This is a genomic window from Pseudomonas sp. ASL4, from assembly GCF_056680395.1.
In genome coordinates this window covers 5,810,549-5,868,219 of sequence record NZ_CM155280.1, presented here as the reverse complement: position 1 = coordinate 5,868,219, position 57,671 = coordinate 5,810,549, and the positions used below count along the sequence as shown (strand labels likewise).

51 protein-coding genes, 4 tRNA genes and 1 pseudogene (2 of these 56 running past the window's edge) are annotated in these 57,671 nt (G+C 59.3%); 48 read left to right on the top strand and 8 right to left on the bottom strand.

Annotated features, from left to right (window positions below):
* The 4 genes from leuB to AC1MEW_RS26815 all read left to right on the top strand — a co-directional run.
* Nucleotides 1–469, top strand: the end of a protein-coding gene (gene leuB, locus AC1MEW_RS26830) for a 3-isopropylmalate dehydrogenase (protein ID WP_322267900.1). Its footprint begins 614 nt before the window's first position; only the last 469 of its 1,083 coding nucleotides appear in the window; its start codon lies off the left edge, out of view; the stop codon is at nt 467–469.
* A 69-nt stretch (nt 470–538) separates the two neighbouring features.
* Entirely contained in the window at nt 539–1,651 is a 1,113-nt protein-coding gene (asd, locus tag AC1MEW_RS26825; protein WP_149658895.1) for an aspartate-semialdehyde dehydrogenase, read from the top strand.
* A gap of 243 nt (nt 1,652–1,894) precedes the next feature.
* Nucleotides 1,895–2,905, top strand: a complete 1,011-nt coding sequence (locus AC1MEW_RS26820) for an aspartate-semialdehyde dehydrogenase (RefSeq protein WP_480424255.1) — start codon at nt 1,895–1,897, stop codon at nt 2,903–2,905.
* Between the two features lie 208 nt (nt 2,906–3,113).
* A complete protein-coding gene (locus tag AC1MEW_RS26815) occupies nt 3,114–5,771 on the top strand; it encodes a FimV/HubP family polar landmark protein (RefSeq protein ID WP_480424253.1) in 2,658 nt (885 codons plus the stop codon).
* Between the two features lie 187 nt (nt 5,772–5,958).
* On the opposite strand, the gene AC1MEW_RS26810 is transcribed toward AC1MEW_RS26815, so the two are convergent.
* On the bottom strand, nt 5,959–6,621 hold the full coding sequence (locus AC1MEW_RS26810) for a M24 family metallopeptidase (protein WP_323570578.1): 663 nt from the start codon (nt 6,619–6,621) through the stop codon (nt 5,959–5,961).
* A 184-nt stretch (nt 6,622–6,805) separates the two neighbouring features.
* Here AC1MEW_RS26810 and truA point away from each other — a divergent pair, with 184 nt between their 5' ends.
* The 33 genes from truA to AC1MEW_RS26645 all read left to right on the top strand — a co-directional run bounded on the left by truA (nt 6,806) and on the right by AC1MEW_RS26645 (nt 43,529).
* A complete protein-coding gene (gene truA, locus AC1MEW_RS26805) occupies nt 6,806–7,630 on the top strand; it encodes a tRNA pseudouridine(38-40) synthase TruA (protein WP_201205198.1) in 825 nt (274 codons plus the stop codon).
* 63 nt (nt 7,631–7,693) lie between these two features.
* Nucleotides 7,694–8,314, top strand: a complete 621-nt coding sequence (locus AC1MEW_RS26800; protein WP_480424251.1) for a phosphoribosylanthranilate isomerase — start codon at nt 7,694–7,696, stop codon at nt 8,312–8,314.
* 196 nt (nt 8,315–8,510) lie between these two features.
* The gene (accD, locus tag AC1MEW_RS26795) at nt 8,511–9,431 is read left to right on the top strand and encodes an acetyl-CoA carboxylase, carboxyltransferase subunit beta (protein ID WP_201202289.1); all 921 of its coding nucleotides are present in this window, start codon (nt 8,511–8,513) and stop codon (nt 9,429–9,431) included.
* Nucleotides 9,428–10,735, top strand: a complete 1,308-nt coding sequence (folC, locus tag AC1MEW_RS26790; protein WP_201202290.1) for a bifunctional tetrahydrofolate synthase/dihydrofolate synthase — start codon at nt 9,428–9,430, stop codon at nt 10,733–10,735. Before accD ends, folC begins: the two co-directional genes overlap by 4 nt.
* A complete protein-coding gene (locus AC1MEW_RS26785) occupies nt 10,719–11,366 on the top strand; it encodes an SPOR domain-containing protein (protein ID WP_201202291.1) in 648 nt (215 codons plus the stop codon). Before folC ends, AC1MEW_RS26785 begins: the two co-directional genes overlap by 17 nt.
* 98 nt (nt 11,367–11,464) lie before the next feature.
* Entirely contained in the window at nt 11,465–12,025 is a 561-nt protein-coding gene (locus AC1MEW_RS26780) for a CvpA family protein (protein ID WP_201202292.1), read from the top strand.
* Nucleotides 12,026–12,066: 41 nt separating this feature from the next.
* Nucleotides 12,067–13,572: an amidophosphoribosyltransferase gene (purF, locus tag AC1MEW_RS26775; RefSeq protein WP_123425738.1), complete on the top strand. Its 1,506-nt coding sequence runs from the start codon at nt 12,067–12,069 to the stop codon at nt 13,570–13,572.
* Nucleotides 13,573–13,636: 64 nt separating this feature from the next.
* Nucleotides 13,637–14,848, top strand: coding sequence for an O-succinylhomoserine sulfhydrylase (locus AC1MEW_RS26770; RefSeq protein ID WP_201202293.1), 1,212 nt, complete (start codon nt 13,637–13,639; stop codon nt 14,846–14,848).
* On the top strand, nt 14,845–15,621 hold the full coding sequence (locus AC1MEW_RS26765; protein ID WP_322267901.1) for an SDR family oxidoreductase: 777 nt from the start codon (nt 14,845–14,847) through the stop codon (nt 15,619–15,621). Before AC1MEW_RS26770 ends, AC1MEW_RS26765 begins: the two co-directional genes overlap by 4 nt.
* A 259-nt stretch (nt 15,622–15,880) precedes the next feature.
* Nucleotides 15,881–15,956, top strand: a tRNA-Val gene (locus tag AC1MEW_RS26760).
* 55 nt (nt 15,957–16,011) lie between these two features.
* Nucleotides 16,012–16,088: transfer RNA gene (locus AC1MEW_RS26755), tRNA-Asp, on the top strand.
* Nucleotides 16,089–16,181: 93 nt separating this feature from the next.
* Nucleotides 16,182–16,258, top strand: a tRNA-Asp gene (locus AC1MEW_RS26750).
* A gap of 394 nt (nt 16,259–16,652) precedes the next feature.
* Nucleotides 16,653–17,162: a sigma-70 family RNA polymerase sigma factor gene (locus AC1MEW_RS26745; RefSeq protein ID WP_322267902.1), complete on the top strand. Its 510-nt coding sequence runs from the start codon at nt 16,653–16,655 to the stop codon at nt 17,160–17,162.
* Nucleotides 17,159–18,109: a FecR domain-containing protein gene (locus AC1MEW_RS26740; protein WP_480424247.1), complete on the top strand. Its 951-nt coding sequence runs from the start codon at nt 17,159–17,161 to the stop codon at nt 18,107–18,109. The genes AC1MEW_RS26745 and AC1MEW_RS26740 overlap by 4 nt, the downstream gene beginning before the upstream one ends.
* A 67-nt stretch (nt 18,110–18,176) precedes the next feature.
* The gene (locus tag AC1MEW_RS26735; RefSeq protein ID WP_480424245.1) at nt 18,177–20,600 is read left to right on the top strand and encodes a TonB-dependent siderophore receptor; all 2,424 of its coding nucleotides are present in this window, start codon (nt 18,177–18,179) and stop codon (nt 20,598–20,600) included.
* Between the two features lie 347 nt (nt 20,601–20,947).
* Entirely contained in the window at nt 20,948–22,324 is a 1,377-nt protein-coding gene (locus AC1MEW_RS26730; protein ID WP_201257025.1) for a diaminobutyrate--2-oxoglutarate transaminase, read from the top strand.
* A gap of 201 nt (nt 22,325–22,525) precedes the next feature.
* Entirely contained in the window at nt 22,526–24,307 is a 1,782-nt protein-coding gene (locus tag AC1MEW_RS26725) for an IucA/IucC family protein (protein ID WP_201257026.1), read from the top strand.
* Nucleotides 24,300–25,511, top strand: a complete 1,212-nt coding sequence (locus tag AC1MEW_RS26720) for a type III PLP-dependent enzyme (protein ID WP_480424242.1) — start codon at nt 24,300–24,302, stop codon at nt 25,509–25,511. The genes AC1MEW_RS26725 and AC1MEW_RS26720 overlap by 8 nt, the downstream gene beginning before the upstream one ends.
* Nucleotides 25,508–26,923 (top strand): DHA2 family efflux MFS transporter permease subunit, encoded by a 1,416-nt coding sequence (locus AC1MEW_RS26715; protein ID WP_480427357.1) that lies wholly within the window; start codon nt 25,508–25,510, stop codon nt 26,921–26,923. The genes AC1MEW_RS26720 and AC1MEW_RS26715 overlap by 4 nt, the downstream gene beginning before the upstream one ends.
* 18 nt (nt 26,924–26,941) lie before the next feature.
* On the top strand, nt 26,942–28,801 hold the full coding sequence (locus AC1MEW_RS26710; protein ID WP_480424240.1) for an IucA/IucC family protein: 1,860 nt from the start codon (nt 26,942–26,944) through the stop codon (nt 28,799–28,801).
* A complete protein-coding gene (locus AC1MEW_RS26705) occupies nt 28,795–29,568 on the top strand; it encodes an HpcH/HpaI aldolase family protein (RefSeq protein ID WP_322267907.1) in 774 nt (257 codons plus the stop codon). Before AC1MEW_RS26710 ends, AC1MEW_RS26705 begins: the two co-directional genes overlap by 7 nt.
* Nucleotides 29,569–29,572: 4 nt before the next feature.
* A complete protein-coding gene (locus AC1MEW_RS26700; protein WP_480424237.1) occupies nt 29,573–31,408 on the top strand; it encodes an IucA/IucC family protein in 1,836 nt (611 codons plus the stop codon).
* Entirely contained in the window at nt 31,398–32,321 is a 924-nt protein-coding gene (locus tag AC1MEW_RS26695; protein WP_480424235.1) for an ABC transporter substrate-binding protein, read from the top strand. Before AC1MEW_RS26700 ends, AC1MEW_RS26695 begins: the two co-directional genes overlap by 11 nt.
* Nucleotides 32,318–33,307 (top strand): FecCD family ABC transporter permease, encoded by a 990-nt coding sequence (locus AC1MEW_RS26690; protein WP_480424233.1) that lies wholly within the window; start codon nt 32,318–32,320, stop codon nt 33,305–33,307. The genes AC1MEW_RS26695 and AC1MEW_RS26690 overlap by 4 nt, the downstream gene beginning before the upstream one ends.
* Nucleotides 33,300–34,331, top strand: coding sequence for a FecCD family ABC transporter permease (locus AC1MEW_RS26685; protein WP_480424231.1), 1,032 nt, complete (start codon nt 33,300–33,302; stop codon nt 34,329–34,331). Before AC1MEW_RS26690 ends, AC1MEW_RS26685 begins: the two co-directional genes overlap by 8 nt.
* Before the next feature lie 12 nt (nt 34,332–34,343).
* Nucleotides 34,344–35,135 (top strand): ABC transporter ATP-binding protein, encoded by a 792-nt coding sequence (locus tag AC1MEW_RS26680; protein WP_201257034.1) that lies wholly within the window; start codon nt 34,344–34,346, stop codon nt 35,133–35,135.
* Nucleotides 35,132–35,914 (top strand): IucA/IucC family C-terminal-domain containing protein, encoded by a 783-nt coding sequence (locus AC1MEW_RS26675; protein WP_480424229.1) that lies wholly within the window; start codon nt 35,132–35,134, stop codon nt 35,912–35,914. Before AC1MEW_RS26680 ends, AC1MEW_RS26675 begins: the two co-directional genes overlap by 4 nt.
* A complete protein-coding gene (locus AC1MEW_RS26670) occupies nt 35,911–36,537 on the top strand; it encodes an RraA family protein (RefSeq protein WP_322267913.1) in 627 nt (208 codons plus the stop codon). The genes AC1MEW_RS26675 and AC1MEW_RS26670 overlap by 4 nt, the downstream gene beginning before the upstream one ends.
* A gap of 326 nt (nt 36,538–36,863) precedes the next feature.
* Entirely contained in the window at nt 36,864–39,695 is a 2,832-nt protein-coding gene (locus tag AC1MEW_RS26665; protein ID WP_480424227.1) for a xanthine dehydrogenase family protein molybdopterin-binding subunit, read from the top strand.
* Nucleotides 39,688–40,227, top strand: a complete 540-nt coding sequence (locus AC1MEW_RS26660) for a (2Fe-2S)-binding protein (RefSeq protein WP_123403637.1) — start codon at nt 39,688–39,690, stop codon at nt 40,225–40,227. The genes AC1MEW_RS26665 and AC1MEW_RS26660 overlap by 8 nt, the downstream gene beginning before the upstream one ends.
* Before the next feature lie 2 nt (nt 40,228–40,229).
* Nucleotides 40,230–41,465, top strand: a complete 1,236-nt coding sequence (locus AC1MEW_RS26655) for a c-type cytochrome (protein ID WP_480424225.1) — start codon at nt 40,230–40,232, stop codon at nt 41,463–41,465.
* Between the two features lies 1 nt (nt 41,466).
* On the top strand, nt 41,467–42,438 hold the full coding sequence (locus tag AC1MEW_RS26650; RefSeq protein ID WP_480424223.1) for an XdhC family protein: 972 nt from the start codon (nt 41,467–41,469) through the stop codon (nt 42,436–42,438).
* 242 nt (nt 42,439–42,680) lie between these two features.
* Entirely contained in the window at nt 42,681–43,529 is an 849-nt protein-coding gene (locus AC1MEW_RS26645) for an oxidoreductase (RefSeq protein ID WP_480424221.1), read from the top strand.
* A gap of 128 nt (nt 43,530–43,657) precedes the next feature.
* Here the strand turns inward: AC1MEW_RS26645 and AC1MEW_RS26640 are convergent, their stop codons facing one another.
* The gene (locus tag AC1MEW_RS26640; protein WP_322267915.1) at nt 43,658–44,941 is read right to left on the bottom strand and encodes an NAD(P)/FAD-dependent oxidoreductase; all 1,284 of its coding nucleotides are present in this window, start codon (nt 44,939–44,941) and stop codon (nt 43,658–43,660) included.
* A 183-nt stretch (nt 44,942–45,124) separates the two neighbouring features.
* Between AC1MEW_RS26640 and AC1MEW_RS26635 the strand changes: the two genes are divergently transcribed.
* Nucleotides 45,125–45,201 (top strand) — tRNA-Val (locus AC1MEW_RS26635).
* 97 nt (nt 45,202–45,298) lie between these two features.
* Here the strand turns inward: AC1MEW_RS26635 and AC1MEW_RS26630 are convergent.
* Nucleotides 45,299–45,496 (bottom strand): tyrosine-type recombinase/integrase, encoded by a 198-nt coding sequence (locus AC1MEW_RS26630; RefSeq protein WP_480424218.1) that lies wholly within the window; start codon nt 45,494–45,496, stop codon nt 45,299–45,301.
* 33 nt (nt 45,497–45,529) lie between these two features.
* Between AC1MEW_RS26630 and AC1MEW_RS26625 the strand changes: the two are divergent.
* From AC1MEW_RS26625 to AC1MEW_RS26610, 4 genes and pseudogenes are all read left to right on the top strand, one after another.
* Nucleotides 45,530–45,935: pseudogene (locus tag AC1MEW_RS26625) on the top strand (S24 family peptidase); the annotation flags it as partial.
* Between the two features lie 329 nt (nt 45,936–46,264).
* On the top strand, nt 46,265–47,941 hold the full coding sequence (locus AC1MEW_RS26620) for a hypothetical protein (RefSeq protein WP_201257324.1): 1,677 nt from the start codon (nt 46,265–46,267) through the stop codon (nt 47,939–47,941).
* A gap of 190 nt (nt 47,942–48,131) precedes the next feature.
* Nucleotides 48,132–48,629: a hypothetical protein gene (locus AC1MEW_RS26615; protein WP_201257323.1), complete on the top strand. Its 498-nt coding sequence runs from the start codon at nt 48,132–48,134 to the stop codon at nt 48,627–48,629.
* A 455-nt stretch (nt 48,630–49,084) separates the two neighbouring features.
* A complete protein-coding gene (locus AC1MEW_RS26610; RefSeq protein ID WP_201257322.1) occupies nt 49,085–49,447 on the top strand; it encodes a DUF6124 family protein in 363 nt (120 codons plus the stop codon).
* A 154-nt stretch (nt 49,448–49,601) separates the two neighbouring features.
* On the opposite strand, the gene AC1MEW_RS26605 is transcribed toward AC1MEW_RS26610, so the two are convergent.
* The 5 genes from AC1MEW_RS26605 to AC1MEW_RS26585 all read right to left on the bottom strand — a co-directional run bounded on the left by AC1MEW_RS26605 (nt 49,602) and on the right by AC1MEW_RS26585 (nt 53,054).
* Nucleotides 49,602–49,916, bottom strand: a complete 315-nt coding sequence (locus AC1MEW_RS26605; RefSeq protein ID WP_201257321.1) for a hypothetical protein — start codon at nt 49,914–49,916, stop codon at nt 49,602–49,604.
* A gap of 365 nt (nt 49,917–50,281) precedes the next feature.
* Nucleotides 50,282–50,494: a hypothetical protein gene (locus tag AC1MEW_RS26600; protein WP_201257319.1), complete on the bottom strand. Its 213-nt coding sequence runs from the start codon at nt 50,492–50,494 to the stop codon at nt 50,282–50,284.
* A 129-nt stretch (nt 50,495–50,623) separates the two neighbouring features.
* Nucleotides 50,624–52,027 carry a heavy metal sensor histidine kinase gene (locus AC1MEW_RS26595; RefSeq protein WP_201257318.1) on the bottom strand — a complete coding sequence of 468 codons (1,404 nt, stop codon included), beginning with the start codon at nt 52,025–52,027 and terminating at the stop codon, nt 50,624–50,626.
* Nucleotides 52,024–52,695 (bottom strand): heavy metal response regulator transcription factor, encoded by a 672-nt coding sequence (locus AC1MEW_RS26590; RefSeq protein WP_201257317.1) that lies wholly within the window; start codon nt 52,693–52,695, stop codon nt 52,024–52,026. The genes AC1MEW_RS26595 and AC1MEW_RS26590 overlap by 4 nt, the downstream gene beginning before the upstream one ends.
* Before the next feature lie 101 nt (nt 52,696–52,796).
* The gene (locus tag AC1MEW_RS26585; protein WP_201257316.1) at nt 52,797–53,054 is read right to left on the bottom strand and encodes a DUF2790 domain-containing protein; all 258 of its coding nucleotides are present in this window, start codon (nt 53,052–53,054) and stop codon (nt 52,797–52,799) included.
* A 1,026-nt stretch (nt 53,055–54,080) separates the two neighbouring features.
* Between AC1MEW_RS26585 and AC1MEW_RS26580 the strand changes: the two genes are divergently transcribed.
* The 6 genes from AC1MEW_RS26580 to AC1MEW_RS26555 all read left to right on the top strand — a co-directional run.
* Nucleotides 54,081–55,064, top strand: a complete 984-nt coding sequence (locus tag AC1MEW_RS26580) for a sigma 54-interacting transcriptional regulator (protein ID WP_201257315.1) — start codon at nt 54,081–54,083, stop codon at nt 55,062–55,064.
* A gap of 28 nt (nt 55,065–55,092) precedes the next feature.
* Nucleotides 55,093–55,419 (top strand): type III secretion system major pilin HrpA, encoded by a 327-nt coding sequence (locus tag AC1MEW_RS26575; protein ID WP_201257314.1) that lies wholly within the window; start codon nt 55,093–55,095, stop codon nt 55,417–55,419.
* Nucleotides 55,420–55,476: 57 nt separating this feature from the next.
* Nucleotides 55,477–56,424: a hypothetical protein gene (locus AC1MEW_RS26570; protein WP_323571087.1), complete on the top strand. Its 948-nt coding sequence runs from the start codon at nt 55,477–55,479 to the stop codon at nt 56,422–56,424.
* Between the two features lie 155 nt (nt 56,425–56,579).
* On the top strand, nt 56,580–56,834 hold the full coding sequence (gene sctI, locus AC1MEW_RS26565; RefSeq protein WP_480427354.1) for a type III secretion system inner rod subunit SctI: 255 nt from the start codon (nt 56,580–56,582) through the stop codon (nt 56,832–56,834).
* Nucleotides 56,835–56,841: 7 nt separating this feature from the next.
* Complete coding sequence (gene sctJ / locus AC1MEW_RS26560; RefSeq protein WP_480424213.1) at nt 56,842–57,645, top strand: type III secretion system inner membrane ring lipoprotein SctJ; 804 nt, start codon at nt 56,842–56,844, stop codon at nt 57,643–57,645.
* Nucleotides 57,642–57,671: the beginning of a type III secretion protein gene (locus AC1MEW_RS26555; protein WP_480424212.1), read on the top strand. 501 nt of this gene lie beyond the right edge of the window; the window shows 30 of its 531 coding nt (coding positions 1–30); the start codon lies at nt 57,642–57,644; its stop codon lies beyond the right edge, outside the window. Before sctJ ends, AC1MEW_RS26555 begins: the two co-directional genes overlap by 4 nt.

The following is a 57,671-nucleotide window of genomic DNA, read 5'->3' as shown; positions in this document are numbered from 1 at the left end:
GGTCGAGCAAGTCGCCAAGGATTACCCTGAAGTCGAACTGAGCCACATGTACGTCGACAACGCCGCCATGCAACTGGTGCGCGCACCGAAGCAGTTCGACGTGATCGTTACCGACAACCTGTTCGGCGACATCCTGTCCGACCAGGCCTCGATGCTCACCGGTTCCATCGGCATGCTGCCGTCGGCGTCCCTGGACACCAACAACAAAGGCATGTACGAGCCGTGCCACGGTTCGGCGCCGGACATCGCTGGCAAAGGCATTGCCAACCCGTTGGCGACCATTTTGTCGGTGTCGATGATGCTGCGTTACAGCTTCAATCTGCAGGATGCAGCCGATGCGATCGAGAAGGCCGTCAGTCTGGTTTTGGACCAGGGCCTGCGCACCGGCGACATCTGGTCGACCGGTTGCACTAAAGTCGGTACGCAGGAAATGGGTGACGCAGTAGTCGCCGCGCTGCGGAATCTGTAATCTCTCGGGCCCGCTGCCACTTTCAACTTCGAAAGCAGCGGCCCACTTTTTAAAGAAGGTGTAGTTGCGATGAAACGTGTAGGTCTGATCGGTTGGCGCGGTATGGTCGGTTCCGTGCTCATGCAGCGGATGCTGGAAGAGCAGGATTTCGATCTTATTGAGCCGGTGTTTTTCACCACTTCCAATGTCGGTGGCCAAGGCCCGTCCGTGGGCAAAGACATTGCTCCGCTCAAGGACGCTTACAGCATTGAAGAGCTGAAAACCCTCGACGTGATTCTGACCTGCCAGGGTGGCGACTACACCAGCGAAGTCTTCCCGAAACTGCGCGAAGCCGGCTGGCAGGGTTACTGGATCGACGCCGCTTCCAGCCTGCGCATGCAGGATGACGCGGTGATCGTGCTGGACCCGGTGAACCGCAAGGTCATCGACCAGCAGCTCGACGCGGGCACCAAGAACTACATCGGCGGCAACTGCACCGTCAGCCTGATGCTGATGGGCCTGGGCGGTCTGTTTGAAGCCGGGCTGGTGGAGTGGATGAGCGCCATGACGTATCAGGCGGCCTCCGGTGCCGGCGCGCAGAACATGCGTGAACTGATCAAGCAAATGGGCGCGACCCACGCCGCTGTCGCCGATCAACTGGCTGACCCGGCCAGCGCGATCCTCGACATCGACCGCCGTGTTGCCGAAGCCATGCGCAGCGACGCGTACCCGACCGAAAACTTCGGCGTGCCGCTGGCCGGCAGCCTGATCCCGTGGATCGACAAAGAACTGCCGAACGGTCAGAGCCGCGAAGAGTGGAAGGCCCAGGCCGAGACCAACAAGATCCTCGGCCGCTTCAAGAGCCCGATTCCGGTCGATGGCATCTGCGTGCGTATCGGCGCCATGCGCTGCCACAGCCAGGCACTGACCATCAAACTGAACAAAGACGTGCCGATCGCCGACATCGAAGGGCTGATCAGCCAGCACAACCCTTGGGTCAAACTGGTGCCGAACAGCCGCGAAGCCAGCATTCAGGAACTGAGCCCGACGAAAGTCACCGGCACCCTGAACGTACCGGTTGGCCGTCTGCGCAAGCTGAACATGGGCACCCAGTATCTGGGCGCGTTCACCGTCGGCGACCAACTGCTGTGGGGCGCGGCCGAACCGCTGCGTCGCATGCTGCGGATTCTGCTTGAGCGTTGATCGGTTGAAGCTGTGAAAGAACCCGTGCCTTGTAAAGAGGTGCGGGTTTTTTTATGGAAATTGTGTAGTCAGAGAGGCCGCCTTCGCGAGCAAGCCCGCTCCCACATGGGATTGCGATTAACCTGTGGGAGCGGGCTTGCTCGCGAAGGGGCCGGAACTGGTACCACAAATCTCCGCCCGAATTGCCTGCATGCCAGCCACCCGGTAAAGTGCCGCTCCCCCCGTTTCGCCTGAGGTAGAACCATGAGCCAGTCCTTCGATATTGCCGTGATCGGCGCCACCGGTACTGTCGGCGAAACGCTCGTGCAGATTCTTGAAGAGCGAGACTTCCCGGTCGGCAACCTGCACCTGCTGGCCAGCAGCGAATCCGCCGGGCATTCGGTACCGTTTCGCGGCAAGAACGTACGCGTGCGGGAAGTCGATGAGTTCGATTTCAGCAAGGTTCAGTTGGTGTTCTTCGCTGCCGGCCCGGCGGTGACCCTGAGTTTCGCCTCGCGCGCCACGGCTGCCGGTTGCTCGCTAATCGATCTGTCCGGCGCGTTGCCGGCCGATCAGGCGCCGCAAGTGGTGCCGGAAGCCAATGCTCAGGTGTTGGCGGGTCTGAAAAAGCCGTTCCAGGTCAGCAGCCCGAGCCCGTCGGCCACCACCTTGGCCGTGGTGCTCGCGCCGTTGCTCGGCGTGATCGACCTGCAGCGAGTCAACGTGACCGCCAGCCTGGCCGTCTCCGCCCAGGGCCGCGAAGCGGTGACCGAGTTGGCCCGGCAAACCGCCGAACTGCTCAATGTGCGTCCGCTGGAGCCGACTTTCTTTGATCGGCAAATGGCCTTTAATTTGCTGGCCCAAGTCGGTAAACCCGATGATCAGGGTCACACGCTGCTGGAAAAACGCCTGGTACGTGAGCTGCGTCAGGTGATAGCGCTGCCTTTATTAAAGATTTCCGCGACTTGCATTCAAGCCCCGGTGTTTTTTGGCGATAGCTTTAGTGTGACCTTGCAGTCAGCGAGCGCTGTGGACCTGGCAAAAGTGAACGCTGCACTGGAAGACGCGCCGGGCATTGAGCTGGTCGAAGCAGGCGATTACCCGACGCCGGTAGGTGACGCGGTAGGGCAGGATGTGGTCTACATCGGCCGGGTTCGCCACGGTGTCGACGACCTGTCGGAACTAAATCTGTGGCTGACGTCAGATAACGTACGCAAAGGCGCTGCGCTCAATGCTGTGCAGGTGGCTGAATTGTTGATAAAAGACCTGCTGTAAAAGATACTTGGCAACAATTTGTCGAATGATTCTAGCTGAGCGCTATGCTTGGCCGGAGTGCTGAAGGCGAGTCACCCTACGGGACTTTCCAGGGCATCAAAGAAATGATCGCGCGCGACGACCCTTCGCCGCCGCGCGCAATGCCTTACGGCAGCGACTTTCAACACCTTCTCGCTGGCCGAGGAATGTTCAAACAAAGGATGAGGCTATGGTTCAAGTTCGCAAACTGGTGTTAGCAATAGCGGCCGCCTCGGCGCTGTCCTCCGGTATGGCGCATGCCCTCGGGCTCGGGGAACTGACCCTGAAGTCGACGCTGAACCAGCCCCTGGTGGCAGAAATCGAGTTGCTCGACGTCAAGGACCTCACCGCTGCCGAAGTGGTGCCGAGCCTGGCCTCGGCCGACGATTTCGCCAAGGCCGGGGTTGATCGCCAGGCATTCCTCAATGACCTGACCTTTACCCCGGTGCTCAACGCCAGCGGTAAAAGCATCCTGCGCGTGACGTCCAGCAAACCGCTCTCCGAACCGATGGTGAAATTCCTGGTTCAGGTGATGTGGCCTAACGGTCGCTTGCTGCGCGATTACAGCGTGCTGCTCGATCCGTCCAAATTCTCGCCACAAACCGCCGACGCCGCCGCGCAACCTGCGCCGGCTCAAGCCGTTACCGCGCCAACCACCGGTGCCACCAAGCCATCGACTTACACCACCACGCCGCGCGATACCCTGTGGGAAATCGCAGCGAAGGCGCGTAATGGCGGTTCGGTGCAGCAGACCATGCTGGCCATCCAGGCGTTGAACCCGGATGCGTTCATCAACGGCAACATCAACCTGCTGAAGACCGGCCAGGTCTTGCGCATGCCGGATCAGGTGCAAAGCACCAGCCTGGCGCAACCCAAAGCCATCGCTGAAGTCGCCGCGCAGAACACCGCATGGCGCCAGGGGCGTCGTTACGTCGCCAAGCCTGGAACCGGCCAGCAGCAGCTCGACGCCACCAAGCGCGGTCGTGCGGATGCCGCGCCGACCCAGCCGGCGAAAGATAACCTGACCCTGGTCTCTGCCGAATCCGGCAAGGGCCGCAAGGGCGCTGCTGGCGATGCGAAGAATCTGAGCAACAAACTGGCGGTCACCCAGGAAAGCCTCGACACGACCCGTCGTGACAATGCCGAACTGAAAAGCCGCATGACCGATCTGCAAAGTCAGCTGGATAAGCTGCAACGCCTGATCGAGCTGAAAAACAATCAACTGGCCAAGTTGCAGGCTGACGGGGCTACGGGTACTCCGGTGGCTCCGGCGGCTGCCACTGCCACCGCTCCGGCGATGTCGGCTCAGTTGGCGCCCGCGCCGGCAACCCCGACGGCGACGGCTCCAGCAGCGCCAGCGCCTGTCGTAACGGCGCCCGAGGCGACTCCGGCCCCGGCCGAAACGCCGATCGAGCCGAAGCCTGTGGCTTCTAGCGATCAGACCTTCAATGACTTGCTGACCAATCCGGTCCTGCTGGGGCTGGTGGGTGGTGGTGCAGTCGTTCTGCTGTTGTTGCTGTTGCTGCTGGCCCGTCGCCGCAAAGCCCAGCAAGAAGCCGAAAAGCATCTGCGCATGGCGCGTGCCTTGTCTGAGGAACAGGAGCTTTCCACCGAGCAAGACTTGCCGGAAAGCAGCTTCGAAGGTCTTGAAGTGCCGCCGCCGACCGTGAAGCTCGCTAATGTGCCAGCTCCGGCACCTGTGCCAGCTCCGGCTCCGGCTCCAGTGATTGCTCCCGTCGTGGTCACGCCGCCGATTGCCGCCCCCCTGATTTCGCCTGCCGCCGAGCGCAACGACGACGTACTGACTCACGCCCAGTCGCACATCACCGCCGGTCGTTTGAATCAGGCAGCGGCTTTGCTGGAAGACGGTATCAAGCAAGAACCGCAACGCAGTGATCTGCGTTTGAAGCTGATGGAAGTCTATGGTCAGCAAGGTGATCGTGATGCGTTCGTGGCCCAGGAGCGCAAGTTGGTGGCCAATGGCGATAACTTCGCCCAGGTCGAACAGCTGAAAAGCCGCTTCCCGGCCATGGCCCTCGTGGTTGCCGGTGGCATTGCTGCCGCCGCCGTCGCTGCCGAGCTGGACGCTCAGTACGTCAAGGACCTGTTGCTGGACGAGCCTGAAGCGCCGGCTCCAGAGCCGGCTGTCGATGATCTCGACAGCGCTTTCGACTTGAGCCTGGATGACCTGGAAAACGTTTCTCCGGCCGTGGTTGCTCCTGCTGTGGCAGCAGCACCTGAGCCCGAAGCGTTGGCAGAGCTGGACGAATTCCCGCTGGACGACGACCTGAGCTTTGGGTCGGTGCTGCAACAGCAGACGGACATCAAGGACAACCTCGACGACCTGTCGGACTTCGATCTCGACCTGGACCTCGGTGGCGATGCCTCGCCAGCGACCCTGGCTGATGACGACTTCCTGCTGGACCTGGATGAGGGCGTCAAAGACCTGCCGGGCGTTGAAGTGCCAACCGTGACCGAGGCGGCGCTGGACGATCTGGAACTGCCGGCCGATTTCGACCTGTCCCTGGCTGACGAAATGGACACCCCTGAGGCGCCGAATGCCTTCTCGGCAGAACTGGATGACGTCAACGCTGAGCTGGATAGTTTGTCCCATACCATCAATGAACCCACCTTCACCGCAGAAGACGCCGCTGCTTCCGTGGCTGACGAGCCGGAGTTCGACTTCCTCTCCGGCACTGACGAAGTCGCCACCAAGCTCGATCTGGCCCAGGCCTACATCGACATGGGCGACAACGACGGCGCGCGGGACATCCTCAATGAAGTCGTAACCGAGGGTGATGCGGGTCAGAAGACTGAAGCCAAGGAAATGCTTTCGCGTCTGGCTTGATGGGTAGGTAAGTAGTAAAAAAACGGCAGCCCATAGAGGCTGCCGTTTTTGTTTCTGCGATAGATGGTTGGTGTCTGGTCTATTGCTATCGCGAGCAAGCTCGCTCCCACATTGGATTTGCGGCGTACACAAATCCCTGTGGGAGCGAGCTTGCTCGCGATGAGGCTCTAACATTCAACATTGAATCTTAAGCCAGCAAATCCTCATAAAACGCGCCAAACGGCCGGGTAGGGTGGGCAATCTGGATCTCCAGAATCCACAACCCTACATTCGGGCAGTCCTCGAAACTGCCCAAATCACCGGCACGATAGATCGCATGGGGGAAGTCACTGACCCGGTGGCCCTTGATTTCCAGGTTCAGCTTCCAGCCCATTGCGCTCGCCTGCTCGTCGGCATAGCGGTACAACTCAGGGCCGGCGACCTGCTGCGTGCGCCAGTACTCATGAACCTGATCGAACAACGCTTTTGCCGCCACGGCACACGCCTTCATCTCGGGGTCATTGCCGACGGTGAACGTCGCGCCCGAGTCGCCTTCATGGCGATCCCAGACCACGCCGAGGTCGATGAAGAAAATATCGCTTTCAGCCAGCACTGGATCGCCGTCAGAGGGCTGTTTGAATGTTTTCAGGGTGTTTTCGCCGAAACGAATTTTCGATGGGTGCCAGATTCGGTCCATACCCAGTTCATTCAGCACTTCAAGGCTCATCGTCTGGGCCTCGGATTCAAGCATGCCGGGTTTGATTCGGCGGGCCATTTCTTCGATGGCTTCCCACGTCTTGCGTTTAGCGTGCTGCATGCCTTCCAGGCTGTAGGCCAGGCCGACGGCTTCCTTGTTCAGAATGGCGGTCATCATCAGGTCTCGGTTTTGTGTTTTCGTTGTGTAGTTATCTATATAGCGAAATCTGTATGAACGATGCAATAGCGCAAATACCACGCGGCTCTGGCGTCCCGGACTTGCGGCCTTATAATGCCAGCCTTTGCGTACATCAGCAGGCTGTCACCCTTTGGCAAATATAGATAATCCGGCCGCTGAAATGGCGGCCGACGGCTTTTTCCGGATCGCGTTGGGCGTTGAATACAAAGGCTCGCGTTATCGCGGCTGGCAACGCCAGGCCTCTGGCGTGCTGACCGTGCAGGAAACCCTCGAAAAGGCGTTGTCCAAAGTCGCCGATTCACCGGTGTCGCTGCATTGCGCCGGTCGCACCGACGCGGGCGTGCATGCCTGCGGCCAAGTGGTGCATTTCGATACCCAGGTCGACCGTTCACTGAAGGCCTGGGTCATGGGGGCCAACATCAATCTGCCCCACGACATCAGCGTCAGTTGGGCAAAGGTCATGCCGGCGCACTTTCATGCACGGTTTAAAGCCATCGCCCGGCGCTATCGCTACGTGATCTACAACGATCAGATTCGCCCGGCGCACCTGAACGAAGAAATCACCTGGAACCACCGTCCGCTGGACGTCGAGCGCATGGCCGAAGCCGCCCAGTATCTGGTCGGTACTCACGATTTCAGCGCATTTCGTGCCGGACAGTGCCAGGCCAAGTCGCCGATCAAGCAATTGCATCACCTGCGCGTCACCCGGCACGGCAAGATGATTGTGCTGGACATCCGCGCCAACGCCTTCCTGCATCACATGGTGCGTAACATCGCCGGGGTGCTGATGACCATCGGTACCGGCGAGCGTCCGGTGGAGTGGATGAAGGAAGTGCTTGAGAGTCGTATTCGCCGCTCTGGCGGGGTTACGGCGCACCCGTACGGCCTGTATCTGGTGCAGGTGGAGTACCGCGACGAGTTCCCGCTGCCCGAGCGTTACATCGGTCCACACTTCCTGACCGGTTTCACCGAACTTGACGGCTGACGCCCTCGAACGCATTTGTTACCATCCGGGACTTTCTCGGATTTGCCTTGGGGTTCTATCGACATGTCAGCCGTTCGCAGCAAGATTTGCGGGATTACCCGCATAGAAGATGCGTTGGCGGCAGTCGAGGCCGGGGCTGATGCCATCGGGTTTGTGTTTTACGTCAAAAGCCCACGGGCGGTGACGTTTCAGCAGGCGAGGGCGATCATCAAGGCCTTGCCGCCGTTCGTGACCACCGTGGGTTTGTTCGTCAACGCCAGTCGCTGCGAGTTGGGGGAAATTCTCGACGCGGTGCCGCTGGACTTGCTGCAGTTTCACGGTGACGAAGACGCTGCCGAGTGTGAAAGCTGGAATCGCCCGTACATCAAGGCGCTGCGGGTCAAGGCCGGCGATGACATTGGGGCGGCATGCGCTGCGTTCCCAAGTGCCAGCGGTATTCTGCTCGATGCCTATGTTGAAGGTGTGCCGGGCGGAACTGGCGAAGCCTTCGACTGGTCACTGATACCGCAAGGCTTGAGCAAGCCGATTATCCTGGCGGGCGGTCTGAGCCCCGATAACGTCGCCGAGGCGATTGCCCGGGTTCGGCCTTATGCCGTAGACGTCAGCGGCGGGGTGGAGGCGAGCAAGGGCATCAAGGATCACGCAAAGATTCAGGCATTTATCAAAGCGGTACGCGGGATGTGACGGCTGGCAGACTGCCGCCGTCCATAACTTCACTTGCACGAAAGCAGGCACGGCTGAGGGTTTTTGGGGTGTACGAAGGTCAGTTTCACTGACCCGGCAATCCATCAATCATCGCCACACACATGAATTTAGCTCAAGGGCATACGCGGGGCTGCGAACCAAAGCGTTCGGGCCGCCGGTACTGGAGAAAGAAAGCATGAGCAACTGGTTAGTAGACAAACTGATCCCTTCGATCATGCGTTCCGAGGTCAAGAAGAGCTCGGTGCCTGAAGGTCTTTGGCACAAATGCCCGTCTTGCGAGGCTGTGCTGTATCGTCCGGAGCTGGAAAAGACCCTGGACGTTTGCCCCAAGTGCAACCACCACATGCGTATCGGAGCTCGCGCCCGTATCGACATTTTCCTCGACGCCGAAGGCCGTGCCGAACTGGGCGCTGAGCTGGAGCCGGTTGACCGTCTGAAATTCCGCGACGGCAAGAAGTACAAGGATCGCCTGACCGCTGCGCAGAAAGCGACTGGCGAGAAAGACGCACTGATCTCCATGAGCGGCACCTTGCTGGGCATGCCGGTGGTGGTCTCGGCCTTCGAATTCTCCTTCATGGGTGGTTCGATGGGCGCCATCGTTGGTGAGCGTTTTGTTCGCGCCGCCAACTATGCGCTGGAAAACAAGTGCCCGATGATCTGCTTCGCTGCCTCCGGTGGTGCGCGGATGCAGGAAGCCCTGATCTCCCTGATGCAAATGGCCAAGACCTCGGCGGTACTGGCGCGTCTGCGTGAAGAAGGCATTCCGTTTATCTCGGTACTGACCGACCCGGTCTACGGTGGCGTTTCCGCCAGTCTGGCGATGCTGGGCGACGTGATCGTCGGCGAGCCAAAAGCCCTGATCGGCTTCGCCGGTCCGCGCGTAATCGAACAAACCGTGCGTGAAAAACTGCCGGAAGGCTTCCAGCGCAGCGAGTTCCTGCTGGAGCACGGCGCGATCGACATGATCATTCACCGTCAGGAACTGCGCCCACGTCTGGGCAACCTGCTGGCACAAATGATGGGCCTGCCGACGCCGAAATTCGTCGCTGCGCCAATCGAGCCAATCGTGATTCCACCGGTACCTGCGAACATATGACCGAGCGCACCCTTGGCGAATGGCTCGCCTACCTTGAGCAGTTGCACCCTTCGGCCATCGACATGGGCCTGGAGCGCTCGCAACAGGTAGCGTCCCGCATGGGACTGGGCAAGCTGGCGCCTCGGGTGATTACGGTCACCGGCACTAACGGCAAAGGCTCGACGTGTGCGTTTGTGGCGTCATTGCTGCGGGCGCAAGGCCTGAATGTCGGTGTCTACAATTCTCCGCACTTGCTGCGTTACAACGAGCGGGTGCAGGTCAATGGCGTCGAAGCCACTGACGCCGAACTGTGCAATGCCTTTGCGGCGGTCGAAGCCGGCCGTGCCGAAACGTCCCTGACCTACTTCGAAATGGGCACCCTGGCAGCATTCTGGCTGTTTCAACAGGCCAGTCTGGATGCGGTGGTGCTGGAAGTCGGCCTGGGCGGACGTCTGGACACGGTCAACGTGGTCGACGCGGACATGGCGCTGGTCACCAGTATTGGCGTCGATCACGTCGATTACCTGGGCGATACCCGTGAATCCGTGGCCTACGAGAAGGCTGGCATCTTCCGTCAGGGTGCGCCTGCGCTCTGCGGCGATCTGAATCCTCCCCAACCCCTGCTGGACAAGGCGCGCGAGCTGGCTTGCCCGTTTTTCCTGCGTGGGCGCGATTTTGATCTCGGGATCACCGATCACAACTGGCAGTGGCGTGGCGTTGACGCTCAAGGGCGTGTCGTCGAGCTGCATGATTTGCCGTTGCTGGATCTGCCGATGGAAAACGCTGCGCTGGCATTGCAGGCTTATCTGTTGTCAGGTTTGACGTGGGTTGATGCACAGATTGTTGAAGCGCTGAAAGCGACGCGAATCGTCGGTCGGCTGGATCGTCGGCAATTCAACTGGCAGGGAAAGCGCCTGAATTTGTTACTGGATGTGGGGCATAACCCGCATGCGGCAGAGTATCTGGCCCGGCGTCTGGCCAGTCGGCCGCCGGTCGGCAAGCGTCTGGCAGTGTTCGGATTGCTGGCGGACAAGGATCTGGATGGTGTGGTCGGCGAATTGAATGCTAGTGTCCAGTCATGGGCTGTTGCGCCGCTGGATTCGCCGCGAGCACGTCCGGTTGCAGATTTGCACGCGGCGTTACAGAACCTTGGCGCTTCGGTAGCGTCGTATGACAGCGTGGCAGCAGCCTTGGAAGGGCAGTGCGCGCTGGCGACGAGTGACGATGAGATTTTGTTGTTCGGATCATTTTATTGTGTTGCCGAGGCCCTTGAATGGCTGGCCCGGCGCTCCACGGAGGAAGCGGCAAATGGCTTTGCTGGATAAGGCTTACAAACAGCGTATGGTCGGTGCCCTGGTGTTGGTGGCGCTGGCGGTGATTTTCTTGCCGATGCTGTTTTCCCGTCAGGACGAACAGCGACAAGTGACGGTGCAGGCGCCGTCTGCGCCGCAAGCCCCTGCGGTGGCGCAAGTACAGGTCGAGCCGGTGGTGGTGCCTGAACCGCAAGCCTTGCCTCAGGAGCCGGTGCCAAGCGACGACGAGATTGCTGATGATCAAGCACCGTCGATGCCGATCAAACCGGCTGTGCCCGTGGCGCCAGTCGCCAAACCGGTGGCACCGGCGCCAGCGCCTGTTGCGAAACCGGCACCGACCCAGCCGATTGCTGCCGCACCGGCCAAGCCGGACACCACTCAGAGTCGCGTTGATGCCAATGGCCTGTCGATCAGTTGGTCGGTGCAATTGGCCAGTCTGGCAAGCCGCGACAGTGCAGAAAGTCTGCAGAAAACCCTGCGCAGCCAAGGCTATAACGCCTACATCCGGACTGCCGACGGCAAGAATCGGGTGTTTGTCGGGCCGCTGATCGAGCGTGCAGAAGCCGATCGCCTGCGTGACTTGCTGGGTCGCCAGCAGAACCTGAAAGGTTTTGTCGTACGTTTCCAGCCTGAGCGCGGTTAAAACTATCCACCCGATTTGAAATGCACTGACAATCGCAGCTTACCGATAAGCATGGGCTCTGCTAAAATGCGCCGCCTTATCTGTCTGTAGGCTGCACTGTGCCATTTACCTTGGTTGACTGGGCGATCGTTGCAATCGTCGCCATCTCCGCATTGATCAGTTTGAGCCGCGGCTTCGTCAAAGAAGCATTATCGCTGGTGACCTGGATCATCGCAGGAGTCGTCGCCTGGATGTTCGGTGGTTCATTGTCCGAGTACCTCGGCGGGTACATCGAAACGCCTTCGGCTCGTGTGATCACGGGCTGCGCCATCATGTTTGTCGCCACGTTAATCGTAGGCGCAATGATCAATTATCTTATCGGCGAGTTGGTTCGCGTTACCGGGCTATCCGGGACCGATCGATTCCTCGGCATGGCCTTCGGCGCCGCGCGTGGCGTGTTGCTGGTGGTCGTGGCGGTCGGGCTGTTGAGCCTGGGGCCGGTACAGCAGGACGGCTGGTGGAAAGAATCACAGCTCGTGCCAAAATTTTTATTGGTCGCAGACTGGTCCAAAAACCTGATTCTTGGGTGGAGCAGTCAGTGGCTTGCCAGCGGTATCAGCGTACCCGCTGAATTACCGTTCAAGGAACACCTCTTTCCGACGGCCAAAACGCCTCAGTGAGTTGTGTTCAGTTCAGATCCATTAAGTAGGGGTTGCGTCGCATGTGTGGCATCGTCGGTATCGTCGGTAAGTCGAACGTCAATCAGGCGCTGTATGACGCGCTAACCGTGCTCCAGCACCGCGGCCAGGACGCTGCCGGTATCGTGACCAGCCATGATGGCCGGTTATTCCTGCGCAAGGACAATGGCCTGGTGCGTGACGTGTTCCATCAGCGTCACATGCAGCGCCTGGTCGGCCACATGGGCATTGGCCATGTGCGTTATCCGACCGCAGGCAGCTCGACTTCGGCTGAAGCTCAACCGTTTTACGTCAACTCGCCTTACGGCATCACGTTGGCGCACAACGGTAACCTGACCAACGTTGAACAATTGGCCAAGGAGATTTACGAATCTGACCTGCGCCACGTCAACACCAACTCCGATTCGGAAGTACTGCTCAACGTGTTCGCTCACGAGCTGGCCCAGCGCGGCAAGTTGCAGCCAACCGAAGAAGACGTATTCGCTGCCGTGACTGACGTGCACAACCGTTGCGTCGGTGGTTACGCGGTCGTGGCGATGGTGACCGGTTACGGCATCGTTGGTTTCCGCGACCCGCACGGCATCCGTCCGATCGTCTTCGGCCAGCGTCACACCGACGAAGGCGTCGAGTACATGATCGCCTCCGAAAGCGTGTCCCTGGACGTGCTCGGTTTCACCCTGATTCGCGACCTGGCACCGGGCGAAGCGGTCTACATCACTGAAGACGGCAAGCTGCACACCCGTCAGTGCGCGACCAACCCGTCCCTGACCCCGTGCATCTTCGAACACGTCTACCTGGCGCGTCCGGACTCGATCATCGATGGCGTTTCGGTCTACAAGGCCCGTCTGCGCATGGGTGAGAAACTCGCCGAGAAGATCCTGCGCGAGCGTCCAGAGCACGACATCGACGTGGTCATCCCGATTCCGGACACCAGCCGCACCGCGGCCCTGGAGCTAGCGAACCACTTGGGCGTCAAGTTCCGCGAAGGCTTCGTGAAGAACCGCTACATCGGCCGGACCTTCATCATGCCGGGCCAGGCTGCGCGGAAAAAATCCGTACGCCAGAAGCTCAATGCCATCGAACTGGAATTCCGCGGCAAGAACGTGATGCTGGTGGACGACTCGATCGTTCGCGGCACCACGTGCAAGCAGATCATCCAGATGGCCCGTGAAGCTGGCGCGAAAAACGTCTACTTCTGCTCCGCAGCGCCAGCCGTTCGCTACCCGAACGTCTACGGCATCGACATGCCAAGTGCTCACGAACTGATCGCCCACAACCGTTCGACCCAAGACGTGGCTGATCTGATCGGCGCCGACTGGTTGATCTATCAGGACTTGCCTGATTTGATCGAAGCGGTCGGTGGCGGCAAGATCAAGATCGAGAACTTCGATTGCGCGGTGTTTGACGGCAAGTACGTCACCGGCGACGTCGACGAGGCTTACCTGAACAAGATCGAGCAGGCGCGCAACGATGCCTCCAAGGTCAAGACACAGGCAGTCAGTGCGATCATTGATCTGTATAACAACTGAGTAACTACCGGCCCTGAGGGGCCGGTTTTGTATCTACTAAAAGAGCAAGGCAAGGAGTGACAGCATGAGTCAGGATTGGGATGCCGGTCGGCTGGACAGCGACCTCGATGGCGTAGCGTTCGATACCCTGGCCGTACGCGCCGGTCAACACCGTACGCCGGAAGGCGAACACGGTGATCCGATGTTCTTCACTTCCAGCTACGTGTTCCGTACCGCTGCCGACGCGGCGGCACGCTTCTCCGGTGAAGTGCCGGGCAACGTTTACTCGCGCTACACCAACCCGACCGTGCGTGCGTTCGAAGAACGTATCGCCGCGCTGGAAAGCGCCGAGCAAGCGGTGGCCACTGCCACTGGCATGGCCGCGATCATGGCGGTGGTGATGAGCCTGTGCAGCGCCGGTGACCACGTGCTGGTTTCGCGCAGCGTGTTCGGCTCGACCATCAGTCTGTTCGAGAAGTACTTCAAGCGTTTTGGCGTCGAAGTCGACTACGTACCTCTGGCGGACCTGTCCGGCTGGGATGCTGCGATCAAGGTCAACACCAAATTGCTGTTCGTCGAATCGCCGTCCAACCCACTGGCCGAGTTGGTGGATATCGCCGAACTGTCGAAAATCGCTCACGCCAAAGGTGCGATGCTGGTGGTCGACAACTGCTTCTGCACGCCTGCCTTGCAACAGCCGCTGAAACTGGGCGCCGACATCGTCGTGCACTCGGCGACCAAGTTCATCGACGGCCAGGGCCGTTGCATGGGTGGCGTCGTGGCTGGTCGCAGCGAACAGATGAAAGAAGTCGTCGGTTTCCTGCGCACCGCCGGGCCGACCCTGAGCCCATTCAATGCCTGGATCTTCCTCAAGGGCCTCGAAACCCTGAACCTGCGCATGAAGGCGCACTGCGCCAACGCTCAGCAACTGGCCGAATGGCTGGAACAGCAGGACGGCATCGAGAAAGTCCACTACGCCGGCCTCAAGAGCCATCCGCAGCACGAACTGGCCCAGCGTCAGCAGAAAGGCTTCGGTGCGGTCGTAAGTTTTGAAGTCAAGGGCGGCAAAGAGGGCGCCTGGCGCTTTATCGACGCAACCCGACTGATTTCCATCACCGCCAACCTCGGCGACACCAAGACCACCATCACTCACCCGAGCACTACCTCTCACGGCCGTCTGGCGCCGCAAGAACGTGAAGCCGCGGGCATCCGTGACAGCCTGATTCGTGTTGCGGTCGGCCTGGAAGACGTAGCAGACCTGCAAGCCGATCTGGCGCGCGGGTTGGCTGCCTTGTGATCGAGTTGGCCACGCCGGCTACGGGCACCCATGGCCGCGTTGCGCTGGTCACCGGTGCCGCGCGCGGTATCGGCCTGGGCATCGCGGCCTGGCTAATCAGCGAAGGCTGGCAGGTGGTGTTGACGGACCTGGACCGCGTGCGGGGTTCGAAAGTGGCGAAGGTGCTGGGCGACAATGCCTGGTTCATCGCCATGGACGTCTCGAACGAAGGGCAGGTGGCGCTGGGCGTCGCCGAGGTGCTGGGGCAGTTCGGGCGTCTGGATGCGTTGGTGTGCAATGCGGCAGTCGCCGATCCGCACAACATCACCCTGGAAAGCCTTGATCTGGCCTACTGGAATCGTGTGTTGGCAGTGAATCTCAGTGGGCCGATGTTGCTGGCCAAGCACTGTGCGCCGTACCTGCGTGCTCACAACGGCGCAATCGTCAACCTGGCCTCGACCCGTGCCGGGCAGTCGGAACCTGACACAGAGGCTTATGCGGCGAGCAAGGGTGGCCTGTTGGCCCTGACTCACGCGTTGGCGATCAGTCTGGGGCCGGAAATCCGCGTCAATGCGGTCAGTCCGGGCTGGATTGATGCACGGGACCCGTCAGTACGGCGTGCCGAACCGCTGACCGATGCCGACCATGCCCAGCATCCGGCGGGCAGGGTAGGGACGGTCGAGGATGTGGCGGCGATGGTGGCTTGGTTGCTGTCCAGGAACGCCGGTTTCGTCACTGGCCAGGAATTCGTGGTCGATGGCGGCATGACCAAGAAGATGATTTACAGCGAATAATGTGAGGAGGGGCAGCAGCTGTCAGCATTGATGTTGAATGTGCTGTCCTCATCGCGAGCAGGCTCGCTCCGACAGTAGACCGGGTTTCTTCTGGCAGAATGCATTTCCATTGTGGGAGCGAGCCTGCTCGCGAATGCGGTCTGACTGTTGCCGATGTCGTCGGGAATGACACGATTTTGTCTTTTTCAGAAAAACTTCAATCCTGCTATTGACTTAGGTTCGCTACCTGCGTAAATTTCGCGGCCTCGGAGATGCAAACGGGTGATTAGCTCAGCTGGGAGAGCGTCTGCCTTACAAGCAGAATGTCGGCGGTTCGATCCCGTCATCACCCACCACTTCCGAGAGTCTTGCGAAAGCAAGATGGAAGCTTTTAAAAGCCTCCACCGACGCGCAGCGGTAGTTCAGTCGGTTAGAATACCGGCCTGTCACGCCGGGGGTCGCGGGTTCGAGTCCCGTCCGCTGCGCCATATTACCGAAGCAGGTTTTTACCTTCTTCGAGATTGAAAAGCCTCGAAGCTTTCAGTCAGACGAGTTACTTGGGCGAAAGTCCAAAGCGATACGCAGCGGTAGTTCAGTCGGTTAGAATACCGGCCTGTCACGCCGGGGGTCGCGGGTTCGAGTCCCGTCCGCTGCGCCATATCTGCCTCAAGGCCCACTGAACGCCTTGGAGCTACGAAGAAAGCTGCTGGTAATGCCAGCGCCTTATTCGAGTCGATAGCAAAGACCCTGGTCGAAAGACCGGGGTTTTTTGTGTCTGCGATTTGGCTTTTCTCTTCCTTCCCCTGGTCCTCAGGGATTCGCCTCCGCCAACCAAGCGCGGATGTGCAATGAATTCTGACGCTTCCCGAAGATTTTCCTCAATGCCCCGCAGCCCTGATTAACCGGTGCCTGCACGCCCGAACTACCCGGTGGTATTACCTTTTTTCAAGTATTTACTGGGTGTAAACCGCACAAAGCACTTGGTTTGAAGTCTCAACACTAATTAGAATGAGTCGCATTTAAAATATTTCTTCGCGCAGGGTTTTCTTTAGATGAGTGATGCAGCGATGCCGACGGGGCAAACCTTCCACGACCTGTACCGCGACCATCGTGGCTGGCTCGAAAGCTGGTTGAGACGACGCATGAGCAATGGCCATGATGCGGCGGACCTCAGCCAGGATACGTTTGTGCGTTTACTCGCCAGTTCCCAGCGCATTGCTGACCTGCAAGAACCTCGCGCCTACCTGGCAACAGTCGGTAAACGGCTGCTGACCAATTTCTACAAGCGCCGAAGCCTGGAACAAGCCTACCTCAGTGCGCTAGCATTGCTGCCTGAGGACTGCGTGCCGTCCCCCGAGCAGCGCTGGATTCTGCTGGAAACCCTGCAGGCCCTGGACGAATTGCTCGATGGATTGCCACGCCCGGTGCGACGGGCGTTTCTCTGGAGCCAACTGGAAGGCCTGGGCTATCAAGAGATCGCCGAGCGCCTGCAAGTCTCGGAACGCACGATCAAGCGCTACATGGCTCAAGCCTATGAGCATTGTCTGCTGGTGGGGCTGTGATCGGTTCGGCACCGTCGGCCGAAGCCCGCCAAGTCGTGCGGGCCGCTGCGCAGTGGTTGGCGCTCATGGAGTCCGGCTCCGCCAATGAGCGCGATCATGCCGAGCTGCAGAGCTGGCGCGATAGTCATTCCAGTCACGAACAAGCCTGGCAAAAAGCTCAACTCTTGCGCCAACGCTTCGCCGACCTGCCATCGGCTCTGGCCATGGCCAGTCTGGATCGGCCGCAAACCAGTCGACGCACCGTCCTCAAGCGCGCTGTCGGCGCGGTGGCGCTGGTGCCGGCAGCGTGGCTGATCAGTCGACAATTGCCTTTGGATGTCTGGCGCGCTGATCTGCGGACTGCGACCGGGGAGGGCAAAAAAGTCCAGTTGGCCGATGGCAGCTCGCTGCAATTGAACACGGCGAGTGCCGTCGACATCGACCTGAAGAATCGGCGGCTGAAACTCGTAGAAGGCGAGATAGCGCTAAAAGTCCCCGGCACCTCGCCGTTGACGATCCAGACGCACTTCGGGGACGTCGTGGTCAGTCAGAGCGAAGTGTGTGTTCGTCAGGGCCAGTCGGGCTGCAAAGTCTCTGTGCTCAACGGCACGGTGCAGTTGCAGCCATTGCGCGGGCCGGTCTTTTCGTTGCGCGGTGGTCAGCAAGTGAGCCTTCTGGCGGCGGGTGCTGGCAACGTGGAGCCATTCGACGTACTCGCCCCAGGCTGGCGCGACGGCGTGCTGATGGCGCAAAACCAGCCCTTGGGGGATTTTCTGCGGGAGCTCAGCACCTATCGCCCGGGCATCTTGCGCTGGGAGCCAGAATTGGAGTCCCTGCGCGTCACTGGCAGTTTTCGTCTGGAGGACACTGGTCGCGTTCTGGCGCTGTTGGCGGCCAGCCTGCCGTTGGAGGTGCATTCGCGTACGCGTTATTGGGTAACGCTGCTGCCGCGCAAAAATATTGTTTAAAGCCTGTCCCCTTTTTTCGCGTCGCTTGTCATTCAAGGCAAGTGAAACGAAATCAGAGAGATTATCAATGCCCGTAGTGATGCCCTGCAGTACGCGTCTGGCTTCTTCCAGGCTACGCCCGTTGTTGCGCTTGAGTCTGTTGTTGAGTTTGAGTGCCTGCCCGTTGTTCATCACGGCCGGTTGGGCTGACGACGCATCTCGACGCAGTTATCAGGTGCCGGCCGGCAGCCTCAGTGCAGCGCTGACTCGTTTCGCCGGGCTGGCCGGGGTCAACCTGTCAGTGGATCCGACGCTGGTGGGTGGTCGCACCAGTCCTGGTCTTACTGGCGAATTCGCGGTCGAGGAGGGTTTCGCCCAACTGCTGCAAGGTTCCGGTCTGCAACTTCAGTCGGTGGGTGAGCAGGCGTACATCCTGACCCCAGCGCCAGAGGGCGGCAGCCTGCAACTGGCCCCTACCTCGATTCTCGGTGCCACCGGTTCGGCAGACGGCGAAGCGTTTGCCGGTGGCCAGGTCGCACGCAAGGGCTCGCAGGGCTTGCTGGGTTCGAAAGACTTCATGGAAACGCCGTTCAGCATGACCACCTACACCAGCGAGGCGGTCAAAAACCTGCAAGCCCGCACCTTGGGTGACCTGGTCGCCAGTGATCCGTCGGTTCGCGCGACCAACCCGGCGGGTGGCCGCTATGAGCAGTTCACCATTCGCGGGCTCAGCCTGTTCAACAGCGATGTTTCCTACAACGGCCTCTATGGCGTCTTGCCGACGTATACGATCGACATGGAGATGGCCGACCGCGTCGACATCCTCAAAGGCCCGAGCCAGCTGATCAACGGCATCTCGCCGCGTGGCAGCGTCGGTGGCGGGATCAATGTGGTGCCCAAGCGCGCAACCGACAAGCCGATCACCTCGTTCACCACCAACTACGCCTCCAACAACCAGATCGGTGGTGCCGTGGACATCGGCCGGCGCTTTGGTGAGGACGACAAGTTCGGTATTCGTTTCAACGGCGTGAAGCAGTCCGGTGACACCGAATGGGATCACCAGAGTGTCGACCGCGACATGGCCGTGCTGGGTCTGGATTTTCGTGGTGACCGCCTGCGGCTCTCGACGGACATCGGGCACACCGAGCGTGATACCGATGCCCCGCAGGAACGTGTGATAGTCGGCGCCAACGCGCAGGTTCCCCATGCCAGCGAAGTGCGCAGCAACTATGCGCAACCCTGGAGCAAGGCGCGGACCAAAGACACCTTCGGCACGGTGAACGGCGAGTTCGATGTCAGCGATTCGGTCATGCTTTATGGCGGTGTGGGCGCGCGCAAGAGTAATCATGACTTCCTCCGTCATGCCGTTACGGTTACCAACGATGCGGGCGATTTCAGCGTTCAACCCCGTGACTTCACCCGTGACGAAAATGTCCGAACGGCCAACGCGGGCGTGCGCAACTGGTTCCATACCGGCCCGGTGAGCCATGAAGTCAACCTGGCGGCCAGCTACTTCTACATGGACTTCGAAAACGGCGGCGCCCGTTATGCCTCGGCTCCCAGCAACCTCTACGATCCGGTGGAAACCCCAACGCCTAATATCGCCACCCGACAGGACTCGAAGGTCTACACCGAGAACCGCTTCAGCGGCGTGGCGTTGTCCGACACCTTGGGCTTCTTCGATGACCGCGTGCTGCTGACCCTCGGTGCCCGCTGGCAGCGGGTGAAGGTGGACGACTGGACCGATAACGTCAAAGGCGACACCGCCTACGACGAGGAAAAGGTTTCTCCATCGGGTGGCATCCTGTTCAAGGCTACCGACAAGCTGTCGCTGTACGCCAACTACATGGAAGGCCTGAGCCAGGGCAAGATCGCGCCGTCGACCTCGGTGAACGAAGACGAGATCTTCCCGCCGTTCATCAGCCGGCAGGTCGAGGTCGGTGCCAAATATGACGCGGGTCCGTTCGCGGTCACGGCGGCGGTGTTCCGGATCAAGCAGCCGGCCTACGAGACCAACGCCACGACGCGGGTCTTCGGTCCGAACGGCAAGCGCGAAAACACCGGTGTGGAAGTGAGCGTGTTCGGCGAACCGCTCGACGGTTTCCGCCTGCTCGGCGGGGTCATGTACATCGACAGTGAGTTGAAAAACACCACCAACGGCACCTTCGACGGTAACCGCGCACCGGCCACGCCGAAATACAACGTCAACCTGGGCGCCGAGTATGACGTGCGGTCCGTACAGGGCCTGACCCTGACCAGCCGCGCGATCTATTCCAGCTCGCAATATCTGGACCAGTCCAACGTCAAGGAAATCGACGCCTGGACGCGTATGGATGTCGGCGCCCGCTACGCGTTCAAGGTCGACGAAAAGAACGTCACCCTGCGAGGCAATATCGAAAACGTGGCGAACAAACGCTACTGGAGTTCGGCCGGTGCCTCGGATGACAGCGAGCCTGGATTGACGCTCTCGACCCCACGAACCTACCTCCTGTCGGCGACTGTCGACTTCTGATTCGATTCAACGTGCGTTGCGCCACAGGGAAGGGCGCCGCGGTGTTGTTTCTTCAGCTGAATACTTTAGAGGAAGAATCCATGATGAACGATCGCGATAATTATCTATAAGTTAATGCCCATTCGAAGGTACTAACAAAGTTATCAGTTTTATAACAAAAACATGGCCGGGTAATGGCACTGATGATCGCCTTTTCAAGTTTGAATAACTTGCGAAGTTGTGTGCGTGAACGGTTTTAACGAGCGATTATCGAGTTATGTAAATATTCCGGAATAGTGCAAGCGAACAGTTGCGTCATTTTGTAAATGGGAATAGTTTTCATATCGAAAGTTATCGAGGATAAACCGATGTTGAATGATGGCGTATTGCACTCTAATCCATTGCAAAAAACCAATGCCGACTATCTGGCTCGACAAAGCAAGTTCGAATCCAATGTGCGCAGTTATCCACGCAAGTTGCCTCTGGCAATCGCCAAGGCGCACGGACTTTGGGTCACTGATGTCGAAGGCAATACGTACCTCGACTGCCTGGCCGGCGCTGGCACGTTGGCCCTGGGGCATAATCACCCGGCCATCATGGCCAGCCTCGACAGTTTCCTCACCTCAGGCCTGCCGATGCACACCCTCGATCTGACCACTGTGGTCAAGGACGCCTTCAGCGAAACCCTGCTTAGCCTGTTGCCGAACCAGGGCCGTGATTACTGCCTGCAATTTTGCGGGCCGTCCGGGGCGGATGCGGTGGAGGCGGCGCTGAAACTGGCCAAGACCTACACCGGGCGCAACAACATCATCAGTTTCTCCGGGGCTTACCACGGCATGACCCACGGTGCCCTGGCCCTGACCGGTAACACCGGGCCGAAAAATGCCATCGCCAGCCTGATGCCCGGCGTGCAGTTCATGCCGTTTCCCCATGAATATCGTTGCCCGCTGGGCATTGGCGGTGAGGCCGGGGTCGAGGCCTTGACCCACTATTTCACCCAGTTCATCGAAGACGTCGAAAGCGGCGTGTCACTGCCGGCGGCGGTGATCCTTGAAGCGGTGCAGGGTGAGGGCGGGGTCAACTGTGCTCCGGCGAGCTGGCTGCGGGCGATCCGCGAGGTGACGCGCAAGCACGGCATCCTGCTGATCCTCGACGAAGTGCAGACCGGCTTCGCCCGCACCGGCAAAATGTTTGCCTTCGAACATGCCGAGATCGAGCCGGACCTGATCGTCATGTCCAAAGCGCTCGGCGGCGGTTTGCCGATGGCGGTGCTGGGCATCCGGCGTGAATTCGACGCCTGGGAGCCCGGCAACCACGCCGGCACCTTCCGCGGCAATCAGATGGCCATGGCCACCGGGCTGGCCACATTGCAGGTGCTGCAACAGCAAAACCTGGCCGTCCAGGCCGAGCGCCGTGGCCAGTGGCTCAAGGACCGACTGGTCGAGTTGCAGGCGCATTATCCGGCCCTCGGCCAGGTACGCGGACGTGGCCTGATGTTGGGCATCGAGATCGTCGACGAGCGCCAGCCGGCTGACCGCCACGGGCATTTCCCGATGGACCCGGCGCTGGCCGTGGCCATTCAGCAACAGTGCTTCAAGCAAGGCCTGTTGCTGGAACGCGGCGGGCGTCAGGGCAATGTCATCCGCTTATTACCGCCACTGATTATCGACGAAGAACAATGCCGGCAAGTGATTCAGCGTTTTGATAACGCCGTGGCTGCTGCACTAATGCAGTTGCGTCCTTGAATGAATCAATCGAAGTTGCATTAGGAATCCCGCCGGGCTTCAGTTTCATGTCAATAACTTCGACAGTCGTTTGATTATTAAAAGGTTCGGCTAAGTGATGTCATTACCTGGGGCTTTGTCGTCCGATAAATCGGTCGACCAGCAACTAATTTTTCGCGATATAACGAATTCAGTGACCTCACGGGCTACTGTGGAGCACCCATGAATCATCCGAATCGCAGTGTTTTACCGAATATGGTCAGTGAATTGGCGACGTCGCACGCATTGCTTAATTGTTTGATCAAAGAGTTCGCCTTGCCGGAAAACTGCCTCAGTTATAGTTGGCCGGCGCAGATGCAAGGTATCGCCCCGGGCAGTTACCTCGAGGGCCTGGAATGGAAGGGCATTCCCCTGACCATCAGCCTGCCCAACCAGCAGCAGTTCTTTGTGATGGTGGACCGCCGCGATGGTCTCGGCAGTCACCGCTACCTGTCGGACGTCTATGCCCGGCGCGGTGAGGGCGACTGGTCGAGCCTCAGGTTTGCCGAGTTCGTCGAACAGTTGCTTGGCGCTTGTGAACACATGACCCGCGCCAGCAACGACGAGTTGCTCGATCAGGTGTTGCAAAGCCAGTTGCTGACCGCCGCCATCGTCGGCCACAACACACCGATGGACGCGGACCCGCTCAGCGGTTACCTGGCCAGCGAGCAGGGCTTGTGGTTTGGTCACCCGAACCACCCGGCACCCAAGGCGCGGCTGTGGCCCGCGCACCTGGCCCAGGAAACCTATGCCCCGGAATTCCAGGCGCGAACGCCGTTGCATCTGTTCGAGGTGCCACTGGAAGGGTTGAGCGTCGGCGCCAACGGCTTGAGCAAAGCCCAAGTGTTGGCCGGTTTTGCCGATCAGTCGCAGGCTCGGCCCGGGTACGCAGTGATCTGCATGCACCCGGTGCAGGCGCAGTTGTTCATGCAGGACGGCCGGGTGCAGCGTCTGCTGAAATCCGCGGCCATCGTCGACCTGGGCGCCACCGGCCTGATGGCCAACCCGACGGCGTCGATTCGTACCTGGTACATCGAGGGCCATGAGTTTTTCATCAAGGGCTCGCTGAACGTGCGTATCACCAATTGCGTACGGAAAAACGCCTGGTACGAGTTGGAAAGTGCGCTGATGATCGACCGCATTTTCCGCAACCTGCAACTGACCCAGCCCGAGACCCTCGGCGGGTTGTCGGTGGTGGCCGAGCCGGGCCTGTTGAGCTGGGCACCGCAGCAGGCCAGCGAAGCCGATAGCCATTGGTTCCGTGAACAGACCGGGGCAATCCTGCGCGAGAACTTCTGCCTCGACACCGGCACCGACAGCAGCATCATGGCAGGCACGCTGTTCGCCCGAGGCCTGCATCTGCGCCCCTTGGTCCATGAGTTCCTGACCCGCTTCAACGGTAACGACCTCCACGACCAACAGCTGTTGAGCTGGTTCGACGACTATCAGGCGCTGCTGCTGAGACCGGTGCTGGCGCTGTTCTTCAACCACGGCATCGTCATGGAACCGCACCTGCAAAACAGTGTGCTGGTGCATGACAACGGTCGCCCGCAACGCTTGCTGTTGCGGGATTTCGAAGGGGTAAAACTGACCGAGGAGCTTGGTACTTCGCGGATCGACACTGACGTTCATCCTCGGGTCCGTGAGTCGTTGCTCTATTCCCGCCAGCAAGGCTGGAACCGCATCGTCTACTGCTTGTTCGTCAACAACCTGTCCGAGGCGGTGCTGGCCCTGAGTTGGGAGCGTCCGCACCTGGCGCCGCTGATGTGGCAGCGGGTCGAGCAGCAGTTGATCAGCATCCGCGCTGAGTTGTCCCGTGCTGCGCCGGAGCTGGATGCGCTGATCGCCGGTCAGCCGATTGCTTGCAAAACCAACCTGAAAGTTCGCCTGGCGGCCAAGGCTGATCGCCAGGCTGGCTACGTCACTCTGATGTCTCCGTGGGGCAAGGAGGCCAAGCATGGATAAGTTGCCCGCAACGGTGCTGGCCGCCATCGACGAAGCCCGCACGCAACAGGTCGACCCGCTGGCGCTGTTTATCTACGACCTGGATGCGTTGAAACAGCACGTCACCCAGGTGATGGCGGCACTCCCCGAAGGCGTGGAGTTGTACTACGCGATCAAGGCCAACAGTGAGCCGCAGATCCTCGCCACCGTGGCGCCGCTGGTGCATGGGTTCGAGATTTCCTCCGGCGGTGAGATTGATCGTCTCCAGGCTTGCCCGACGCGCAAACCGTTCATCTTCTCCGGCCCCGGCAAACTTGATTCCGATCTGCGTTCGGCGCTGGAAAACCAGGTCGAAGCGATTCATATCGAAAGCCTGAACGAAATCGTGCGCCTGCAACGACTGGCGCTGGAAGTGGGGCGGGTGCAGGACGTGTTGTTGCGGATCAACCCGCAACTGCCGTCGCCGCTGTCGAGCAAACTGGCAATGGCCGGCACCGCCACTCCATTCGGGATTGACGAGTCAGAGCTGGCCCGGGCGGTGAGTTGGGTCGATAACGCCAGCCACCTGCGGCTCAAGGGTTTCCATGTGCACGCGATGTCCCATCAGTCGCTGGTGGAACGCCACGAACAACTGCTCGATCTGTACCTGGAGCGCTGGCCGCAATGGAAGGCCTTGTCGGCCAATCCGGCAACGATCACCCACCTCAATGTCGGCGGCGGCATCGGCGTTAATTACCTGGGCCCGCAGCAGTTTGATTGGCAACGCTTGTGCGTGCATCTGGGCGAATCCCTGGCGGCGTGTGCCGATGCGCCCATCGTGCGCTTTGAGCCCGGTCGTTTCATCAGCGCTTATTGCGGCTACTACGCCATCGAAGTGCTGGACAGCAAAACCAGTCACGGCAAGCACTTCCTGGTCTGTCGCGGCGGCACCCATCAGTTCCGTTTGCCGGTGGCCCAAGGGCACGATCACCCGGTCATTCACCTGCCCAGGCTCCACGCAATACCGGGCGCGATGGAGCAGAACTGGACCGTGGTTGGGCAACTCTGTACGCCCAAGGATGTGCTGAGTCGCGATTGCCAACTGACCGGCGTTGAAGTCGGCGACATGCTGGTACTGCCACTGGCCGGGGCTTACGGCTACAACATTTCCCACGCCGATTTCCTCTGCCATCCGCGACCGCCGCAGCTGTTCGTGCAGGCAGCCGGAGCGACATCTTGGGTTTGACCGTTGCCGTGCCGCGCTGGTTGGTGGTGGTCAATGTGCTGTTGGGTACCCTGACCGTCAGCCTCAACAACAGCTCGCTCAACCCGGCATTGCCGGCGTTTATGAGTGCCTTCGACATCGGGCCGCTGCTGGCGACCTGGATCGTCGCTGCGTTCATGGTGAGCATGGGCATGACCATGCCGCTCACCAGTTTTCTCAGCCAGCGGGTAGGACGCAAGCGTCTCTATTTATGGGGCGTGGCGTTGTTTGTCTGCGGCTCGCTGATGGGCGCTTTCGCCAACTCCATTGCGTTGGTGATTGCCGCACGTGTGGTGCAAGGCATTGCCAGCGGGCTGATGATCCCGTTGTCGCTGGCGATCATTTTTTCGGTGTACGCCAAAGGCGAGCGCGGCCGGGTGACAGGCCTGTGGGGCGCGGCGGTGATGCTGGCGCCGGCGTTGGGGCCGTTGTGCGGCAGCCTGATGCTGGAGTGGTTCAGTTGGCGTTCACTGTTCCTGATGAACGTGCCGATCGGCATCGTCGCGCTGGTCCTCGGCGTGGCGGTACTGCCGGCGTCTGAAGCGTCGGAACGCAAACCGTTTGACCTGGCGGGCTACCTGCTGATTGCGGCGGGCATCGGCTTATTGATGGTCGCGGTGGGTCGTTTGCGTCACGCCGAAGCCCTGACCGATCCGCTCAACCTCGGCATGTTGCTGGCGGCGATCCTGTGTCTGATCGCGTTTGTGCGACTGGAACTGAACCGGACTTCGCCACTGCTCAATCTGCGGATCTTCGCCCTGCGCGGTTATCGCTTGAGCGTGATCATCGCGGTGGTGCAGTCGGTCGGCATGTTCGAGTGCCTGGTGTTGCTGCCGCTGCTGGTGCAGGTGGTGATGGGTTACAGCGCGATCTGGACCGGTTTGTCCCTGCTGTGCACGGCGGCGTTTGCCAGCCTGTTCGGGCACATCGGCGGCAGATGGCTGGATCGGCACGGGCCACGGGGCGTGGTGCTCTGGGGGCTGCTGCTGACCGGTGCCGCGACACTCGGCCTGGGCATGCTCGGGGCCGGCACGTCTATCGGTGTGGTGTTTTTCCTGATGATGGTTCGCGGCGCCGGGCTCGGTATGTCCTACATCCCCATCACCACCGCCGGGCTCAATGCGTTGCCCGAACCGATGGTCACCCAGGGCGCAGCGATGAACAACATTTCCCGACGCCTTGTGTCGTCACTGGCCATCGTCATCGCTTCGCTGTGGCTCGAGTTTCGTCTGGGGACCGGGGTTCATTCGGCAGGCACGTCAGGGGCTATCAGCGAAGTCTTCATGGCCACCGGCATCCTCGTTTTGCTGGCGCTGCCGTGCGCTTGGCGTTTTCCCGTTCACGCATCCGACGAGCCGGCCGAGGCATTGCCCTCGGCCCTCGAACCCCGTTAATTCTTTAATCGACAAGGTATGACAATGGCGACCTCTTCTCAGGCAACACATCAGGCTCCTGGCGTCTGGCTGGCCACCGCCGATACCCGACGCTATCAACAAGTCGAACAGCGGGTGGTCGGCCAACTGCTGCAAACCCTGCTCTACGAAAACGTGCTGCCGTACCGCCATTCACCGTTGTCAGGCAGCCAATACCGTTTTGTCGTCAGCGGCCTCGATGCACAGCAACAACTGGTGGAATATCACTGCACAGGCTTGCTCAGCGCCAGCTTCGAACTGATCCGCCTCGATTACTCCAGCCTTGAGCGCGTCGATGCCCAAGGCAAGCACAGCCAACCGCGCCTGCACCAAGCGCTGGCCGAACTGTTGAGCGATCTTCAAGACAGCCCGCACCTGCCACGTTTCACCCATGAACTGGAGCAAACCCTGCTCAAGGACCTTCAATCGCGCAGTCAGGGTTATCAGCCTGAAAAACCACCTTATCAACTGGACGTCGATGCACTGGAACAGCACTTCATGGACGCCCACAGCTATCACCCTTGCTACAAATCGCGCATCGGCTTTTCGCTCAAGGACAACGCCAGTTACGGGCCAGAGTTCGCCGCGCCGGTCGCCATTGTCTGGCTGGCCGTGGCGAAAACCTGCGGGGCGATGAACATCTCCCGGCACCTGGAGTTCGACGGCTTTATCCAGCAGGAATTCGGCCTTCAACGTTGGCAGCAACTGGCCGAGAGTCTCACTGACCAAGGCAAGTCGCTGGGTGATTACTGGCTGATGCCGGTGCACCCATGGCAGTGGGAAAACGTCATCGTTCCGGTGTTCTATCCGGAACTGGTCAGCGGTGAGGTGATCCATCTGGGCACCACCGAGGATCGCTACCAGGCGCAGCAATCGATCCGCACCTTGGCCAACTCCACGGAAAAGCAGCGGCCTTACGTCAAGCTTGCGTTGAGCATGACCAACACTTCCAGCACCCGAATTCTGGCCCGACACACGGTGATGAACGGCCCGATCATCACCGATTGGCTGCACCAGTTGATCCGCAGCGACAGCACCGCCCGCGACCTGGGGTTTGTGATACTTGGCGAGGTGGTTGGTGTCAGTTTTGACTACGACCACCTGCCTGCTACACGCATGTCCCAGGCCTACGGCACGATGGGCACCCTGTGGCGCGAAAGCATTCACCAGTACCTGGAAAGCGATGAGCAAGCCGTGCCGTTCAATGGTTTGAGCTCCGTGGACAATCGCTACGGCAGCGGTGAACAGACTCCGTTTGTCGATACGTGGATCAAGCAATATGGCCTGCATGCCTGGACCCGCCAACTGCTGCAAGTCGCGGTGTCGCCGATCATTCACATGCTCTACGCCGAAGGGATCGGAATGGAATCCCACGGTCAAAATATCGTCCTGATCGTCAAGCAGGGCTGGCCGCAACGGATTGCCCTGAAAGACTTCCACGACGGCGTGCGCTATTCGCCGCAGCACCTCGGGCGCCCCGAACTGAGCCCAACCCTGGTACCGCTGCCCGCCAGCCACGCCAAGCTCAACCGCAACTCGTTCATCCTCACCGACGACGTGGATGCAGTGCGCGACTTCTCTTGTGATTCGTTTTTCTTCATCGCCTTGGCCGAGATGGCGATCTTCCTGCACCAGCATTATCAACTCGAAGAATCCGAGTTCTGGCAGATGACTGCCGAGGTGATTACCGGCTACCAGGCCGAACATCCACAGCACAGTGCGCGCTATGACGCGTTTGATGTGTTCGCGCCGTTCTACGAAGTCGAAGAATTGACCAAGCGCCGCTTGCTCGGCGATGGCGAACGTCGGTTCAAATCGGTGCCGAATCCGCTGCATGCGTTCCGGCCGCAATCATGCTGAGGACCAATCTGCTCAAACAGAAGCTCCGTCAGGGTGAGCCGGTCTACGGTCTGATCAGCTCGATCCCGGCACCGGCCGCCATCGAGTTGATTGCCGAGGCCGGTTTCGATTTCGTGATCATCGACATGGAACACGTGCTGATCAATCCCGAAACCGTGGAGAACATGATCCGCACCGCTGAGAGTTACGCGATCACGCCGCTGGTGCGGGTCGCGGACCTCAACCCGAAAACCCTGCTGCGCCTGCTCGATGGCGGCGCCCAGGGCATTGTGTTGCCGATGATCGAAGGTCCCGAGCCGTTGGCCGAAAGCATCCGCGCCTGCAAATACCATCCGCAGGGCAGCCGCAGCCTGAATGCCGGGCGCCCCGGTGCGTTTGGTAAGCACAGCCTGGCGGAATACATCGGGTTGGCCAACGAGCAAATCATGATCGTGGCGATGATCGAAAGCGCTGAAGGCGTACACCGTGCGGCGGAAATTGCCGGTGTGCCGGGCCTCGACATGATCCTCGAAGGCGCCGCCGATTTATCGCAATCGCTGGGCCTGCCCTGGCAGATCGACCGCCCCGAAGTGCAGCAAGCGCTGCTCGCCAGTTGGCAAGCGGCCAGTGCCGCAGGCGTGCCGTATTGCGCGATTCCACGCCAACCGGGCGACCACGAACGGTGGTTGGGCCGGGGCGTAAACAGTTTTGTTTTGGGTGACGAGCGTGGCATCGCTTTTCGTGCCCTCCAGGCCAGATTGGCCGCCACTTCAGCAGAAGGAAAATAATCGGATGAACTTCACCGCAATGGCCGCCGACAGGGTGATGCAGGATCTGGTCGATTGTTTGCTGGCCGAACATTTTTTCGGGACCGAACCGCTGAACCTGGCGACACCCGCGTCATCGGCCGATCAGTTGTTTAGCGGGTTAAGCGCCGAGCAACGGATCTGGGAATGGCAGGGTTCAATCTTCGTCGCCCTGCGCCCCGGTATCACGCAGCACTGGGAGAAAGTGCCGGGCACGCCGGTATTGGGTTGCGAAAATGGCCAACTGACCGAACTGTCCCCAGAAGCATTCATGACCCAAGTCTTGGCCGGGATGACTGACCGCTATCAGGACAATGAAAAGGGCTTTGCGCTGTTCCTTGATGTACTGCGTACCAGCGTCCGTCAAACAGAATTGTCCCTGGCCCATCGGGTCGACAGCGAACGCTTGCTGGAAAAGAGCAACGCAGACTTCTTTCTGGCGATGGAGCAGTGGGCGTCGCTGCGGGATCGTCCCTACCACCCATTGGCCAAAGCCAAGCAAGGTTTGAACGACGCCGAATATCAGCAGTATCAGGCGGAATTCGCCCGTCCGGTGGCGCTGAATTGGATTGCCATCGACCGCACGTTGCTGCAATGCGGCGACGGCGTGACGGATCTTGCACAGAGTTATCCCGCCCAGTACCTGTTGCCATTCGCGTTGCAGGTCGGCTTGCAACAAGAGTTGCAGCAACGGGGCCTTGCCGATAGCCACATCGCGCTGCCGGTGCACCCGTGGCAGTTTGAACACGTGCTCGACGCGCAGCTCAGTGATGCCTTCGCCAAGGGGGATTGCCATCGACTGGACTTCACCGACGGTGATTTCTTCGCGACTTCGTCGTTGCGTTCGATGACCCCGTGCTTCAACAGCGCCGATTACCTGAAGTTGCCGATGGCAATCTATTCTCTGGGCGCCTCGCGTTACTTGCCCGCCGTGAAAATGATCAACGGCGGCTTGAGTGAAAAGTTGCTGCGTCAGGCGCTGGGCAAGGATCAAACCCTGCAAGAGAAGCTGCACCTGTGCGATGAAACCAAGTGGTGGGCGTTTATGCCGCCGCACGCGACGCTGTTCGACGAAGCGCCGCGTCATTTGTCGGCTATGGTCCGCGGTTATCCGCCGGCGCTGCTGGAAGACCCGGACACGCGACTGGTGCCGATGGCCGCCCTCGGCACGCCGCTGCCCGGCAGCAACCAGCACTTCTTCGATGACTGGATGGCCTACCGCCAATTGCCGGCCGATGCCGCGTCAGTGATGAAGCTGTTCCGCGAGCTGTGCCACAGCTTCTTCGAGATCAACCTGCGGATGTTCCGCATCGGTATGCTCGGGGAGATTCACGGGCAGAACGCGGTGCTGGTCTGGAAGGCTGGTTATGCCCAAGGGCTGCTTCTGCGCGATCACGATTCATTGCGCATCTTCGTGCCGTGGCTGGAACGCAACGGCCTGGCCGATCCGGCCTACCGACTGAAGAAGGGGCATGCGAACACGCTGTATCACGAGCGTCCCGAAGACCTGTTGTTCTGGTTGCAGACGCTGGGGATTCAGGTCAATTTCCGGGCGATCATCGATACCCTGGCGCAGGTTTATTCGCTGCCGGCCAACACCTTGTGGACGGCGATGGGCGAGGTGTTGAACGAGTTGATCGACACCATCGAATTCGACGACGAAGCGCGGAGCATGATCAAACAGCAGCTGTTCGAAGCACCGCACTGGCCGCAGAAATTGTTGCTCACGCCAATGATCGAACGAGCGGGTGGTCCTGGCAGCATGCCGTTTGGCAAAGGCCTGGTGGTCAATCCTTTCCACAGGCTGAATCGTGAAGACTGACCCTCGATATCATCCCTCCAGGCGCACGCTGTTGCGCCTGTCTTTGGGGGCGCTGGCACTCAGGTTTGCCACGCCGGCCTGGGCTCAATCCGACGCCGCGCCGCTGCGGGTGGTTACCCTGTTTCAGGGGGCCACCGACAGCGCCGTGGCGTTGGGCGTCACGCCGTGCGGCATCGTCGATTCCTGGAGTGAAAAACCCACCTATCGCTATTTACGCGCGGCATTGGAGCAGGTGCCTCATGTCGGGCTGGAGACTCAGCCCAGTCTGGAGGACATCGCGCTGCTGAAACCGGACGTGATCGTCGCCTCGCGCTTTCGCCATGAACGCATCGAACCGCTGCTCAAACAGATCGCCCCGGTGTTGATGCTGGAAGAAGTGTTCGAGTTCAAAAAGACCCTGGCGTTGATGGGCGTTGCCTTGTACCGCAAGCAACGGGCCGACGAGGTATTGGCCCAATGGCAACAACGCGTGGCGCAACTGCGCCAGCAATTACAGCAGAAATTTGCCGGGCGCTGGCCGCCCACGGTGTCGATTCTGGATATCAGGGAAGACCACATTCGCAGTTATCTGCCGGCGAGTTTTCCCGGTTCCGTCATTACCGAGTTGGGTTTCGACTGGAGTGACGCCAGTCGGGAGGCGGACGGGGTGTCGATCAAACTCACCAGCAAGGAGAGTCTGGCGGTGGTGAATGCCGACATTTTCTTTGTCTTCATGCACGCGGAGAAAGCAGCAGTGCAGCGAAATTATGAAAGCCTGGTACAGCATCCGCTGTGGCAGCAAATGCGCGCGCCGCAGCAGGGGCAAGTGTGGCGGGTCGACGGCGTGGCCTGGAGCTTGTCGGGCGGCATGCTCGGGGCAAATCTGATGCTCGACGATGTTGCCCATCTGGTTAACGCGGACGAGGCCTCATGAGCAACGGTTTGAAGTTGTGCATTACCGGTGTCGTGTTGCTAATGAGTTGCGTGTTGAGCCTGGCGGTCGGGGCGACCTGGATTCCGTTGTCGCAGATTCTTGCGGCGTTTGTGCATCCCGATCCGTTGAGCGTCAGCCATGTGCTGGTGACCACCACGCGGCTGTCGCGCACGTTGATGGCGATGGCCGTGGGCGCGAGCCTGGCGGTGGCGGGCGCGTTGATGCAGGCGTTGACCCGCAATCCGCTGGCGTCCCCCGGACTGTTCGGGATCAACGCCGGGGCGACATTTTTCATCATTCTGTTTTCTTCGCTGTTCTCCCTGTCATCCCCGGATGCCTGGCTGTGGTGCGCATTTATCGGCGCGGCGGTGGCGGGTTCGCTGGTGTGGCTGATCGGCAACATGGGGCAGGGCAGTCTCAGCCCGTTGCGCATCGTGTTGGCCGGAGCGGCGATGGCGGCGTTGTTCTCGGCGTTCAGTCAGGCGTTGCTGGTAGTCAATCAGGACGGGCTGGACACGGTGCTGTTCTGGCTGGCCGGTTCGTTGACCGAGCGCAGCCTGTCGGTCGCCGCGCCGTTGCTGTTGTGTGGCGTGCTCGGCTTGTTCGGGGCGATGTTGCTGGCGGGGCAGGTCAATGTGCTGAACGCCGGGGAAGAAATCGCCACGGGCCTGGGTCAGCGAACCGGGTTGATCCGGTTATTGATGAGCGTGCTGGTGGTGTGCCTGGCGGGCAGTGCGGTGGCGTTGGCCGGCAGCATCGGTTTTATCGGTTTGCTGGTGCCGCATATGGTGCGCAAGGGGTTGTCCATTGACCATCGCTGGTTACTGCCGGGGTGTGCGTTGCTCGGCGCGATTCTGCTGCTGTTGGCGGATACGTTATCGCGGGTGTTGATCTTGCCCCAGGAGGTGCCGGTGGGCGTGATGACCGCGCTGTTCGGTGCGCCGTTTTTCATCTTGCTGGCGCGGCGTGGAGGTCGTTATGGATAAGGTTCTGACTTGGCGCCGTAGTGGCTTCTCCCGGCGGATCAATGTCGCGACGTTGTGGCGATTGTTGGCGGCGCTGATGGTGACGCTACTGATCATGCTCGGCTCGCTGTCGCTGGGCAAAGTCCTGCTGTCGCCGCTGGAGGTGCTGCGGATATTGCTGTCGCACCAGGACGCGAGCCTGACGTTTATCGTCGAGCAACTACGCTTCCCGCGCATCCTGCTGGCGGCGCTGGTGGGCGCTGCGTTGTCGGTGTCCGGGCTGATCCTGCAAAGCATCATCCGCAACCCGCTGGCTTCGCCGGATCTGCTCGGTATTACCAGCGGCGCCAGCGCGGCAGCGGTGTTGTATTTGTCGTTTTTCTCGGTGGCGTTGGGTCAGCAATATCTGCCACTGGCGGCGATGCTCGGCGCGGGGCTGGCGGCACTCGCGATTTATCTGCTGGCTTGGAAGCAGGGCACTTCACCGCTGCGGCTGGTGTTGATCGGCGTCGGCATCTCCGCGATGTTGACCGCCGCGACGACGTTCATTCTGGTGTTCAGTCCGCTGACGACAACCTTGTCGGCCTATGTCTGGCTGACCGGCAGCGTGTACGGTGCCAGTTGGCCGGAGCCGCTGGCGCTGGGTTCCTGGTTGTTGGTTATTTGTCCGCTGCTGGTGTTTTTGGCTCGTCAGGTGATGGTGCAACAGCTGGACGACAGCCTTGCTCAAGGGATCGGTGTGCGCGTGCAATGGTTGCGCGCCGGGTTGTTGCTGGTCAGCGTGGCGTTGGCCGGTGCGGCGATTGCCTGGGGCGGGGCGATCGCGTTTGTCGGGCTGATCGCGCCGCACATTGCCAAGCGTCTGGTGGCTCCGGGGTTTGGCGGTCAGGCCGTGATGGCGGCGCTGGTCGGGGCGAACCTGGTGGTGCTGGCCGACCTCGCCGGGCGCACGCTGTTTTTGCCGCTGGATCTGCCCGCCGGGATTTTTGTCGCCGTGCTGGGCACACCCTTTTTTCTCTATTTGTTGATTAAACAACGTCATTAAGGAATTCAACGTATGACGTCGATTGCAAGTCGCGGCCTGACCCTGAGTTATCAGCGCCAGGTGATTATTGATGCGCTGGACATGCAACTGCCCCAGGGCAAGATTTCGGTATTGATTGGCAGCAACGGTTGCGGCAAAAGCACCTTGCTCAAATCCTTCGCCCGGCTGCTGAAACCGCAGCAGGGTTCGGTGATTCTCAACGGTGTGGATATCCAGCAAAAATCCACAGCGGCCGTGGCCCGTGAACTGGCGATCTTGCCGCAGACGCCCAGCGCGCCGGAGGGCATTACCGTTCGGCAATTGGTGGCGTTGGGTCGATTTCCATATCAGAGCTGGATGCAACAGTGGTCGGCGGAAGATGAAGCCATGGTCAACCGCGCGCTGGCGCAAACCAGCCTGCTGGCCCTGGCGGATCGACCGGTGGACGCGTTGTCTGGCGGGCAACGCCAGCGTGCGTGGATCGCCATGACCCTGGCCCAGGACACCGGCATCGTGCTGCTCGACGAACCGACCACGTTCCTCGACCTGGCGCACCAGATCGAAGTGCTGGACCTGCTGCGCGACCTTAACCGGCTTGAAAATAAAACCATCATCATGGTGCTGCACGACCTCAACCTGGCGTGTCGTTACGCTGATCACATGGTCGCGGTGCACAACCAGACCGCGTTTGCCCAGGGCCGGCCTGACGAGGTGTTGACCGAGGCGCTGGTCAAAACCGTATTCGACCTGAATTGCCGGATCATCCCCGATCCGTTCTTCGGCACGCCGCTGTGCATTCCGTTTGGTCGGGAACTGCCGCAATGAATCTGGCTGACCATTTCACGGCGACAGAGTGGACGGTGCTGTCCGGCGGGTTGCGGCTCAAGGACAGCGCCGAGCGCGACCCGTTGCGTTCGCTGCTGGCCCGGGACTTGTTGCAAGAGGACGTGTGCGCGCAACTGCTGGATGCGTTGGGGCCGGTGATTGGCTCGCCAACTCGGGCGATTACCGCCTCGTTGCTCGGCAAGCGTTTGTCGTTTCTCGCGACCGGCGCCTGTTTGTACGCGATGTCGGTGTATGACAAAGGGTTGTTGCTGTCGTTGGACAACACGGTGATTGAGTACGGTCACGATGACGGGTTGTGGACGTCGTCGATGCCGCTGCTTCACGGAAAGCCGCTGACATACGAGGCGGGTGAGCGCGAGGCCTGGCGGGAAACGTTGGTTCAGGCGCTGTTTGCGGGATTACTGAAACCGTTGTGGCAAACCTTCAACCGGGTCACGGGCGTTTCCCGGCGCATCCTCTGGGAAAACACCGCCGTGCGCGTCTATTCGCTGTATGAAAAACGCATGGCAAAAATCGACGATCCGTTGGTGCGCGAGCGCTGTGAGGCAGATTTCACTTGGCTCATGACCCTAGCCGAGCCCGCACTGTTCGGCCTCGAGTACAACCCGCTGAGTCATTTTCGCCGGCCACCGACGTTGGTGGACGAAGGGCAACGCAGCATCCGTTTTCGGCGGACCTGCTGCTTCTACTACCTGGCCACCGAGCCCGCAGAATATTGCTCGACCTGCCCACTGCTTCGTCCGGGGAAATGCCGATGAGTTATGAGATTGCCGACCGCCAGCAACGTGTCAGCCCGAAGTTGCTTGACGCGTATCGGTCGATCCCGTCGTCCACCGTCGGCCACTTTTCCGACCTTGGCTTCCTGCGCGGGATCAAGCCACTGTTCAACGACATCCGCATGCTCGGCAACGTGGTCACCGTCAAAGTCTTCCCGCCTGATGGCAGCGTTTTGCGTGAAGCGCTGTTGTTGAGTCAGCCGGGCGATGTGCTGGTGATCGAATGTGTGGGTGACCACGAGTGCGGCTGTTGGGGCGAATTGCGGACTCTGGCCGGTTTGATCAAGGGCCTGGCCGGGGTGGTGGTGTCGGGTGCGGTCACCGATGTCAGCGCCTTGCGTCGTCATGGGTTGCCGGTGTTTTGCCGTGAAGTCAGTGCGTACACCACCCGTGGCGTTGGCGCCCAAGGGGAGGTCAATCAGCCGATCCGGATTGGCGAAGTTCAGGTGCGACCGGGCGATCTGGCCGTCGGTGATGACGACGGCGTCTACATCCTCGATGCACTGCGAGCGGCGGAGCTGCTGCCCGAATTATTGGCCAAGGAAGTAACCGACCAACGCCGCCGTTCAGAATTCCTCCACAGACTCGAAGCCCGACTTAACTAGGCTCACCTGAAACCTGTAGGAGCGAGGCTTGCCCGCGAAGCTTTTAGCGCCCGTGATAACGCCTTCGCGGGCAAGCCTCGCTCCTACAAACGATCAGCATTTTTCATCGATGTGTTGCTGCGCAAAGCGGCTACACTTTGATTCTTTGGTCAGTTTTTTGTAACAGGTTGTTTGCCGCCAGCGCAGAAACCTATAAAGTTAACCTTTCGGTCAGCTTTGCACTGTCAAATACAGCCTTTTGCTTTGTCCAAAAGCGCTTCTGCAAGACTCGAGATTCCCAGAACATAACCAGAAGGGCGGACCCATAACCGCCCAGAGGATGATCCATGTCCAACCGTGATATTTCCCGGCGCTCGTTCCTTCAGGGCGGGCTGGTGGCGGGTGTGAGCGTGACGCTTACACCGCTCAGCACCCAGGCGCTGGCGGCCTTGATGGAAAACAGCGTAACCGTGCCGTCCGAGCAATGGCTCGGCAACAACGGCAAGGCGCGCTCGCGTAACGATGCCTTGTCCAAGGTCTGCGGCAGCAAAGTCTTTGCCCGCGACATTCGTGCCAAGGACATGCCGGGCTGGCCGCAGCAGCAGGGCCACGCCATGTTGCTGAAAATCACCAAGGCCGACCGCATCTACGCGGGTTACGACCTGTCGTGGCTCGGCGCCGATTTGCAGCCCGACCGCATCGTCACCGCCGCCGACCTGGACAAGGACGGCATCGTCTTCCCGGAAGATCACGCGCCCGATCCGCTGCTGCCGGAAGGCAAGGTGCCGATGTTCATCGGTCACCCGGTGGCGATCCTGATCTGGAACGACTTCGAGCGTTTCCGCCAGGCCAAGGCCAAACTCAAGTTCAATGACAAAGCCATCCGCTACGGCGCCCAGGTGCCGTTCTACGACTGTGATCCCTACGGCAGCTTCCGCTACGTACGCGTTGGCGGCGCGACCTCGGCGGACGAAGATGAATTCGCCAGCCTCAAGGATTCGATCCTGTTCCCGATGCTGAAAAACCGTCGTCCGGTGTGGAATTCCCAGCCGGACCTGCACGGCAACCTAACCGAGCGCGGTTTGTTCTACGCCGACCGGATGAAACAGCAGATCGAATCGCCGCCAGACAACTGGCTGGTGTTCGACGAGCGCTACAAAACCCCGTCGATTGAACCGGCTGCGATGGAGCCGGACAACGGCAACGGCTGGTACGACCCGGCGACCAAGACCCTGCACTTTGTCGTTGCGACCCAGTGCCCGCTGGAAGCGGCGACTGAGACCGCGAAGATGATCGCGCCGTCGCGCTTCGGCCTGGCGAATCTGAACATGCACCCCGGTTACACCGTCGGTTACGGTTCCAAGGACCATAACATCTTCGTCTACTACGCAGCCCTCGCCGCGTTGTACGGTGCTGGTGTGCCGGTGCGTCTGGCGAACGACCGCTACGAGCAGTTCCAGAGCGGGATCAAGCGTCACCCGTTCGACATCCGCTACCAATTGGCCGTGGACAAGACCGATCACAGCTTCAAGATTTTCCGCGCCGAGATGAACGTCGATGGCGGCGGGCGGATCAACTACAGCCCTTCAGTGGCGGCGGTTGGCGCCACGGCGGCGCAGTCGATCTACTACATGCCGCAGAACGATTTGCAGGTCACGGCCTATCATTCTCGCGGTGTTGAAGCGGGCTCGATGCGCGGTTACGGAACCCTGCAAAGCATGGCGTCGACCGAGATGATGGTTGACGAAATTGCCGGTCGCCTCGGCATCGACGCCATCGATCTGCGCAAGAAAAACGCCATGCTCTCGGGCATGAAAAACACCCAGGGCGCAGTGCCTGCCGGTGCCTTGCGCCTGCATGAAATTCTCGACAAGGCTGCTGCCCACGAAGTCTGGAAAAACCGCGATCTGATCAAGATGAAGCGCGAAGCCGCCGACCCGGACAACTGGTACGGCGTCGGTTTCGCCATCTGCCAGAAAGACTTCGGCACCGGTTCCGAAGCGCCGATGGCCAGCATCGAATTCACGGCTGAAGGGCACGTGACCCTGCGCCACATCGGTATCGAAATCGGCACCGGCATGTCCACCTCGCAAGCCTTGGTGGTGGCGGATTTCATCGGCATCCCGGCCACGGAAGTGAAGACCGGCGAAACCGAATGGAAAGAGTTGCAGCTGATCAGCGGCGGCAACCCGTACATCATGAGCCAGGCTGAACAGGACGGTTTTCTGCGTAACCCACGCTGGGTTGGCAAACTTGCGTCGGCCTCGTCGGCGACTAACTCCGCGTACTACTTCAGCCACGCTACCCGTGAAGCGTCCCGCGTGCTGTTCAACCACGGTTTGTGGCCGGCGGCGCTGCAGATCTGGGGCCAAGGCCCATACGGCGGCCAAGCCAACCCGTACGTGGTGCGTCGCGAAGATGCGCATTGGGTCGACGGCAAACTCACTGCCAACGGCATGCAGCCGCTGAGCTTTGAGCAACTGGCGAAACACGCCCACGAAAAAGGCTTGGTGACCGGCGCGACCGTGCACGGCTTCAACCGCTGGAGCTGGGCCGAGTCCGATTTCAGCATCGACGGCGTCCGTGAACGCCTGCCGCTCGACGGTCTAGCCGTGAAGTACGGCGACGGGGCACCGAACGCGAAGAAAGCACAGATGACCAGCAACGGTTTCCATCTGCTGGATCGCCAGAACGTGCACTACCCGGACACCCAGTTGAACAACGCGGCGGTGACTTACTACAGCCCGGTCGCGACGCTGGTGGAATTGAAAGTGAACAAGGGTTCGGCCGAAGTGCAAGTGCTCAACCATCACTCGTGGGTCGAGTGCGGTCGGGTGCTGGTGGAAGAACTGGTCAGGGGGCAGCTCGAAGGCGGGATCGCCATGGGCATCGGCCATGCATTGATGGAAGAGATGCCGCTGTACGAAGGCGGGCCGGGGGAGGGTGACTGGAACTTCAACCGTTACCGCCTGCCAATGGCCCGGCACGTTGCGGTCTGGAACCAGACGGCGGAGATCCTGCCGCCGCTGTCGCCGAGCGACCCGTCCAAGGGCATTGCCGAAGTGGTGATGATCCCGATCGTCGGCGCCATCGGTAACGCCGTGGCTCACGCCATCGGCAAACGTGTCCGCGACCTGCCTATCACTTCTGCGCGCATCAAGGAGGCCCTCAATGGCTAACCGTCCGTTTCAACTGACCCTCAACGGTCAATCCGTCGGCCCGGTGGACATCCCTGATGACCTGCCGATGATCGACTACTTGCACGAATACAAAAACCTCACCGGTTCGCGTCTGGGCTGCGGCCAGGGCATCTGCCATGCCTGCGTGGTGATCGTCGACAACCCGGACGGCACCAGCGAAGAAGTGCGCACCTGCATCACCGGCGCGCATTACTTCGAAGGCAAAAAAGTGCGGACCATCGAAGGTCACGCGACCCGCGATGAGCAGGGCAAGGTCACCGAGCTGAACCCGATCCAGCAGCGTTTCGTCGATGAATTCGCCTTCCAGTGCAGTTACTGCGCGCCGGGGTTTGTGAATGCGGCGACGGTGTTGGTGGAAAAACTCCAGCGTCAGCCGATCGTTAAAAGTCAGCTGGAAAAAGTCATCGAGGACAGCCTCGGTCACCACATCTGCCGCTGCACTGGCTACGTGCGTTACTACAGCGCGACCCGTAACGTGCTGACCGATCTCGGCCTGGTCAAGGAGGGTTAAGCATGAAGCATCTACTTTCCCGACTGGCGTTGGCGGTTGGTCTGGCTGCGCCGGTGTTACTGGCCCACGCGGACGATCAGATCAAGCGCGGCGAATACCTTGCCCGCGCTGCCGATTGCATGGCCTGCCACACCGCACCGGGTGGCGCGCCGTTTGCCGGCGGTCTGCCGATCATCTCGCCGTTCGGCACGATCTACGGCACCAACATCACCCCGAGCAAAGAGCACGGCATCGGTCTGTACAACGATGATGAGTTCTTCGCGGCGCTCACCGAAGGCAAACGCCGGGATGGCGCGAACCTGTATCCGGCGATGCCTTACACGTCGTATCACCTGATGCCGCGTGAAGACTCGGACGCGATTCACGCGTATCTGAAAACCGTCGAGCCGATCGAACGTGCGGCGCCGGTCACCAGCCTGAGCTTCCCGTTCAACGTGCGTCTGGGCCTGATGGGCTGGAACATGCTCTACGGCAAGGACGTGAAACTGGCGCCGACCGAGGGCAAAAGCGAAGCCTTCAAGCGCGGCCAGTACATGGTCGACGTGCTCGGGCACTGCGGCGAATGCCACACCCCGCGCGGTTTGCCCGGTGCGATGCAGCAGGACAAACGCCTGACTGGCGGCCTGCTCAATGGCTATCTGGCGCCAAGCCTGTTGGCCAATGACCTGGCCGCACGCGGCTGGAATCATCAGGACCTGAGCTCGTTCCTCAAGCACGGCATGAGCGCCCAGGGCACGATGTTCAACGAGATGTTCCCGGTGTTCCACAACAGCACCCAAGGCCTCAATGATCCGGACTTGGCGGCGATGGCGACGTTCCTGCTTGGCGATCAACCGCCCGCAGCGAAAGTGCTGACCGAAGTGCCGCTGGACAAAATGGGCCCAAGCGCCCAGCGCGGTCGTCAGGATTACCTGAACGTCTGTGCCGGTTGCCACGCACCGAACGGCGAGGGCAAGCCGCACATCGCGGTGGCCATGCGCGGCAACACCACATTGCGCCTGGAAGATCTGCGCAACCTGTTGCGGGTGATCGAGGACGGCATCGGCGAGCAGAAATTCGCCGGGTTCGAACGCATGCAACCGATGCCGGGCTTCGCCGACAAACTCAGTCACGAGCAACTGACCGATCTGCTGAACTACTTGCGTCAAGGTTGGGGCGGTCAGTCGAGTGAGCTGGCGGTCAGCGATGTGCAGAAGCTTCAGGCCGATGCACCAACCGCCGAGCACAAGGCGCACTGACATGCAGCATCTCGATCTGCAAGTGGTGCGCCGGGCGCTGGAATGGTCGACGGCCGGCCAGTGCGTGTGGCTGTGCACGGTGCTCGCCACCTATGGCTCGGCGCCACGTGCGCCGGGCTCGTTGCTGGCGGTGAACGCGGACGGTCACTGGATCGGCTCGCTGTCGGGCGGTTGTGTTGAGGAAGACTTCCTCGAACGCGTCGCCGAGGGCGCGTTTTTTGAGGCCGTCAACGTGGTCCGTTACGGCGAAGGCGATGATCCGCGCTCTCGGGTCAGTCTGCCCTGTGGTGGCGTGCTCGATGTGCTGGTGGAGAAGCTTGAATCTGATTGTGAGGTTCAGGCACATCTGCGCGAGCTGGAGTCGGCATTGCTGGGCCAGCGCCGGTTGATTCGCGAGGTCGATCTGGCCAGTGGCGCGCGCAGTGTGTTCGCGGACAGCGAGCAGGGCGCGCGCATCGAGCGAGAGATCGACCGGGTACGCGTGCGAGTTGGCGCGGCTCAGCGGTTGCTGTTGGCGGGGTATTCCAGCGTCGCCCAGGCCTGTGCAGAGTTTGCCGTGGGCCTGGGTTTCGAGGTGATTCTTTGCGACCCGCGAGACGAAGTGCTTGAAGGCGTGGTGCTGAACAACGTCGAGATTCGCCGCCAACTGCCATCGGTGTTCATCGCCGACGGCGGCTGCCACAGTGACACGGCAGTGGTGGCGTTGACCCATGACCCGCGCATCGATGACCTGGCGATGATGGAAGCGGTGCGCACCGATGCGTTCTACATCGGTGTGATGGGCTCGATGCAGACGTCGCAAAAGCGCTTTGAGCGGTTGCGCAGGATTGGTGGGTTGGGGGATGTTGAACTCGCAAGAATTCATGCCCCGATTGGCCTGAACCTGGGCAGCAAGACGCCCGCAGAAATCGCCCTGGCAGTACTCGCCGACATCCTGCGAATCCGCAGCGGCATCCCCCGGGATCGCCTGTAACCCCCATTCCCCTGTGGGAGCGAGCTTGCTCGCGATGGCGTCCGTACATTCAACATCAATGTTGCCTGACACGCCGCCTTCGCGAGCAAGCTCGCTCCCACTGGGGTTGTGTGTTGTTGGTGGGTAATTGTTTGCAGCATCTCCCTTCAAGAAATCAATAAAAGCCTCGGCGCAAAGCCAGACGTGTCCATACTCAGTGCCATGGCTCGCACCTGCGGGCAGCTACCTGGAGGAAGATCCGCATGACTGCATCGACATCCAAACCGGTCTGGTTCATCACCGGCTGTTCAACAGGTTTCGGCCGGCAACTGGCCTTGCACACCCTCAGCCTCGGCTACCCGACCGTGGTCACGGCGCGTAACCCGGCGCAGGTCGAAGACATCGTCAAAGGGCACGAAGACATCGCACTGGTCTTGAAGCTGGACGTCACCGACCCGGCACAGATCAACGCTGCCGTTGAGGCCGCACAAGCGCGTTTCGGCCGTATCGATGTGTTGGTGAACAACGCAGGGATCGGCTACTTCGGCTCCTTCGAAGAAAGCGATCTGGGTGAAGTGCGCAAGATGATGGACATCAACGTCTGGGGCCTCGTCGAGATGACCCGCGCAGTGCTGCCAGGCATGCGCCAGCAGCGCAGCGGCTCGGTGGTGAACATCTCTTCCGTCGGCGGCATCGTAGCGTTTCCGGCGGTGAGTTTTTACCACGCGACCAAGTTTGCGGTGGAAGGCATTTCTGAATCCCTGGCCCAGGAAGTCGCACCGCTGGGCATCAAAGTCCTGATCGTCGAGCCAAGCGGTTTCCGCACCGATTGGGCGGGGCGCTCGGCCAACGAAGCGAGCCAGACCATCGACGACTACCGTGAAACGGCTGGCAAACGCCTCGACATGATCCGCGGCTACAACGGCAAGCAACCGGGCGACCCGGTGCGGGCAGCGGTGGCGATCGTCAATGCGGTCGAGGCCGAGAACCCGCCATTGCGTCTGTTATTGGGCAAAGCGGCACTGGCCGGTGGACGCGGCAAGATCGAAGCCCTGCGTAAGGACTTTGAAAGTTGGGCGAGTGTCAGCGAAGGCGCTGATTTCCCGAGCTAATCGTCTATACGCAGAACCCAATGTGGGAGCGGGCTTGCTCGCGAAGGCGTCGTATCAGTCGAAATCTTTATTGACTGACACACCGCTTTCGCAAGCAAGCCCGCTCCCACATGGGATAGTGGTGTTGCTTAGTATCCAAACTTGTCCCGCAACCCGTAATACCACGCACCCAACGCCGCAAACGGTGTGCGCAGCAGTTGCCCACCCGGAAACGGGTAGTGCGGCAAATCCGCAAACGCATCAAACCGCTCGGCCTGGCCGCGCAACGCCTCGGCCAACACCTTGCCCGCCAAATGCGTGTAAGTCACACCATGCCCACTGCAACCCTGAGAGTAATAAATGTTATCCCCCAGCCGCCCAACCTGCGGAAGACGCGACAGCGTCAGCAGGAAGTTTCCGGTCCAGGCGTAATCAATTTTCACGTCCTTAAGCTGCGGAAAAGCCTTAAGCATCTTCGGCCGAATAATCGCTTCAATATTTGCCGGATCCCGCGCGCCATACACCACGCCCCCACCGAAAACCAAACGCTTGTCGCCGGTCAGACGGTAATAATCGAGCAGGTAGTTGCAGTCTTCGACGCAGTAATCCTGTGGCAACAAGCTTTTGGCCAGCGCATCGCCCAGCGGTTCAGTGGTAATCACCTGAGTCCCGCACGGCATCGACTTCGCGGCCAACTCCGGCACCAGATTACCGAGGTAAGCATTGCCCGCCACGATAATGAACTTGGCCCTGACCTTACCCTGTGGCGTATGCACCACCGGGTTCGCACCGCGCTCGATGCGCACCGCCGGAGACTGTTCATAAATAGTGCCGCCCAGCGACTCGACAGCGGCTGCTTCACCGAGCGCCAGGTTCAACGGATGAATGTGCCCGCCGCTCATGTCGAGCATGCCGCCGACATACTGGTCGCAGCCCACCACTTCACGGATGCGCTTTTGGTCCAGCAACTCAAGCTGCGAGTGACCGAAGCGCTCCCACAAACGCTTCTGGGATTCCAGATGACCCATCTGCTTGGCCGTGATGGCGGCGAACACACCGCCGTCCTTCAAGTCGCACTGGATATTATATTTGGCGACCCGCTCACGAATGATCCGCCCACCTTCAAACGCCATCTGCCCCAGCAACTGAGCTTGTTTAGGGCCGACACTGCGCTCGATCACATCAATGTCACGGCTATAGCTGTTAACGATCTGGCCACCATTGCGCCCCGACGCCCCAAACCCGACCTTGGCCGCCTCCAGCACCGTTACCCGAAAACCGTTCTCCAGCAGAAACAGGGCAGAGGACAACCCGGTGTAACCGGCGCCAATCACACAGACATCAGTCTCCACGTCATCCTGCAAAAGAGGGCGCGGCGGAACCGCATTGGCCGATGCGGCGTAATAGGACTCTGGGTAAGGGGTGTTCGCCATCCTGCTGCCTCTGTTTAATATATTTTACGAGTGCGTCGATCCTACCCGAGTTAAAAAACGGCCGCCAGCCACCGGAAAATCTTCTTCGCGACGGCAAAATTAAATATTTTGCATATTCATAGGGTTAGCTCAAAAAAAGGTGTTGACACCCCTCCGGAATTCCGTAGAATGCCGCCTCACAGCAGGCACGTAGCTCAGTTGGTTAGAGCACCACCTTGACATGGTGGGGGTCGTTGGTTCGAGTCCAATCGCGCCTACCAAACAAAATCCGCTCTGCTGGGCGGTCTAGAAGGGCTCACCGAAAGGTGGGCCCTTTTTTGTTGTCTGCGATTTGTGAAGCTTTTGCAAAATCCTCGCTCAGAACGCCAATTCGGCGCGCAACTCCAGGTACTCGATTTTCTTTTCGTCGTGCCCCTCTTGATTGTGCTTCGTCATCTTCTCGTCCGCATGCCTCATCAGCGCTTGGATGTATTCCTGCGGGAATTTCTGATGCTCATACAGCCAAGCACCCAAAGCACGGATCTCGTGGAAGGTCGGGCGTTCGCCGGCCGGCAACTCCTCATAAGCTTTCGAGTCGTCCCGGGCTTGCTTCGCGAGGTTGAATTGGCTGCAGGATCAGGAAGATTCGTCATCGAAGAAAGCGAGCGCTCTAGTTTGCGCTTAGGCAAGCGCAGTCTGCGTCACAAACGGGTGCAGTTCGACCAGGCCAAATGCGTGACAGCGCGCGGCAACAGCATGTTGCCGGCACTGCGCGACGGTCGGCGTGAATGTCGGTAAATGCGGGATTGGCGACATCGTCGATGGCGACTTGTACGCCATCAACCATAACGGCCAGTTGCGAGTGAAACAGCTTTATCGCCTGCCGACCGGCATCTGTCTGCGCTGCTTCAATCGCGATGAGCGTCCGGACGAGGCCTACACCTTCAAGGAAATCCAGGAAGAGCAGATTGTCATCCTCGGTCACGTCTTCTGGTGGGGCATGTACGCCCGCTAACCTCGCCGCTGTCCGTTAAAACCCGCCTCTCGGCGGTTTTTTTTCGCCTGCATAAAACCACCAACGCCTTTGTCCGCGGGGCTTTCATGCGCTTGCGCATTTGTAATGCATAAATAAATGCATATATGCATTGATTGTGCATGCGCCAATGCATATTCTGTATTCCAAGCCGCTCAATAAAGCGGCTCGAAACGAAGCCCTTTAGTTCCGCCACAAAGGCAGCGCTGAACCCGGGCTCAACGGTTCAGAGGGTTGGCAACTGAACCACTCCAAAATCACATAGCCCCGCCAAGTGCGAAGCTTTTTCCCACAGAAAAGGAGTCATGCAAATGACAGTAAACACGACAAATAGCGTTGCCGAGTTTGATACCAATGGGGTCAACACCCTTGCCGATCTGCGTGCTGTGAACTCGGCCCTGAACAATAGGGCTGCAACGCTGGGGTATGCAGCTCGTGGGGATGGAGGGCACGGTGAGTACGCCGTAGACGAAGCAGACACGACGAGCACCGAGTCGATTCCGATGATCATCGTCGCGAACGATGGCGCCCGCTGGAAGCTGATCCACGACGGCAACGTCAGTGCAGAACAGTGCGGATTCAAGCGAGATGGCACAGTGAATACCCAAGACATCTTGAACTCGGCAATCGTGGCAGTGACTGCCGCGGGGGCGAGTATCTCGTGGGGCTACGGTACTTACGTGTGCGAACACATTGAGCTAATTCCGAACATGTCTTGGATCGGTAAAGGGCCGTTTTTCACCATTCTCAAGGCAAAAAACGGCCTGAACCTGGATTTCATTTCCTCGAACTTCACGATCAATACGAACAATGTTTCGGTTGTTGGGATGCAGTTCGACGGCAACCGCGCCAATAACACCAGCGGGCACACGTTTGCACTCAAAGGGGCCAAGCAGTATCTCCGGCAGATCACCATCACGCAGTCCGCCTACCATGGCCTGATCACCGATTTCGACATCATCGATGGTGAGCGTCCGCTTGGTTTTGAAAGTGCGTACGAAGACATCCTGATCGATACCACTGGCCGCCACGGCTGGAGGTATGACGGCCCGACAGACTCCTCAATGACCAACATCACGTTATTGGACTGCGGCGTATCCGCGGATAACTCCTGGTTTGGATTAGTTGCGAGTAGAAACTTTAGAGCGAATAACCTGCATCCTTGGAACCGTTCATCAACCAGCAACACTCCAGCTGCTTCTGTTTATATTTTGGCAAGCGCACCGGGTTGCACGGCCGTCAACTCTCACTTTGAGGGCGGCCACTGTCCGCTCAAAATCCTCAGCAACCAAAACGCTTTCACCGACTGCGACTATTACGCACCCCGTGGTGCGTATTGCCTCGAAAACTACGGTACGGCGAACAAAATCAGTGGTGTGCTTGGCGCGGCAGCGGCTTCAGTCAACCCGAATTACAGGGGGATTCTGATGGGTGGGACAGGCAATATGGTCGACCTGACGGATGGTGGGTGTGTGAATGGCTCGATCGACTTCACGAACAGCCAGGGCGGAAACTTTGTCAGAATCTCCGGCTATAGGAGTTCTGGTGTTCCGTTTGTCGGAACTCCTCATCCAACAGATGACGTGCTTCTGGTTATTCGTGGCTCAGGAGGAGGCGAAATCTCACAGGCATACTCGGCTCAGTTCTCTGTGTTCCCTGCGACGGTCTCCGCGCAAGATGGTAGCTTTTCCGATGCAACGGGAACCATGCGGTTCCGCAGAGTTGGAAAAGTTGTGTTCATCCAATTGATGGTTACCATCGGGGCGAGTGGTGTTGGCACAGCGACCGGAAACATAAGCGTTGTATTGCCGTATAGCTGCGCTGCGTTCCCTTACCAATTGTCTGGCTGCGACATGGTCTCCGGACTGTCGATTCAGGGACGAATCATTCCCGGTGGATCAAGCGTTCGAATTTTCAAGAACGATAACAGCAGCGCCATTGCAAACGGCACGACGCTTTCCCTGAACGGGTGGTACGAGGCTGCCTGACTCTGTAGCACAGCTAATGGCCTGGAGAGTTCTGAAGCTCCTCAACTGCGCGCCAGTATGCGGTGTCCATCATCTGCCCCGTCCTGAATAAGGTTTACACCTGTTTCAGGACTGGACAATGGCGATTGACGTGATGGCACGGTGCCCAAAGAACCGCTAGGCTCAGTCAATCTTACCGAAGGGGATCGACATGAGAGCAGGGATAGCAGTAGCGGTAGCATTGGTAGGCATCACATTCTCTTCTATTGCGAGTGCCTATTGGTCTGCCACGATACAAGACGACATTTTTTCTGGCGGCAAGAAGGCGATGCTACTTGGCGACATTAGCCCCGGTCAAACGCTTGCCTTCGACTGTGATGCTAGTGATCTGTCCATTGCCCTTTTGCAAAAATCCAAGTGGCCCGAAGGTCGAGAAAGCTCAAGCTGGAAGCTGCTTATCAAGGTAGACCAAGGCGAGATTCACAAATTCACAGCAGAGAGCTCAAAGCGAAATGAAGATTACATTCAGTATTCGACCAACGAGCGAGAAGAGATTCTGAAGGTTTTGAGCGAGCTGCGTGACGCAAAGTCATCGGTTCAACTCGGCATTCAATCTAATGAGTTCGAATCAAAGTGGGCTGGCGCTATGCCGGTAAGTGGCTCTACTCGAGAAACCGATCGGTTCATGCAAGCCTGTAAGTTGAAGTAAGTAGGTCGATATTTTCAAGAGCTCGTGCGGCTGATTTACGTCACCGTTCTGGCGGTTTCTCTTGAAGGCTATAAGAGAACTCCTCGAGTTTATGAGGTGCGTTTAACCATTTCGGGTTGCGTGTTTAAAGACACTCCGTGTAACGCCCTAAAGGCTACAAAACCTTGCGCCTTTACCTACGCGTGCGCCAGAATCCGCCGGCTTGTGCCTCTTGTGCCTGGGCTCTATCGTTTGCCTGCCACTGCCCATCAGTGGTCGGGTTTAGTCGCCCGTCGTTGCTAAGTCGCATAAGCGCCAATCAATCAGGTATCCCATCCTGAATTTGATGGTGGCTGTGTGCAGGGCACTCTCGAGTGCGCCGATTTCTTAGCTCGTCGGTCGACTAACCTGTGCACAGCTGCCTCCCTTTCGTTTAGTCGCGAACGGGCTGCAGCCTAACTTTAGCGAGCTAAGACATGTTCAAAGTTACACCTAATCCCCCGGAAATAGATCCAGTACCCCACGACGCCTCCTTCGACCCCAAAAAGCTCAAAGAGGCAGCCGACCGCGCGCTCAATTTCTACCTCAACCCCGGGGCGCTGAAAGAGCCGATACCGCCCCGCAAGCCCGGCATCATCTTCCTCATCGATCCAGCGGTAGATGACGAAACGCTGCTAGTCCAAACTTGCGAATCGTTGGCGTCAGCCAGCGACATGGCGAGTGAGATCGCCGGCTTAATGGACGGGCCGCAGCGCAACAAAATGCTGTTGCTGCAACAGGCGATCATGTTGAGTGAGTTAGCGGTCAATCGAGTGCTGGATAACCACAAGCCTGGGTAGTTGCCAGGCGCTGTAGCGAGGGGATTGCCCCCTCGTTGCAGGATTTTGACTGTTGTCGCCTACCTGCAAAACCCTCAGCCCCACTGTGATTTAAATGCAACTGGCAAATCCCGCTCACGCAGGACTCACCAGCCTTCTGCACCAACGAGAGGGGTTAAGCCTTGGTGTTGATGATCTCGCCAGTGATCTGCCCGTTACCATTCACAACGCCCGTCTTCGGCGCCGGAGTGTTCGCAGGTTGATGGTGGTGCTTTTGCATCAAACGCTGAGCTTGATGATCACCATGCCCCGCCTCTTGAGCGGTTTGTGCTGCAGTTTCGTTAGCTTCTTTCAGGGCTGCCGTAACGTTGCTCGTCGTGGTGGCGACGGGGGCGGTGCTCTGGCTTTCTTTCGCCGCAGGCTGACTTTGGGCAGAACTTTGCCCGTTGATCGTCACTGGGTTTGACGCGGATACGGCTCCGATGGACATAGATAGCTCTCGACTGATTGGATTGCACAGGTGTTTTTAATCATTGCGATTACATCAACGTTACCCGTTAAGTCCTTGCCCGCAGGGCTGTTTTTGCCTGGCCCTCCTCGATATCAACCCATGGCGGCGCCTAGGGTAGGCGCGCAGTTGTAGGGCCCTTGTCAGATAAAGGTGAAAGCTTCGTGGTTTCGCGACGAGACGGTAATTTTGGCCCATGCATGAGCGTCGGTTGTCGTGTTAAAGGTTTTGCAGGTAAGCCCGGAGTCGGCTCCAGATTTTTCAGGCGGGGGGTGTAGGCAGGTACCACGGTCCGATATTTTTCCGCGTCGGACCCGCGCGGTAGAACAAGGCGACTGAGGTCGGCCTTACTTGGCGTTCAACTTTTTCAGTTCTTCATAAGTCGCCGACTGTACAAACCAGAAGCCGGAAACAATGCACCACGTCAGGGTGCCAGCAATGAAAACGCCTGCCCCGGACCAGAAGCCCTGAACGAACACCATCACCACTGCCATGATCCAGATAACGGCCAGCGCGACATACAGAACTACGTTGTTTACGCCAATTACGAACTCTTTCACGTCTATTCCCTTTTGAATGATTGTCCTCTGGCGCCTTACGCAAGGACCAGTGGGCGGCATGATAGGGAGATAGCTGGCGGGTCACCAGTCATGTCACGGCTTGTTACTCAAATCAACGAACAAGCACGTTCACCTCTCTAACACCCGCCCCGGAAAAAACAATTCAAAACACGTCACACCCTTTTCACTAGTGACGCCATACCGACCGCTGTGTAACTGCATGATCGTCGCCACAATCGACAACCCCAATCCATTCGATTGTGCTGACCGTTCCCGTGACTCGTCCACCCGATAAAACCGATCAAACAGTTTTGGCAGATGCTCTGGCGCTATGGTCGCGCCGTGGTTACTCACCCGCAGGTTGATCCCATCGGAGGAGGGCGTTGCACTGACAACCAGCTCCGAATCCGGCGCACCATACTTGATGGCGTTCGAGCACAGGTTGGCCAACGCCCGCCGCAGCAACATCGGCTCGGCCCAGATCACGCCGCTGCCGTGGGCATTGATGCTGATCCCGACATCCGCCGCCAGCCCTTCAAAGTAATCGGCCATGCGCTCCACTTCGTCCGCGGCGTCCAGCTCCTGGCGTTGGCGCAGGGCGCTGGCCGGGTCGGTTCGGGCGAGGAACAGCATGTTGTCGAGCATGCGCGCCAGCCGTTCGAGTTCTTCGACGTTGGAGGCGAGCAGTTGTTGGTAGGCTTCGACGCTGCGGTTTTGCTGGAGGGCGACTTGGGTTTCGCCGAGCAGGTTGTTGATTGGGGTGCGCAGTTCGTGGGCCATGTCGGTGGAGACCTGGCCAAGTTGGATGAAACCTTTGGCGAGGCGCTCGAGTACGCCGTTGAAAGCGTCGATCATCGGCAGCACTTCCAGCGGCGCACCCTGGCTGTCGAGGCGTTCGGTGAGGTTGCCGACGCCGATGCCCTGAGCGTGTTTGGCCAGCCGCCGCAATGGCAGCAGCCCGCGATAGAGCAGCAGATAACCGCTCAACGCCAGCAGGATCGCCGCCAGGCTGGCCAGGATGTAAACGCGCAGTCGGTAATTGGCGAGCACGCTGGTGCGTTCGGTCATCAACCGCCCGGCCACCACTTGCAGGCTGCCGAGGTCGCCCGAGTCGATGGTCGCTGCCAGCGCCGCGAAGGGCACGCCGTCCACGCCGGGAAAGTGCTGCACGTCGGTGAGGACCAGCGGATGGTCCATTGTCACCGGCGACAAGGTCGGCATCTCGAGGTTGCCGGGGTTGACCACCAGCAACGGCTTTTGCCCTGGCGCACCAATCATCAGCAGGGATTCACGGTTGCCCAACATGTTCTGGAACAGCGCCGGTTTGCTCTTGATCAGGTCCAGAGTGTTGCTGTCATTAAGGAAGGTGCGCAGTTGATCAATGCGATTGACCAGCGCGGCATCGTCCCGGCGGATCAACTCACGCTCCAACTCGCGATACAAACACACGCCCAGCGTGGCCAGAGAGGCAAATGCCAGCAGGGCAAAGAGCAACGCCAGGCGCAGGGTCAGGGAATGCGGTCGACTGTTCATGGCTGCGTATCAAAGCGATAGCCGATACCACGCACGCTGTGGATCAACTTGAGCTGGAATGGGTCGTCGACTTTCAATCGCAGCCGTCGCACGGCGACGTCCACTACATTGGTGTCGCTGTCGAAGTTCATGTCCCACACCCGCGAGGCAATCAGCGAGCGCGACAGCACTTGGTCCTGATGCGTGGCGAACAAATGCAGCAGGGCGAATTCTTTGTTGGTCAGGGTGATCCGCACGCCAGCGCGGGTGACTCGGCGTTTGAGTACGTCGATTTGCAGGTCGGCAATTTGTAGCTGCTCTTCTTCCCGGGACGGGCCGCGTCGGGTCAGGGTGCGCAGGCGCGCCACCAGTTCGGCGAAGGAGAACGGTTTGATCAGGTAATCGTCGGCGCCCAGTTCCAGGCCCTTGATGCGGTCGGCGATGTCGTCGCGAGCACTGAGGAACAGCACCGGCGTATCGGCTTCCTTGCGCAAGCGCCGCAGGACTTCCCAGCCGTCCATTTTCGGCATCATGACATCGAGCACGATGACGTCGAACGAGGTTTCCAGGGCCAGGTGCAGGCCGTCCACGCCATTGCGCGCCAGGCTGACCGAGTAACCGAGTTCCTGCAGGCCGTTGAGCAGGTAATTGCCTGCCTTGGGCTCGTCTTCAACGACAAGGATGTTCATGGTCGGTTTCCGTAAGAAATCATTGCGCCGTGAAGGGCGTGAGCCAGTGTAGCCCGATCAATTGCTGATGACGCGGGCTACACGCGGCTGGCGACTCATCATCAATGATCATTCGTGCAACCGGAACCTTCAACCTGGTAATCCAGCACATGCTCCTGACCCTTGTGGTCCAGGTAATCGAGTCGCGCAGGAATGATGCCGCACTCTTGCGAGATGTCAGTGGTGGACAGGACTTTGTCGACGTCCAGGTGTACGAAGAAACCGGTCTTGTCATGAATCACCGGCGCCTGCGGCTGAGTGTCGGCAAAGGCTGAACCGGTAGCGAGGAGGGCGGCGAAACCGAGGATTAACATTTTCATGATGTGGTTCTCTCTAAAGTCTGGGGCGGTGGCTGCCAGTTATCTGGTCAGTGGGCTCAGGTTACTGAGGTGATCTGGACAGCCGACCAACAGTTGAATGACAAAGTTGTAATCAAAAACGAATGGGGATTTACGGCTGGCGGCCGGAGGCTTCGAGGATCATTTGGCGATCGGCTTCGCTGTTCGTGGCGGCGCTGAGTGGTCAACCGGAGTCATTCGGTTCCATCGAAAAATTGAGTAACGCTCTGAAAGTTTTTTGTCAGCCGGTGATCAGTCGCCAAAGGAAGGCAGGCCGGGGCTTGATCGCCGTGCGCTGCGTCACACAATGGCGCAGCGATAAATCCAATCTCTGACGGAATCAACATTCATCGGGAACTTTCCGAGAAATACTTGTCTTTCTTTCGAGAGAATAAAAACGGCCCTGAGCTGAAAGTCCTCCAGGGAAGAAAGCAACTCGTACAGAGGAGTAAGACTTTGAGAATACAGTTGACATGTATAACTTCGAATGTATCCTCGTGTTCAATTCCGACAATGAGGCCGACGGCCTTGTTTGTTGAGAATGTTCATTGGCGGACCACCCGGTATGACCCGTCAGATAATTGAAATGAAGTTTAAGTAAGCTCGCTTGGTTTTCCAGGCCTGCGATATTTACCTGCGCTTCATTATGGTGCTCGATGACCGGGATAGTGCGTCTGCAACCGGTTTCACCAGAGTATCTCTACTTGCCAGTACTGTTTTAACGGTTGTTGGATAATCGCGTTTTATTCAATGGAAGTCGCCAACTTCTGGCGGCGGCCCTGCAGTAACTTGCTGAATTGTTTGCACTCGTCCAATAATTAGAATAATTGCTTTATTTTTTCGCTCGGCAACTTGTGCCGAGGATGAAGTGTCGCCCGTGGAAATAATTGACTGCATGGCAAGGCTGCAGGGGTCATGAGCCCTTATGTCACCAAGTAGTTACAAAGGCAAAGATCAGAGCCTGTGGACGGGGGCATAACTTGAAGTAGACCGATCTGGAGATCGTAGATGAGTGTGTACGATTACTTTGATTGTGAGCTTGACTGCGATAACGACCTCCCCGACATAAAAATCATTGCGCAAAGCACCTCGCCACTGGGCATCGATCTGCTGCTGTCTGGCGAGACCGGAACCGGCAAAGACACCCTGGCGCAACGCATTCACGTGCTGTCGGAGCGCAAGGGCGGCTTTGTGGCGATGAATTGTGCGGCGATTCCCGAGTCCCTGGCCGAAAGTGAGTTGTTCGGTGTGGTCAGTGGCGCGTTCACCGGGGCCAGTCGTTCGCGGATGGGCTACATCGAAGCGGCGCAAGGGGGCACGTTGTATCTGGACGAGATCGACAGCATGCCGCTCAATCTCCAGGCAAAACTGCTGCGGGTGCTGGAGGTCCGGGCTATCGAGCGCCTGGGCTCGACCACGGTCATTCCGCTGGAATTGTGCGTGATCGCCTCGGCCCAGAGGCCTCTGGACGAATTGGTCGAGCTAGGCCTGTTTCGTCGCGACCTGTATTTTCGCCTCAACGTCCTGACCATCCAGTTACCGGCATTGCGCGAGCGTCGGGACCAGATCATTCCGCTGTTTTCCCAGTTCTCCATTGCCGCCGCCCGTGACTTGGGCCGCGGTCATAAAGCCCTCGGCGCGGCGCTGACCCAGGTGCTGCTCAGCCATTCCTGGCCCGGCAACATTCGAGAATTGAAGTCTGCAGCCAAACGTTTCGTGCTGGGCTTTCCGTTGCTCGGCGGCGGTCCCGGTGAAGACCCCGAGAGCCAGACCCTCAAGGCCCAGATGCGGGTCATCGAACGGATCCTGATCCAGGAGGCCCTCAAGCGCCACGGTCAGTCCGTCGATGCGGTGAGCATGGAGTTGGGCGTGCCCCGGCGTACGCTTTATCACCGCATCAAATCGCTGGATATATTCCTGAAACACGAAACACTGGAAAAAAAATTGGAACCCAAATCTGCCACGACTCCACTCATGGATATCTCGCACTGATGCGAGTGTTCATTGTGGAGTTAAGACTATGGCTGTTGGTGGAGTAGGTGGTGCAGCAAATACTGTGGTGAATGGTTTCAACTCAGTTAAAGAAACCGCGAACTCGGTTAAAGGCAATGCACAAAATCAGTCGGCCGCAGCCGATATGTCCGGCGGCGGTAAAGCAGCCGACGCACAAATGAAAATGATGCAAATGCAGGACGAACAATCGGCCCGCAATATCACCATGCAAGGCCAGGCGGCCATGCAGACGGAACAGCGCAACACGCTGCAGGCCATCAGTTCTGCCCAGACCGATGCGGCCAACAAGCAAATTTCCAACGTCGCACAAAGTGCCAAAGGTATCAGCTATTAATCATCCCTATGCCCTCTGTTTGTTCAGAGGGCTTTTGATCGTTAGCGAGACTCTTCCATGTTAAATCCTCTATCCGCTGCCAGTGCGCTTCTGAAGATGGGCGACGTCATTCCGGCGTCCGTAACTTCCGTTGCATCCGAATCAACTAACTCAATGAAAGGTGTTATCGACAAGTTAAGCAGTTCGCTGATGTCCGGCGGCCACCTCAATACCGATTCGCCGTTGGGCAAGATGGTTGAACAACAACTTAAAAAAGAGAACCCGTTCATGGCCTTGGCCGGGGGAAAGGGCGGTGAAGAGAGCGCCGTCAAGAAAGCGTTGGGCGATCTGATCAAAGACAAACTGGGCAGCAACTTTGGCGCCTCGGCGGATGCCGGCATTGGTGGCAAAGGCCAGGGAGGGCCGGATTTGATGTCTCAGACCCTGCAAGGTTTGGGCAAGGCGTCCCTGGACAATGCGCTGACTGACAAGGGCGAGGGTTCGACATTCTCCGAGGCCGATAAACCGATCCTGCAACAAGTCGCCAATTTCATGGACCAGAACAAGGCTCAGTTCGGCGCGCCGGATTCCGGGTCCTGGAGCAAGGAACTCGACGAGGGCGGCGGCAAGGACAACTTCCTCGATAAGGGTGAAACCTCGAAATTTCGTGCGGCGCTGGAGCAGATTTCCCAGCAAATGGGTGCAGGTGACGGCGCCAGTGGTGCGCAGGGCTCGCAATCGTCCCAGGGCAATGGCGGTTTGGGCAGTCTGCAACAGGAACCGTCGGCCAACGATTCGTTCTCCTCGGGCAGCAAACCCAACGATCTGTCGCAGTTATTGGGCAGCAGCAACCCGATGGACATCTTCAAGCAAGGTCTGGAAATGGGCCTGGGGATTGCCGGTGGCAAAGACATTCTCCCTCAGCAAAGCAGTCTGAGCCCGCAGATGCAGCAGCACAGCCTGCAAAGTTCGGCCGCCGAAGCGGCGCAAAACATCCACGACGTGATGAGCGCGGGCCTTTCCTGATTCTGCCGTGAACCCATCGAACCCTCGACACCGTCTGCCGGAGCATGCCCGTGAGCCTTTCCCCCATCAATGCACCCAAGGGCGTCCCGGTCGATCATGACCCAGGCCTGGTTTCCGGACCTGCGCAGGCGGATGTCGACTTATTCAATGGCGCGATGCGCACCGACCATGAGCCTTCCGGACATATGGCCGACGGCGTGATGAGTGCGCTGTCCGAGCGTTTTCAGTCTCAGGAGCACCTTTCACAGCAGGCGCTGCGCTCGATGAAAACGGCCGCCGGTTCAGCCGACCCGATGGACATGGTCAAGATGAGCCGCTCGCTGTCCCAGTATTCGCTGCAAATGGCAATCACCACCAAAGTGGTGAGCAAGAGCGCCCAGGCGCTCGATAAATTGACCAACATGCAGTAGGCCCGGCGTGAATTTTTTTGCTCCGATCCTGTTGCTGTGCGTGTTGTTGCTCAGCGGTTGCAGCGACGACACGGAACTGTTCGGCGGCCTCTCGGAGCCGGATTCCAACGACGTCATCGCCAAACTCGCCGACCAACACATCGATGCCCGCAAGCAGATGCTAAAGGCCGGCGTGACCATCATCGTCTCCGCCCGCGATATCAATCGCGCGGTGCGAGTGCTTGAAGCCGCTGGCCTGCCGCGGCGTGCTCGCACCAGCCTCGGTGAAATCTTCAAGAAAGAAGGGGTGATTTCCACGCCGCTCGAAGAACGGGCGCGCTACATCTACGCCTTGTCCCAGGAACTGGAATCAACCTTGTCGCAGATCGACGGCGTGATTGTCGCTCGGGTCCACGTGGTGTTACCGGAACGCATCGCCCCTGGCGAACCGGTGCAACCGGCGTCGGCCGCGGTGTTCATCAAACACACGGCGGCCCTTGATCCGGACAGCGTGCGCGGGCGCATTCAGCAAATGGTTGCGAGCAGCATTCCGGGGATGTCCCAGGAAGCGGCCAACTCGAAAAAATTCGCCATCGTTTTTGTTCCGGCGACCGAGTTTCAGGACAAAGAAAACCTGGTGCGTTTCGGCCCGTTCCTGATCGACAGCCCGGACATCGGCTTCTGGCACGTCATGGCGCTAGTTATACCGATCAGCCTAATGCTGGTGTTGGCGGCGATGGCCCTGGCCTTGCGCAGTGACTGGCGGGCGGCGCTGCTGTCACGGCTGTGGCCGGGCCGTCGCAGCGAATCGACGTTGCCGGCGCGTCTATGACCTCGGCCGACTGGGTGAGCTGGTGG

Bases quoted from the DNA above. Each gene is read 5' to 3' on its own strand.
- AC1MEW_RS26745 (WP_322267902.1), top strand. From the start codon at position 16,653: ATGAGTGATGCAGCGATGCCGACGGGGCAAACCTTCCACGACCTGTAC.
- AC1MEW_RS26645 (WP_480424221.1), top strand. From the start codon at position 42,681: ATGACTGCATCGACATCCAAACCGGTCTGGTTCATCACCGGCTGTTCA.
- AC1MEW_RS26725 (WP_201257026.1), top strand. From the start codon at position 22,526: ATGAATCATCCGAATCGCAGTGTTTTACCGAATATGGTCAGTGAATTG.
- truA (WP_201205198.1), top strand. From the start codon at position 6,806: ATGGCGGCCGACGGCTTTTTCCGGATCGCGTTGGGCGTTGAATACAAA.
- AC1MEW_RS26580 (WP_201257315.1), top strand. From the start codon at position 54,081: ATGAGTGTGTACGATTACTTTGATTGTGAGCTTGACTGCGATAACGAC.
- AC1MEW_RS26735 (WP_480424245.1), top strand. From the start codon at position 18,177: ATGCCCGTAGTGATGCCCTGCAGTACGCGTCTGGCTTCTTCCAGGCTA.
- asd (WP_149658895.1), top strand. From the start codon at position 539: ATGAAACGTGTAGGTCTGATCGGTTGGCGCGGTATGGTCGGTTCCGTG.
- AC1MEW_RS26815 (WP_480424253.1), top strand. From the start codon at position 3,114: ATGGTTCAAGTTCGCAAACTGGTGTTAGCAATAGCGGCCGCCTCGGCG.
- AC1MEW_RS26700 (WP_480424237.1), top strand. From the start codon at position 29,573: ATGAACTTCACCGCAATGGCCGCCGACAGGGTGATGCAGGATCTGGTC.
- AC1MEW_RS26640 (WP_322267915.1), bottom strand. From the start codon at position 44,941: ATGGCGAACACCCCTTACCCAGAGTCCTATTACGCCGCATCGGCCAAT.
- AC1MEW_RS26660 (WP_123403637.1), top strand. From the start codon at position 39,688: ATGGCTAACCGTCCGTTTCAACTGACCCTCAACGGTCAATCCGTCGGC.
- sctI (WP_480427354.1), top strand. From the start codon at position 56,580: ATGCGCACCGACCATGAGCCTTCCGGACATATGGCCGACGGCGTGATG.
- accD (WP_201202289.1), top strand. From the start codon at position 8,511: ATGAGCAACTGGTTAGTAGACAAACTGATCCCTTCGATCATGCGTTCC.
- AC1MEW_RS26605 (WP_201257321.1), bottom strand. From the start codon at position 49,916: ATGTCCATCGGAGCCGTATCCGCGTCAAACCCAGTGACGATCAACGGG.
- AC1MEW_RS26730 (WP_201257025.1), top strand. From the start codon at position 20,948: ATGTTGAATGATGGCGTATTGCACTCTAATCCATTGCAAAAAACCAAT.
- AC1MEW_RS26720 (WP_480424242.1), top strand. From the start codon at position 24,300: ATGGATAAGTTGCCCGCAACGGTGCTGGCCGCCATCGACGAAGCCCGC.
- AC1MEW_RS26710 (WP_480424240.1), top strand. From the start codon at position 26,942: ATGACAATGGCGACCTCTTCTCAGGCAACACATCAGGCTCCTGGCGTC.
- AC1MEW_RS26570 (WP_323571087.1), top strand. From the start codon at position 55,477: ATGTTAAATCCTCTATCCGCTGCCAGTGCGCTTCTGAAGATGGGCGAC.
- purF (WP_123425738.1), top strand. From the start codon at position 12,067: ATGTGTGGCATCGTCGGTATCGTCGGTAAGTCGAACGTCAATCAGGCG.
- AC1MEW_RS26650 (WP_480424223.1), top strand. From the start codon at position 41,467: ATGCAGCATCTCGATCTGCAAGTGGTGCGCCGGGCGCTGGAATGGTCG.
- AC1MEW_RS26575 (WP_201257314.1), top strand. From the start codon at position 55,093: ATGGCTGTTGGTGGAGTAGGTGGTGCAGCAAATACTGTGGTGAATGGT.
- AC1MEW_RS26680 (WP_201257034.1), top strand. From the start codon at position 34,344: ATGACGTCGATTGCAAGTCGCGGCCTGACCCTGAGTTATCAGCGCCAG.
- AC1MEW_RS26610 (WP_201257322.1), top strand. From the start codon at position 49,085: ATGTTCAAAGTTACACCTAATCCCCCGGAAATAGATCCAGTACCCCAC.
- AC1MEW_RS26590 (WP_201257317.1), bottom strand. From the start codon at position 52,695: ATGAACATCCTTGTCGTTGAAGACGAGCCCAAGGCAGGCAATTACCTG.
- AC1MEW_RS26620 (WP_201257324.1), top strand. From the start codon at position 46,265: ATGACAGTAAACACGACAAATAGCGTTGCCGAGTTTGATACCAATGGG.
- AC1MEW_RS26690 (WP_480424233.1), top strand. From the start codon at position 32,318: ATGAGCAACGGTTTGAAGTTGTGCATTACCGGTGTCGTGTTGCTAATG.
- folC (WP_201202290.1), top strand. From the start codon at position 9,428: ATGACCGAGCGCACCCTTGGCGAATGGCTCGCCTACCTTGAGCAGTTG.
- AC1MEW_RS26595 (WP_201257318.1), bottom strand. From the start codon at position 52,027: ATGAACAGTCGACCGCATTCCCTGACCCTGCGCCTGGCGTTGCTCTTT.
- AC1MEW_RS26655 (WP_480424225.1), top strand. From the start codon at position 40,230: ATGAAGCATCTACTTTCCCGACTGGCGTTGGCGGTTGGTCTGGCTGCG.
- AC1MEW_RS26685 (WP_480424231.1), top strand. From the start codon at position 33,300: ATGGATAAGGTTCTGACTTGGCGCCGTAGTGGCTTCTCCCGGCGGATC.
- AC1MEW_RS26800 (WP_480424251.1), top strand. From the start codon at position 7,694: ATGTCAGCCGTTCGCAGCAAGATTTGCGGGATTACCCGCATAGAAGAT.
- AC1MEW_RS26705 (WP_322267907.1), top strand. From the start codon at position 28,795: ATGCTGAGGACCAATCTGCTCAAACAGAAGCTCCGTCAGGGTGAGCCG.
- AC1MEW_RS26770 (WP_201202293.1), top strand. From the start codon at position 13,637: ATGAGTCAGGATTGGGATGCCGGTCGGCTGGACAGCGACCTCGATGGC.
- AC1MEW_RS26675 (WP_480424229.1), top strand. From the start codon at position 35,132: ATGAATCTGGCTGACCATTTCACGGCGACAGAGTGGACGGTGCTGTCC.
- AC1MEW_RS26615 (WP_201257323.1), top strand. From the start codon at position 48,132: ATGAGAGCAGGGATAGCAGTAGCGGTAGCATTGGTAGGCATCACATTC.
- AC1MEW_RS26820 (WP_480424255.1), top strand. From the start codon at position 1,895: ATGAGCCAGTCCTTCGATATTGCCGTGATCGGCGCCACCGGTACTGTC.
- AC1MEW_RS26665 (WP_480424227.1), top strand. From the start codon at position 36,864: ATGTCCAACCGTGATATTTCCCGGCGCTCGTTCCTTCAGGGCGGGCTG.
- AC1MEW_RS26785 (WP_201202291.1), top strand. From the start codon at position 10,719: ATGGCTTTGCTGGATAAGGCTTACAAACAGCGTATGGTCGGTGCCCTG.
- AC1MEW_RS26670 (WP_322267913.1), top strand. From the start codon at position 35,911: ATGAGTTATGAGATTGCCGACCGCCAGCAACGTGTCAGCCCGAAGTTG.
- AC1MEW_RS26810 (WP_323570578.1), bottom strand. From the start codon at position 6,621: ATGACCGCCATTCTGAACAAGGAAGCCGTCGGCCTGGCCTACAGCCTG.
- AC1MEW_RS26585 (WP_201257316.1), bottom strand. From the start codon at position 53,054: ATGAAAATGTTAATCCTCGGTTTCGCCGCCCTCCTCGCTACCGGTTCA.